The sequence below is a fragment of the Subdoligranulum sp. DSM 23681 genome, assembly GCF_057005535.1.
In genome coordinates, this window is the sequence record NZ_CM168050.1 from 858861 (window position 1) to 915525 (window position 56665).

Consider the following 56665-nt stretch of genomic DNA (forward strand, 5'->3'; position numbering starts at 1 on the left):
CTGGGAGCCGTCGGCTCCGATCAGGCGGATCTCCTTGTCACGAATGCGCTCGTTGATCTCCAGTTCCTTGGTAGTGTTAGTGCTGGCGATTGGAATACACCTCCCATACAAAACGTAAAGTGAATAACAAAAGCGGCTGCCGTAAAAAGCAGCCGCCGAACAGACCATACCATGCCAAAGCGGGCGAAAGTGCCCACGCTTCGGTATCTATGACCCGGAGCCCGTTGCGGCCCGCAAGGTGAACGACGGCAATCTAGCCGGACGCTGCTTTTTTTACAACCGTTATCTTACCACGGGGTGTCCGCCTTGTCAAGCCTTTTTTGACCGAGGCGGGCAGAAAAATCACGGACGGTTTTATTTTTTCTTTTTTGGGCAAACATCTTTTAACCCGCGGGTAAATATGGTATTATTATAAGCTGAAATGTTATGCGTTTCAATACACGAGGGGATGTAATCTGTATGGTTGAAGATAAACCGATCCGCCTGGTCCTGTTTTTCGGCGGTGTATCCAGTGAACATGAAGTCAGCTGCGTGTCCGCGGCGGCCTGGCTGCGGGCGCTGCGTCAGCCGCCCTGCGCCGGACGGTACGAGGTCACGGCGGTGGGCATCACCAAAAAAGGGCAGTGGCTGCGCTATGCCGGCGACGCTGAGCATGTGGAGGACGGCAGCTGGCAGGCGGACACCGCCAACTGCGCCCCCTGCGCCCTGAGCCCCGACCGCACCATGCGCGCCCTGCTGGTCAAGGAGGGCGGCAGCTGGTGCGAGCATCCGGTGGATGTGGCGGTGCCGGTACTCCACGGCAAGAACGGCGAGGACGGCACCATCCAGGGGCTGTTTGAGCTGGCGGGCCTGCCCTATGTGGGCTGCGGCGTGCTGGCCAGCGCCGTGTGCATGGACAAAGTGGTGGCCAACACCGTGATGGATGCTTCCGGCGTGCCCCACTGCGCCTGGTGCTTCGCCCTGCGCGCCGACGTGGAAGCCGACGCCGACAAGGTGCTGGACATGGTGGAAGCCAAGCTGCCCTACCCGGTCTTTGTGAAGCCGGCCAACGCCGGGTCCAGCGTGGGCATCTCCAAGGCCTGGGACCGGGCCGAGCTGCGCAAGGCGGTGGACGTGGCCCTGGCCGAGGACGACAAGGTGGTCTTTGAGGAGTTCATCGACGGGCAGGAGGTGGAGTGTGCCGCCATCGGCAACCCCGACGCCCCCGACACCGTCTTTACCACCCGGCCCGGTGAGATCCTGGCCGGAGCGGAATTTTACACCTACGACGACAAGTACAAAAACGGGGTGTCCCAGGTGCTGATCCCCGCACGGCTGAGCGAGGCCAAGCTGGACGAAGTCCGGGCGCTGGCCCGTCGGGCGTATCTGGCCCTGGGCTGCGCCGGACTGTCCCGCTGCGATTTCTTTGTGCAGAAGGACACCGGCCGGGTTCTGTGCAATGAGTTGAACACCTTCCCCGGGTTCACGGCCATCAGCATGTACCCCAAGCTGATGGAGAAAGAGGGACTGAGCTTTGCGGCGCTGGCGGACCGGCTGATCCACCTGGCGCTGACCAAGCGGAAGGGAGCCTATTGATGGATACACGGCCCATCGGTGTGTTTGACAGCGGCCTGGGCGGCCTGACCGCCGTGCGCCAGCTGCGCCGGGTGCTGCCCGGTGAGGACATCATCTATTTCGGGGATACCGGCCGGGTGCCCTACGGCAGCCGCGGCCGCCAGACCATCCTGCAGTATGCCCGACAGGACATCCGGTTCCTGCTGAGCCAGAACGTGAAGTTTCTCATGGCTGCCTGCGGAACCGTCTCCTCCACCTATCCTTCGGAGGAAGCATCCCGCCTGCCCGTGCCCTACACCGGCGTGGTGGGGGCGGCGGCCCGCAAGGCCGTGACCCTGACCCGCAACCACAAGGTGGGGGTCATCGGCACGGCGGCCACCATCCGCAGCGGCTCCTACGCGGCGCTGCTCCGGGACCTGATGCCGGACATCCAGATCACCGCCAAGGCCTGCCCGCTCTTTGTACCCCTGGTGGAGAGCGGCCATGTGACCGACGGCGACCCGGTGACCACCCTGGTCATTGAACAGTATCTGACCGAGCTGCGGGACGCCGGGGTGGACACCCTGATTCTGGGCTGCACCCACTATCCCCTGCTGAAAAAGATGATCGGGGATTTCATGGGGGCGGAGGTGGCCCTCATCGACCCGGGCAAGGTCACGGCCATCGAGACCGCCGCCGCCCTGGACGATCTGGGGCTGACCAACGGCCGCAGCGAAGGGGGCCGGGTGCGCTACTATGTGAGCGATACCCCCGAGGCCTTCCAGGAACTGGAGACCCTGTTTCTGGGCGAGTACGCCGGCGGTCCGGTGGAACAGATCGCCATCGAGACCTACTGACCGCACTGACCACTATACTATATAAGGATACGGAAAGAACATGCAGGACAATTACCTGATCACCATCCGCGGCACCATGCAGCAGAATGGCGAGGAGGACAGCGTGGAGCTGATGACCCGGGGCAAGTTCACCCAGCGGGGCTCCGCCTATTACATTGTATATGAAGAGACCGAGGCCACCGGTTATGCGGGCTGCACCACCACCGTCAAGGCCACCCTGGACGGCCAGCAGGTGGTGATGACCCGGTTCGGCAAGGTGCCCAGCCAGCTGGTCATTGAAAAGGGCATCCGCCACATCTGCCATTATGAGACGGGCTACGGGTCCATCTCCCTGGGGGTGGCGGCCGATGTGATCGAGCTGCTGCTGGATGAGAACGGCGGCCGGCTGAAGTTCAGCTACACCCTGGATTCCGGGGGCGAGAACTTCATCAGCCGCAATCTGGTGGACATCACGGTGGAACAGCTGCCCACCGAAGTGGAAGAATAAGGGTATTCCGGTTTTTTGGATTTTTTGAGTGAAAACGGAGGTTTCAAACATGAAGTACGAACACTACAACCCCCGCCAGGCCGCCCTGGACGCGGCCCGCGGTCTGCTGCAGAATGCCGCCGAAGCCGCGATGGGATCCGGCGCGCTGCCCCGCGCCGAACTGCCCGCCTACATTGTGGAGATCCCGGCGGACGTGAAGAACGGCGACGTGGCCTGCAACCTGGCCATGGCCGGTGCGCGTGTGTTCCATAAAGCCCCCCGGCAGATCGCCGAGGCCATCGTGGGCTGCCTGGATCTGGCCGGCTCCCCCTTTGACCGGGCGGAGATCGCCGGCCCCGGCTTCATCAACCTGTACCTGGGCACCGGCTGGTTCACCGACGTGGTCCGTGCCGCCTGCTCCGAGCCGGAATACGGCCGCACCGAGGCCGGCGCCGGCAAGAAGTACAATGTGGAGTTTGTTTCCGCCAACCCCACCGGCCCCATGCACATGGGCAACGCCCGGGGCGGCGCTCTGGGCGACTGTCTGGCCGCCTGCCTGGACTGGGCCGGCTACGACGTGACCCGGGAGTTCTACATCAACGACGCGGGCAACCAGATCCAGAAGTTCGGCAAGAGTCTGGCCATCCGGTACCTGCAGCTGTTCAAGGGGGAGGAAGCCTGCCCCCTGCCCCAGGAATGCTATCAGGGCGCCGACATCATCGAGCATGCCAAGAACTTTGCCGCCCAGCACGGCGACGCCTATGTGAACGCCGATTTTGAGGAACTGAAGCAGGCCATCACCGACTACGCCCTGCCCAAGAACATCGAAGGGCTGCAGCGGGACCTGGGCAAGTACCGCATCACCTACGATGTGTGGTTCCATGAGAGCACCCTGCACGAGTCCGGCGCGGTGAAGGCCGTGGTGGACAAGCTGCTGGAGTCCGGCGCCTGCTACAAGGCCGAGGACGGCGCCATCATGTACAAGAGCGCCCAGTTTGCCGCCAAGTACGGCGTGGCCAACAAGCGCAAGACCACCGACGGCACCGAGGAGGAAGCCAAGGACGAGGTGCTGGTGCGCGCCAACGGCATTCCCACCTACTTTGCCGCCGACATCGCCTACCATTACAACAAGCTGGCGGTGCGGGGCTTTGACAAGGCCATCGACGTGTGGGGCGCCGACCACCACGGCCATGTGGCCCGCATGAAGGGCGCCATGGACGCCGTGGGCCTGGACGGCAGCCGTCTGGACGTGGTGCTCATGCAGATGGTCAACCTGATGCGGGACGGCAAGCCCGTCCGGATGTCCAAGCGCACCGGCAAGGCCATTACCCTCACCGACCTGCTGGACGAGGTGCCCATTGATTCCGCCCGCTTCTTCTTCAACCAGCGGGAAAGCACCTCCACCCTGGACTTTGACCTGGACCTGGCCGTGCGCAACGACAGCGAGAACCCAGTGTACTATGTACAGTACGCCCACGCCCGCATCTGCTCCATCCTGAAGAAGCTGGAGAGCGAGGGCATCACCTTCCGGGGCATGGAGGCCGTGGACGCCGCCGTGCTCACCGACCCCAGCGAACTGGCCCTGATCCGTCTGCTGGCCGCCTTCCCCGCCGAGATCGCCGCCGCGGCTGAAAAATACGACCCGGCCCGTATCACCCGCTTTGTCATTGATCTGGCCAGCGCCTTCCACCGCTTCTACAACTCCTGCCGCATCCTGGGCGCCGAGGACCAGGTGCTGCAGGGCCGCATTGCCCTGTGTCTGGCCGTGCGCGGTGTGATCCGCAACGTCCTGACCATGTTCAAGATCAGCGCCCCCGAAAGCATGTAAATTCTTCCGGCGGGCCCTGCCGCCGGCGGATGTATAAAAGTGAAGGAGGATCTCCCCATGAAGACTTGTCCCCGCTGCGGCGCCACCTGCGCCGACAATGACCGCTTCTGTCCCAATTGCGGCAATCCCATGCCCGAACACACCGATTCCGCCCAGGCAGACGCCCAGGGCCCCCGCTACGAACAGCCCCGCTATGAACAGGGTCCCGTCTACCAGGGCGGCCGCCGCCCGCCCCGCAGCGTTGCTCTGGCCATCGTGCTCAGCATCATCACCTGCGGCATCTACGGCATCTACTGGTTCGTGTTGCTCAATGACGAGATCAACGAGCTCACCGACGACACCACCGCCCCCAGCGGCATCGTGGTCTTTCTTCTGAGCCTGGTCACCTGCGGCATCTACGGCATCTACTGGGCCTATGTGATGGGCCGCAAGGTGGCCTACCTCAGCCGCACGTCGGACAGCGGCATCGTCAACCTGATCATCGCCCTGTTCGGTTTCCAGATCATCAATCTGGCCCTGTTCCAGGATGCGGTCAACCGTTACGCCGGCTAAGCGCCGCAAGCTGCGCACCCTGGCCCTGGTGCTGGGGGCGGGTGCGGTGTATGCGGTGCTGGCGGCCCGGTTCGGCGGGCTGCCCTGCCCCTTCCGGCTGGTGACCGGTCTGCAATGCCCCGGATGTGGGGTGACCACCCTGCTGCTGTGTCTGCTGCGCGGAGACTGGCAGGGCGCCTGGGTGGCCAATCCCTTTCTGCTGGCTACCTCTCCCCTGCTGGCGGTGATCCTGTGGCGGTTCTGGTGGGCGGAAACCCGCCCGGGCCGCCCCTGGCAGATTCTGGCCGCCGGCTACATCGGCGCCCTGCTCCTTTGGGGGATTCTTCGCAACAGCGCGGTTTTGGCAGCTCTGTTCTGAAACGAAAAACGGGATGCAGCCTTCTTGCAAAAGGCTGCATCCCGTTTTTAGGTACACCGAACATATTTATTATACCACATCTGTCAATGCAATTTCCATCCATAACATGAACAAATATTCCATTTTACCTTTGGCGCTTCTGCGAATGGACGGAGCTGCACCCCTGTGCTATAGTATAGTCACAGAAAGAAAACAGCCGGAGATAAGGAACCACAGAAAGTTCCAAGTAAGCCACTTTCAAAAGGAACCGAAAAAGGCACGGATACTCTTTCGACAGCTTGCAGAAGATTTCTCTAAAGTATGAACACCCGGTTCGGGACCAAAAGGTTTCGATAAACGGGACAGCAGCTTCAAAGAGAACACTGCAGGGACTCCGTAAAGGGAAAGCCGAAGAGCCATCGGAGAACTTGAAAGACGTGCAAAGGCTAGGCCGGCGGGATTCGTAAGAAAGGAGGCTCAGCCCCATGGCAAACTTTAAAGATCCCATTCATCACCGGCGGGCCTGGGCCTGCTGAAGAAAAACGAACCACATTGACAGCCGCAGGTCATTACCTGTAAAAGAAATATAAACACCGATGATCGGTTCGTATAATAGAGATCAGCAGTCCCAGGGCCCGTCAAAGTCAGGACCCCAAGCGTTTCAGATAGATTAGATGAAAGGAACGTAAAGACTGACCTCGTAGCCGATGATTCCCGAAATAAAAGGATTCCGTAAGGAATACCATAACAGCAGAAAAACCGGAAGGCCCGTAAGCCTGAAAGTTTTGAGCAAAGAAAAATCCTGACAGGTCTTTCCGAGAAAAATCTTTCCTTAAAAAAGAAAGAGAAGCACTAAGGAAGCAGATTCAGGTAAGCGGGAAGAAAATACCGGCTGAAAGCAATCAGAATTCAAAAGATTGAAAAGGTTCGGGTCGAAAGATTCAACCTTATAAGTTTCGATCTTCGTTCATCTAACCAAATTGGGAGATAACGCCAATGTACAACTGATAAAGAGGGATGCATCCTCTGGCAGTAAACCCTTACCCGCAATCTCAGTGATCAGTAAAATCTGTTCAGACCGTTCTTAGGCAAGCTTTGAAAAGGAAATCCCACGCAAAAGGTTTTGCGTACAGACCGCAGGAGATCAACCCAGACAAAATTGGATCGTAACCCATAAGGATGTTGTGGAAGGCTTCCCCGTATGAGGCGCCGACATAGCATCGACAGATGGAAACCGAAACAAACTTGAATGGCCGGCCAACCTCTAGTTAGGAAGGCAAATCTGATTGAACTGCTTACGCAGATCCCGGGATAACACTCCACACCTCTTTTAAGCACAATCCCAAGATCCAATGGCAGACCCTGAAAAATCCGATCGATCGGATCACTGAAACCACTTTCGCAACGGAGCGGATCTTCACCATCACAAGTTCTGGAAATCATGATCCGCATACAACGAATACAGGGTATGAGGCTATGACTCCAATCAAGTAGTACCGCCCCGGCGCACCAACACAACGGTGCGCCGGGGCTTTTGTCTGTGTGGGCGACCCTTCCTGTCCGTTCCCGCCCCCGCCGGATACTTCCCCGCCCTTCTGTAACCCCTGCACAGCGGCTTTTATCCGCTGTGCAGGGGTCTTTTTGGTCTGCACGGTTGCATAATGGCGCGCCGGACGATATAATAGAAATGTACTGCTTAAAATGGGAGGGGTGTGTATGGAACAAAACAAGCCGAAACGTCCGGTGCTGGGCATTCTGGGCGGGCTGGGCCCTGCGGCCAGCTGCTATCTGTACCAGATGCTCATTGACCATACCCCCGCCGTGCGGGATCAGGACCACATCGACCTGGTGCTGTCCTCCCGGGCCTCCACCCCGGACCGCACCGCCTTCATCCTGGGCAAAAGCAAGGAAGACCCCTTCACCGTGATGGAGCAGGACGGGGAAAGCCTGGTGGCCTATGGCGCCACCGTGCTGGCCATCCCCTGCAATACGGCCCATTACTTTTACGACCGTCTGGCCGCCGCTTTGCCGGTGCCGGTGCTGAACATGCCCCGGCTGACCGTGGCCGAAGCCAAGGCGGGCGGCTGTAAGAAACTGGGCATCCTGGCCACCGACGGCACCCTGCAGGCCGAGACCTACCAGATCATGTGCCAGCAGGCGGACCTGCCCTGGGCCGTGCCCGCCCCCGTCCACCAGGCCGGGGTGATGTCGGTGATCTACGACCAGATCAAAAAAGGCCGTCGGGCCGACATGGCCGTGTTCAACGCCGCTGTGGAGGACCTGAAAGCCCAGGGGTGCGACCGCGCCGTGCTGGGCTGCACCGAGCTGAGTCTGGTCAAGCGGGACGAAGGCCTGGGCGCCTTTTTCATCGACAGCACCGAGGTGCTCTGCCGCCACGCCCTGCTGGCCTGCGGCGTGCAGCCCATCGGATTTGACGAGACGGGAGGCACACCATGAAAACCAGTCCCCGATGCCGCCAGCCCGGGTTCCGAATGTGACCGCCGGGTCGCTGAATACAGACAAATCAAACTTGTATATGGAACTATTTTGAAGGAAAGGGATGTTTTTCCCCATGGAAAACAAGAAATTTTACATCACCACCCCCATCTACTACCCCAGCGACAAGCTGCACATCGGCCACAGCTACACCACCGTGGCCTGTGACGCTCTGGCCCGCTACAAGCGCGCCAAGGGCTACGATGTGATGTTCCTGACCGGCACCGACGAACACGGCCAGAAGATCCAGGACAAGGCCGCTGCCAAGGGCGTGACCCCCAAGGCCTACGTGGACGAGATCGTGGCCACCGTCAAGGATCTGTGGAAGACCATGGATGTCAGCTACGACCGGTTCATCCGCACCACCGACGACTACCACGTCCAGAGCGTGCAGAAGATCTTCACCGCCCTGCACGACAAGGGCGACATCTACAAGAGCACCTACAAGGGCATGTACTGCAAGCCCTGCGAGAGCTTCTGGACCGAAGCCCAGCTGAAGGACGGCTGCTGCCCCGACTGCGGCGGCCCCGTCTACGAGGCCGAGGAGGAAGCCTACTTCTTCAAGACCAGCAAGTATGCCGACCGCATCCTGCAGTGGTATGAAGATCACCCCGACTTCATCCAGCCCGCCACCCGCCGCAACGAGATGATTGCCTTCATCAAGCAGGGCCTGCAGGACACCTGCGTGTCCCGCACCAGCGTGTCCTGGGGCATTCCCGTTCCCTTTGACCCCAAACACACCATCTACGTCTGGATCGACGCCCTCTCCAACTATATCACCGCCCTGGGCTACGGCAACGATACCTACCACGACTACGACAAGTACTGGCCCGCGGACGTGCACATGGTGGGCAAGGAGATCCTGCGTTTCCACACCATCATCTGGCCGGCCATGCTGATGGCCCTGGATCTGCCCCTGCCCAAGAAGGTCTTTGGCCATGGCTGGCTGCTGCTGGGCGGCGGCAAGATGAGCAAGAGCAAGGGCAATGTGGTTGACCCGGTCAAGCTCTGCGACCGCTACGGCGTGGACGCCGTGCGCTACTTCCTGCTGCGGGAAGTGCCCTTCGGCAATGACGGTTCCTTCACCAACGAAGCCCTCATCAACCGCATCAACACCGATCTGGCCAACGACCTGGGCAACCTGCTGTCCCGCACCGTGGCCATGTGCGAAAAGTATTTCGGCGGCACCGTGACCAACGCCCCGCTGGACGAGGCCCTGGCTTCCATCATGCAGGAGCTCCCCGGCAAGGTGGATGCTTCCATGGAAGCCCTGGACGTGCCCACCTCCCTGATCCACATCTTTGAGCTGGTGCAGCGGGCCAACAAGTATATCGACGAGACCGCTCCCTGGGTGCTGGCCAAGAACGAGGCGGACAAGCCCCGGCTGAACGCAGTGCTGTTCAACCTGTGCAGCGCCCTGGAGCTGATTGCCGCCCTGCTGCAGCCCTACCTGCCCAACACCGCCCCCAAGATGGCCGAACAGCTGGGCGTGAGCGCCGACGAGCTGAACGCCCTGCTGCGGGAGGAGACCATGGGCAGCCTGCGCAGCTCCTACACCGTGCACAAGGGCGAGGCCCTGTTCCCCCGCATCGACGTGAAGGCGGAGATCGCCTATCTGGAAGCGGAGGATGCCAAGCGCAAGGCCGCTGCCGAGGCCAAGGCTGCCGCCGAGGCCGCCAAGACCGAAGCCCCCAAGGCGGAGGCTGTGGCCGAAATCACCGACCATGAGGAAGAGATCGACTTCGATACCTTCTGCAAGGTGGAGATGCGGGTGGCGGAAGTCCGCGCCTGCGAGGCCATGAAGGAGAGCAAGAAGCTGCTGCACCTGACCGTCTTCGACGGCGAGAAGGAGCGCTGCATCCTGTCCGGCATCGCCAAGTGGTACAAGCCGGAGGACCTGGTGGGCAAGCGTGTGCCCATCGTGGCCAATCTGGCTCCCCGCCCCATGATGAAGGGCAAGTATGTCAGTGAGGGTATGATCATGGCGGCCGACACCGCCGACGGCGGCTGCGCCATCGCTTTCTACGGCGACGACGTGCCCGTGGGTACCCGCATCCACTGATTCTGTACACCGGCGGTGCCGTTTTCCTGCGGTTGCGGCGCCGCTTTTTGTGTGCGGACCCTTTCGGGCACTATTTTTCCATACTAGAAAGGTATCGTTTTGGAGACAAATTCCGTGCAGAAGTCGCGCCTGGACGCGCTCTTCTCTCTTCCTACCGCAGCGGTGGTCCTGGCCATTCTCTGCAACATTCTGTGGGGGTCGGCGTTTCCCTTCATCAAGCTGGGCTACCGTCTGTTTGTGATCGAATCCGCCGACACTCCCTCCATTCTGTGTTTTGCCGGCATCCGGTTCATGCTGGGAAGCCTGCTGGTGTATGTGTGCGGTTCCCTGCTGGAGCGCCGTCCTCTTCCCCTGCCACGGGGCAAGGTGCTGGGGGAATGCTGCGCTTTGGGACTGTGGCAGACCGCCGCCCAGTATTTCTTCTACTACTCGGCGGTGGCCCAGCTCACCGGATCTTTCGGCAGCATCCTGAACAGCACCCAGAGTTTCATGGGCGTGATCCTGGCCCATTTTCTGTACGGGGCGGCGGACCGCATGACCGGCCGCAAGGCCCTGGGCTGTGTGCTGGGCTTCGGCGGGGTGCTGGTGGCCACCCTGGGCAACCACGGCGGCGGCAGCGCCTGGGGCGTGACCGCCATGCTCATTGCTTCGGCGGTGTTTGCCATTGCCGGCCCCTGGAACAAATCCGTCACCCAGAAGGCCGACAGCTTTGCCGTCTGCTGCCTGAATCTGGGTGCGGGCGGACTGGCCCTGGCGGTGATCGGGTTTGCCATGGGCGGCCACCTGGCCCCCCAGAGCCCCGCCGCCGTGCCGGTGCTGCTGTATCTGGCCTTTGTGTCCGGTGCCGGGTATGTGCTGTGGGCGCTGCTCATGAAGAACAACCCGGTCAGCCGTATTGCGGTGTTCGGACTGCTGATCCCGGTGGTCACCACCCTGCTTTCGGCGGTGCTCAATGCCGAGCCCCTGTTCGAGTGGCAGTATGTGGCCGCTCTGGTGCTGGTGTGCGGCGGCATCTTCCTTGTCAACAAGCCCCGCAAGGCCGCCTGAAGGACGGAGGTTCCCTATGACCAACATCTTTGATACCCATGCCCACTATTCCTCCCGGCAGTTTGACGCCGACCGGGATGAACTCCTGGGCAAGGCCCTGCCGGAAGGCGGGGTGGTAGGGGTGCTGGAATGCGCCACCCACTCCGGGGATGCGCCCCGGGTGCTGGAACTGGCCCACACCTACCCCTACATCCACGCCGCCCTGGGCATCCACCCCGAAAGTCTGGGGGAGGAGGACGCCCCCACCGTGGCCGTCTACGGCGGCGACTGGCGAGCGGAACTGAAGGCCATGCGCCCCCTGTTTGAGGACCAGGCGGTGGTGGCGGTGGGCGAGATCGGGCTGGACCATCACTGGCCCCTGCCCGCCCGGGAACAGTACGATCTCTTTGAAGCCCAGCTGCAGCTGGCTGCCGAGCTGGACCTGCCGGTGTCCATCCATGACCGGGAGGCCCACGGCGAGATGTACGAACTGCTGCGCCGGTACAAGCCCAAAGGGGTGCTGCACTGTTACAGCGGCAGTGCCGAGGACGCCGTCTGGCTCACCGCCCAGGGCCTGTGCCTGGGCTTTGGGGGTGCGGTGACCTACAAGGGGGCCAAGCGGGCCGCCAGAGTGCTGGCCGCCATCCCCCACGACTGTGCCGTGCTGGAGACCGACTGCCCCTACATGGCGCCGGAACCGGTGCGCGGCCGCCGCAACGACAGCCGCAACATCATCCACGTGGCCGGGTATATCGCCGGACTGTGGGAAATGGACCCCCAGGCGGTGCTGGACACCTGCGCCGCCAATGCACGCCGGGTTTTCGGCGTGGAATGACCCATCAATAATATACAGAACGTATATTATCATAAACAAATAACAGGAGTGTATCACTATGAAAGCTCGTATCCCCACCCATCGCGAATTCATCATCGACTTCCCGAAGGATATGGACCAGGCCAAGGCCGATGAGGGCTGGGCCAAGCTGACCCAGATCGTGGAAGACTACAAGAAGGCCCACAACGGCCAGAGCGTGTATGCCCCCACCTTCATTGAGGACTGCGAACCCGCCGTCAAGGCCCTGCAGGAAGAGTACGGCTTCACCTACACCGTGCAGCAGGTGCGCTGAGACTTTTGCCCCGCCGGCCCCCGGAATCCCCGGGGGCTGTTTTTATAGGGTTTTCCTGATACTTTCTACACAATCGGCTGTTAGCATATTGGTATTATGAAGAAAAGAGAGGTTTCTTGCCCATGCTGACAACAAAAAAACCGGGTCTGGACGGCACCGTTCTCAAGACCATCGCCCTGGCATTGATGGTGCTGGACCACATCCACTACTTTTTCCAGTTCACCGGCCTGATCCCGGAATGGTTCTCCATGCTGGGGCGGCTGTCCGCGCCGTTGTTCCTCTTCTGTGCGGTGGAAGGCTTCGCCCACACCCACGACCGCAAGCGCTACTTTTTCCGCATCTGGGCCATCGGCGCCGGGATGGGGCTTTTGACCTTCCTGATGCTGTATGTGGGATTGTTCCGCCGCCCCGACGGCTTCTATCCCCTCAATGGCATCTTTCTGAACTTCGTCATCCTCTGCATCCTCTGGCAGGGCATCGACTGGCTGCGGCAGGGACGGATCGCCCGGGGGCTGCTGGCCGTTCTGGGCCCGGTGGTCTGGGGCTTTGCGGTGGTGCTGCTGGCCGCCCAGCCGGGGATGGCCACGACGATGGTGCTGCTGGGCAGCACGGTACTGCCTGCCTGGGTGTGCATCACCGACGGCGGACCGCTGTACCTCATCGGCGGCGTGATTCTGTACCTCTTCCGGGACAAGCGCCCCCTGCAGCTGGCCGCCTGGGCGGTGTGGACCATCGGCATGGACTTCTTTGCCGTCTGGCTGGCGGTGCGGGGACAGGACGGGTTCGCTTTCTCCCAGATGTTCACCACCTACTATGAATGGTACGGTGTGGCGGCAGTGATTCCCATGGCGCTGTACAACGGCCGCCGGGGCGCCGGACACAAAGCCCTGTTCTACTGGTTCTATCCCGCCCATGTGTATCTGCTGTATGCGGCGTCCTGGGCGGTGTGCGTGTGGACGGGGGCGGCGTGATGGCAAACATACTGGCTGTGGACGACGACCGGGCCATCGGCGCCCTGCTGCAGACCGCTCTGGAGCGGGACGGGCACCGGGTACGTCTGTGCACCGCGGGAGACCAGGTGACCCCTGCGCTCTGCCGGTGGGCGGACTGCCTTCTGCTGGATGTGATGATGCCCGGGGAGGACGGGGTGGCGCTCTGCCGCCGCATCCGGGATCTGACCGGGGCCCCTATCCTGTTTCTCACCGCCAAGGACGGGGAGGAGGATGTGCTCAAGGGTCTGGCCGCCGGCGGGGACGATTACCTGCGCAAACCCTTCCGGGTGGCGGAACTTCGGGCCCGGGTGAACGCCCATCTGCGCCGCCAGCAGCGGGACCCCCATCCCGGCGACCGTCTGCTGCGGGGCCCCTTTGCCCTGGACATGGCTGCCCGGGTGCTGTATGCGGGACAAAAGGCCCTGCATCTGACCCGGGCGGAATACGCCCTGTGTGAACAGCTGTCCCTCCACCCGGGGCGTACCTTCTCCAAGGAACAGCTGTATGAAGCGGTGTTCGGGTACGACGGCACCGCCGATGAGCGGGCCGTCACCGAGCACATCAAGAACATCCGGGCCAAGATCCGGGCCGTCCTCCCCGGCACGGACCCCATCGAGACGGTGTGGGGCATCGGCTACCGGTGGAAAGAGGCACTATGAAACACACAAAAACCGCGCGCAGCCTGCGGGGGCTGCTGCTGCGCTATCTGCTGTCCACCGCCGCCCTGTGCGGGGGGCTGTTCTTTGTCTGGTGGCTGGTTTTCGGCATCCTGCTCAATGCAGGATTCATCCTGCCCGCCTCCTCCGCCGCCGAGGCCAGCCGTCGGGCTGCGGATGAGGTTCTGCCTGCCATGACCGCCGATACCTTTGATCCCTCCCGGCTGGACCCGCTGTGCCGGTATGCCCTCTTCCCCGCTCCGGGCTCTCCGGCGGTGCTGGCCACCAACATGAACGGCTGGCAGCTGGACAAGGCGCTGAACGCCTGGATGGGCGGGTCCGGCAATCTTGGCTACACCCAATATCATCTGCCGGCGACTCTGGCAGACGGGTCGGTGTGCCTGCTGCAATACGATTATACCGTTCCCTACGCCGACCCGAATCTGCGGCAGAAACTGCCGGATTTCCAGACCTGCTACCTGCTTTTGCTGGCGGTGCTGACCGGGCTGCTGATCTGGGGGACCACCCGCCGCACCGCCCGCCGGCTGTCTGCCGGGACCGCCCGCCTGCAGGCCGCCTGTGCCAGACTGGCGGCGGGGGACCTTTCGGAAGAGGCTTTCGGGCAAACCCGCATCCGGGAGCTGGACCAGGCCCTGGACACCATGCAGCAGCTGCGGGCGCATCTGGCCCAAAGCCTGCGGGAACAGTGGGAATCCGAACAGGAGCGGTCAGAGCAGATCGCCGCTTTGAGCCACGACCTGAAAACGCCCCTGACCGTCATTGCGGGCCACGCCGACCTGCTGGCGGAGGAGGACCTGCCGCCCCGGGCGGCGGACAGTGTGGCGGCGGTGCAGCAGAGCTGCGAAACCGCTGCCCGCTGTCTGGCCGACCTGCGGGCGGTGGCGGCCCCGGGCGCCGCCGCGGACGAACCCCGGCAGCGGGTGGAGGCGGCAGAGTTCCTGGCCCGACGGAAGGAGACCGGTCGGGCGCTGTGCACGGCGGCAGGGCTGCATTTCCGGCTGGTGAACGGCTTGCCCGCCGGGGCCGTGCTGGAGATCCAGCCCCACCGGCTGGCCCGGGCGGTGGACAACCTGCTGGACAACGCCGCCCGCTTTACCCCCGCCGGGGGCACCATTACCCTGACGGCGGGGCGGGAACCGGGGGTCGTGATACTGACCGTGCAGGACACCGGCCCCGGCTTTTCCCCCCAGGCCCTGCGCAAGGCGGGACATCTTCTGTACACCGGCGACGCCGCCCGCCACGACGCCCACCAGGGACTGGGGCTGTACATGGCTCGCCGGGTGGCCGCTGCCCATGGAGGAGAACTGCTGCTGACCAACACCTCCGCCGGCGCCCGCGCACAGCTGCGGCTGCCCGAACCGCCCCCCAAGGCCTGATACCGCCTTTTGCGGCATAAAAAAACTTGTATTCCGGATTAAATGGTGGTATACTATCCACAAATTCCCGGCCGCTTGGGGCCGGATGTAGGGAAAGAGGGACAATCGTATGGCATTCTTCCGTCATCTGCTGCCGGTTCTGGCCGGTGCGGCCCTGGGCTGCGCAGCCACCCTGCTGGCCCAGCGGTATTCCGAAAACAGCGAGCACGAACATATTTTGGGCCCGGAGGCATTTGATGACGATGCCGCCGAGCCCGAAACCGACGCGCCTGAAACCGCGGAACCCCCGGCCAGCGCAAGCGCCGAGGTGTATATCCCGGTGCCGGACAACAGCTCGCCCAACCCCAACCCCGTGCAGGACCACACCGACCCCGTTCCCACCGTGGACGGCAAACTCGACCCCACCGCCATTGCCAAGGCCGAGGATTTTGCCGACTGGGACGAGATGGGCTGCCAGGGTTGAACCAACAGCTGCGAACCTTTCAGCAGGCGCACTTTTCCGTTTGTATACCAGACGGGGAATCTGCGCCTGCTTTTTGTTTTCTCCTTTCATGGAAGGCCGCTCTTTACATCTTTAGTCTGCTAAAGTATAATAAGACCATGTTTTGCATGGGTATGTGAGGTATCGTTGTATGGAACTGGATTTGACTCGTTTTTCCCCGGCCGAGCGCTGCACCCTGCAGCTGCGGGCGCTGTATGAACAGGCCGGATACCGCAAATTCCGCTGCGCCCGGTTTGAGGAGTATTCCCTCTACCAGCAGAATCAGAAATTTCTGTCCGATGCCCAGGTCATCACCTTCACCGACCTGGACGGCAAGCTGCGGGCCATCCGGCCGGATGTGACCCTCTCCATTGCCAAGAACGCCCAGCCCGCCCCCGGCGAGTGCAAGCGCTACTACTACACCGAGCAGGTCTGTCGTCCCAGCCGGGAAAGCCACACCTTTGCGGAGATCAGCCAGATGGGGCTGGAATGCATCGGTGCGGTGGACGCCGACCGGCAGGCGGAGGTGGTGCGGCTGGCTGTGGACAGTCTGGCCAGCCTGGGCACCCGGACCTTCCTGGAAGTGAGCCACATGGGCTATCTCACCGGACTGCTGGATGCCCTGGGGGTGGATGCCGCCGCACGGCCCCGGCTGCTGGAACTGCTGCGGGACAAAAACGCCCACGAGCTGCGGCAGGCCGCCCTTTCCGCCGGACTGGACGAGGAGGGCGCCGCCGCCCTGTGCGGTCTGCTGAGCCTGCACGGTCCCTTTGACACCGCCCTGGCCCAGGCACGGACCCGCTGCCGCTGTCAGGCCCAGTCCGACGCCCTGGACGAACTGGAAGCCCTTTACAAGGACCTGGGCACCGACGCCGCCACCGTGCGGCTGGATCTGAGTCTGGCCGGAGATATGGAATATTACAACGGGCTGGTGTTCACCGGCTACGCCGCCGGGGCTGCCCGGGCGGTGCTGAAGGGCGGCCGGTACGACCTGCTGGCCCGACGGTTCACCCCCGGCGCCTGCGCCCTGGGCTTCGCCCTGTATCTGGACGAGCTGGAACGGCTGGCTCCCAGCGCCGGGGCCGAGCCGGACACCTGGCTGAACATCGCCCTGCCCAAGGGCCGCCTGGGCGACAAGGCCTACGGCCTGCTGGCCAAGGCCGGGTATGGCTGCGCCGAGGATTACAACGAGACCCGCAAGCTGGTGGTGGAGAACCCCGAAGCCAAAGTGCGGTACTTCCTGGTCAAGCCCAGCGACGTGGCCATCTATGTGGAGCACGGGGCCGCGGACATCGGCATTGTGGGCAAGGACATCCTGGCCGAATCCGGCGCCGATGTCTACGAGCTCATGGACACCGGCATGGGCAAGTGCCGGATGTGCGTGGCCGGCCCCAAGGACTTTGTGGACGACGAGAGCCGCGCTTTGCGGGTGGCCACCAAGTTCGTCTCCATCGCCCGGGAACATTACGAAGCCATGGGCCGGGACATTGACATCATCAAGCTTAACGGCTCCATCGAGCTGGCCCCCATCCTGGGCCTATCCGACGTGATTGTGGACATTGTGGAGACCGGCACGACTTTGCGGGAGAACAATCTGGCCGTGCTGGAAGAGTTCATGCCCATCAGCGCGCGGTTCATCGCCAACCGCGCCAGCTACCAGTTCAAGTATCGCCAGCTGACCGAGCTGCTGGCCAAAATGAAGGAGGCACTGAAAGTATGATCCGTATTCTTTCTTTTGACACCGTGCGGCCGGAGGAGATCCTGAGCCGGGACATCCGGGCGGAAGCGGATGTGGAAGCCGTGGTGGACGGCATCATCGCCGATGTGCGTGCCCGGGGGGACCAAGCCCTGCGGGACTACGCCAGAAAGTTTGATGGTGCCGACCTGGACAGCCTGCTGGTGAGCAAGGAGGAGATCGACGAAGCTTTCGCCGCCGTGGGGGAGGATTTCCTGACCACCCTGCGGATGGCCGCCGCCAACATCCGGGCCTTCCACGAGCATCAGGTCCACAAGGACTTTGTCATCAACGACACCCCCGGCGTGGTGCTGGGGCAGAAATACACCCCCATTGAAAAGGCCGGCGTCTATGTACCGGGGGGCACGGCGGCTTACCCGTCCACCGTGCTGATGGACGTGATCCCTGCCAAGGTGGCCGGGGTGCGTGAGATCGTCATGACCACCCCCGCCGGCAAGGACGGCAAGGTGAACCCCAACATTCTGGCCGCGGCGGCGGTGGCGGGCATTGACAAGATCGTCAAGTCCGGCGGCGCCCAGGCGGTGGCCGCCCTGGCCTACGGCACCGAGACCGTGCCCGCCGTGGACAAGATCGTGGGCCCCGGCAACATCTATGTGGCCACCGCCAAGCGGAAGGTCTTCGGCAAGGTGGGCATCGACATGATCGCCGGACCTTCGGAGATTCTGGTGCTGGCCGACGGCGGCTGCAACCCAGTGTGGGTGGCGGCGGACCTGCTGAGTCAGGCGGAACACGACAAGCTGGCCACCGCTGTGCTGGTCACCGACAGCATGGACCTGGCCAAAGCGGTGCAGGCCGAACTGGAAGTGCAGATTCCCCAGCTGCCCCGCGCCGCCATCGCCCGGGAGAGCATTGACACCAACGGCAAGATCATCGTCACCGATGACCTGACCAAAGCGGTAGAAGCCGCCAACCTCATCGCCCCCGAACACCTGGAACTGTGCGTGGAGGACCCCTTTGCCCTGCTGGGCCAGATCCGCAACGCGGGCAGCATCTTCATGGGCCGCAATGTGCCTGAGGCTCTGGGCGACTACTTTGCCGGCCCCAACCACACCCTGCCCACCTCCGGCACCGCCCGGTTCTCCAGCCCCCTGAGCGTGGACGATTTCGTCAAGAAATCCAGCTTCCTCTATTACACCCGGGATGCCCTGGCGGACGTGAAGGACCGCATCGCCGATTTTGCGGAGCGGGAGGGCCTGCACGCCCACGCCAAGAGCGTGACCATCCGCTATGAGGACGACCAATGACCGCCCCCTTTGCCCTGGCGGCGGGACGGCTGCATCTGCGGCCTATGGAGCAATCGGATTTTGACGCTCTGTGCGCCATTTTGCAGGACCCGCAGGTCATGTATGCCTATGAACATGCCTTTTCCGATACCGAGGTGCAGGACTGGCTGGACCGGCAGCGCATGCGATACGAAAAGGACGGGTTCGGCCTGTGGGCGGCTGTCCGTCCCGACACCGGGGAACTGATCGGCCAGTGCGGTCTGACCATGCAGCCCACGCCCCTGGGGGACGTGATGGAGGTAGGATATCTCTTCCGACGGGACTGCTGGCACCAGGGCTACGCCACTGAATGTGCCCGGGCCTGCATGAACTACGGATTCTGGGCGCTGGATGCCGATGCCGTCTATTCCATCATCCGGGACAACAACGCCCCTTCCCGGGCCGTGGCAGTCCGCAACGGCATGCAGGTGGTGGGGCAGTTCACCAAACATTACTACGGTGTGGATATGCCGCACCTGATCTACTGTGCCCGCCGTCCGGCGCCGCACAAGGACGGAGGCCGAGTATGAGCCGTTATTTTACCCCCACCCTGGCGGCGCTGGAGCCCTACACCCCCGGCGAGCAGCGCAAGATGCCCGATCTGGTCAAGCTCAACGCCAACGAGAATCCGTATCCCCCCTCCCCTGCCGTGGCCGACGCGGTGGCGGGGGCGGTGGTCGGGCTACGCCTGTACTGCGACCTGACCGAGGCCGACCTGTGCACCGCCATCGGGGAGGCGGTGGGCCTGCCTGCCGACCACATCCTGTGCGGCAACGGCAGCGATGAAAACCTGCTGCTGGCCATCCGGGCTTTCTGCGATGAGCAGACGCCCCTGGCCTTTGCGGACATCACCTACAGCTTTTATCCGGTGCTCTGCCAGCTGATGAAAGTCCCGGCCCAAATCCTGCCGGTGCGGCAGGATTTCACCCTGGACCTGACCGATTACTATGACCTGGGGCAAACCATTGTCATTGCCAACCCCAACGCCCCCACCAGCCTGCTGGCCCCGGTGGCGGAGATGGAGGAGGTCATCCGCCGCAATCCCGACCACATCGTGATCGTGGACGAGGCCTATGTGGACTTTGCGGGGGAAGGGGCGTCCTGCCTGCCGCTGGTGCCCAAATACGACAACCTGATCGTGGTGCGCACCTTCTCCAAGTCCCGCAGTCTGGCGGGGGCCCGACTGGGCTTCTGCGCGGCACAGCCCGCCCTGATTGCGGACATGAACCGCATCAAGTTCAGCTACAGCCCCTACAACATCAGCTCCCTGAACCAGGCCGCCGGGGCTGCGGCCATGCGGGATGAGGCCTATTTCCGGGATACGGTGGCCAGGATCTGCCGCACCCGGCAGGAGACCACCGACGCTTTGCGGAAGCGGGGATTCACCGTGCTGGATTCGGCCACCAATTTTCTGTTTGCCAAGCCCGCCGAAAAGCCCGCCGAAAAACCGGCGAAGGAGATTTTTGAGGCTTTGCGGGAGCGGGGGGTGCTGATCCGGTACTTCTCGGCTCCGCGCATCGACAGCTGGCTGCGCATCACCATCGGCACGCCGGAACAGATGGCGCGCTTTTTGCAGGAACTGGACGACATCCTGCACTGAAACGAAACAAGAGGGGGAATCAAGATGATCGCCATTGTGGATTACGGGGTGGGCAACCTGTTCAGCCTTGCTTCCAGCGTGAAGAGTCTGGGGGCGGAGGTGCGGGTGACCCACCAGGCCGAGGACCTGCGTCAGGCCACCCACATCCTGCTGCCCGGTGTGGGCGCCTTTGCGGACGCCGCCGCCAAGCTGCAGGCCACCGGGCTTGTGCCGGTCCTGCGGGAGGAGACCCAACACACCCCGCTGCTGGGCATCTGCCTGGGCATGCAGCTGCTGTTTGAGAAAAGTTACGAGTACGGGGAACACCAGGGCCTGGGCCTGGTGCCCGGGCAGGTGTGTCCCCTGGCCGACGACCTGAAAGACCCCACCCTGAAGGTGCCCCACATCGGCTGGAACGCCCTGGACCTGACCCCGGCAGGGGAAAAGGACCCGCTGTTCAAGTACATCCAGAACGGGGAATACGTCTACTATGTGCACAGCTACTACGCCAAGAACTGCGCCTCCAACACCCTGGCCACCAGCGAGTACAGCATCCCGGTGACCGGTGCGGTGCGGGCGGGGCTGGTGTACGGCACCCAGTTCCACCCCGAAAAATCCGGCGATACCGGCCTGCGGATCCTGCGGGCCTTCGCCGAACTGTAAGGAGGGCGCTGTATGAAACTGTTTCCTGCCATTGATCTGCGGGGCGGTCAGGCCGTGCGGCTGTACCAGGGCGATTACGACCAGATGACCGTCTACAATCCCGACCCCGTCTCCCAGGCCAAAGCCTTTGCAGCCGCCGGGGCCAAGTATCTGCATGTGGTGGACCTGGACGGCGCCAAGGACGGTCAGGCCGTGAACTTTGCCACCATCCGCAGCATCACCGACGCCGGTGACCTGTTTGTGGAGGTAGGCGGCGGTATCCGGGACCAGCAGCGCATCGAGGACTATCTGGCCCTCGGGGTGGGCCGCTGCATCCTGGGCACCATCGCGGTGCGGGACTTTGCTTTCACCGCCCGCATGGCCCGCACCTACGGCGATAAAATTGCGGTGGGCGTGGACATGAAAAACGGCCAGGTGGCGGTGAGCGGCTGGAAGGAAGTCACCCCCGAGCCGGGGCTGGATTTCTGCCGCCGCTGCGCCGACGCCGGGGTGCAGGCCCTGATCGTCACCGATATCTCCCGGGACGGCACCATGCAGGGCACCAATATGCAGCTGTACCGGGACCTCTTGACCATTCCCGGGGTGGAGATCACCGCGTCCGGCGGCATCGCCCGCCTGGAAGAGCTGGCCGAGCTGCAGGCCATGGGCTGCCATGCAGCCATCCTGGGCAAATCCATCTACACCGGCGCCATCGACCTGGCCGAGGCCGTGCGCCGCTATGAAGGCTGAAAGGGGCGGAGTTCATGGTTACCAAACGCATCATCCCCTGCCTGGACGTGAAGAACGGCCGGGTGGTGAAGGGGGTCAATTTTGAAGGTCTGAAAGACATGGCCGACCCGGTGGAAATGGCCCGGTACTACAACACCGCCGGGGCGGATGAGCTGGTGTTTTACGACATCACCGCCAGCGTGGAGGGCCGCACCCTCTTTACCGACATCCTGCGCAAAGTGGCATCGGAGATCTTCATTCCCCTGACGGTGGGCGGCGGCATCAACACCCTGGAGGATTTTGACCGGGTGCTGAAATGCGGCGCCGACAAGGTCAGCGTCAACTCCGGCGCCATCAAAAATCCCGCCATCATCTCGGCGGCCGCCCAGCGCTACGGCAACCAGTGCGTGGTACTTTCGGCGGACATCAAGCGGGTGGACGGAAGTTTCCGCCTGTTTGCCAAGGGCGGCCGGGAAAACACCGGCATCGACGCCCTGGACTGGCTGGAACAGGGGGTTCGCAGCGGCGCCGGGGAACTGGTGGTCAACTCCATCGACACCGACGGCGTCAAAAACGGCTTTGACCTGGAACTGCTGGACGCCGTGGCCCAGCGCTGCGCCGTGCCCATCATCGCTTCCGGCGGCGCGGGCTGCCGGGAAGATTTCCTGGAACTTTTCCGCAACCATCCGGCGGTGGATGCCGGACTGGCCGCCTCCATCTTCCACACCAAACAGGTGGATATCCGGGAGCTGAAGCAGTATCTGCGCCAAAACGGCATCGAGATGCGTCTTTGATTTCTCCCGGTCCCCTCTTGCAAAATGTCTTCCGCCGCTGTACACTATAAGTATCTCATATCTATAATGAGCAGGAGTTTTTTCTCATGGAATATACCGAAACTTCCCGTACCCTGAAATTCGACAAGCACGGGCTGATCCCCGCCATCGTGCAGGATCACTACACCAAAGAAGTGCTGACCCTGGCCTACATGAACGCCGAGACCCTGGCCCTGACCATCGCGGAAGGCCGGACCGTCTTCTGGTCCCGCAGCCGTCAGGAGATCTGGCGCAAGGGCGAGACCTCCGGCAATGTGCAAAAGGTGGTGTCCATCACCGCCGACTGCGACAAGGACGCCCTGGTGGTGGAGGTCGTGAAGAGCGGCCCTGCCTGCCATACCGGCGCCGAAAGCTGCTTCTTCAACCCGGTTTATGTTTCGGATGAGCTCAAGCAGTTCACCTGGGAAGGGCTGTACCACCTGATCGAGGGCCGCAAGACCGATCCCAAGGAAGGCAGCTACACCAGCTATCTGTTTGACAAGGGCCTGGAAAAGATCCTGAAAAAGGTCGGCGAGGAAAGCACCGAAGTCATCATTGCGGGCTCCAAGCGCGACAAGGAAGAGACCGTGTTCGAGATCAGCGATCTGGCCTACCATGTGCTGGTGCTGATGATCGAGCTGGGCATCTCGGTGGAAGACATCACCCGTGAGCTGGAAAAACGCCACGTGGTCGATCATAAAGTAAAACAGGAGAGGATGCAGTGAGATGGCTGACGAATACAAACTGAGTTCGGTACATGTCCATTCCAAACTGTGCGACGGCAAAAACACCCTGGATGAGCTGGCGGTCACCGCCTGGCGCGCCGGGTTGAAAACCCTGGGTTTTTCCGGCCACAGCCACACCCCCTGTGATATCGAATACTGCATGACCCAGAGCCGCACCGCCCTGTACAAGGCGCAGGTGGCCAAGCTCAAGGAGCGGTATGCAGGCAAGCTCGATATCCTGTGCGGACTGGAGTGGGACCTGTTCAGCGACGACGACCCCACCGCCTACGACTATTTCATCGGCAGCGCCCACTATGTGCAGGGCCCCAAGACCGGCCGCTATTACGAGATCGACTGGCGGGAGGCCGACCTGGCCGCCTGCATTCAGGACGACTTTGACGGTGACGGTCTGGCTGTTGTGGAAGCGTATTTTGACAATGTGCGCCGGGTGGCGGAACACAAGCCCACCATTCTGGGGCATTTTGACCTGATCAAGAAGATCAACAAGGGCAACAAGTTCTTTGATGAGAACAGCCCCCGCTACATGGCCGCGGCCCGCACCGCCCTGGAGGCGGCTGCCGCCAACGGCTGCGTGCTGGAAGTGAACACCTCCTCGGTGTATCGCGGATACCGGGATGACTTCTTCCCCGGGGAAGCGATCCTCCGCGCCTGGAAGGAACTGGGCGGCGAGGTCATCATCACCGCCGACGCCCATGATGCCAAGGCCCTGACCTTCGGCTACGACGAGGCCGCCGCCCAGCTGAAAGCCCTGGGCTACGACCATGTGCAGGTGCTGGGCAAGGACGGCTTTGTCCCCTGCGCCCTGTAACCGGTTTACAGCAACAAAAGAATCCCCGCCGCAAGGTCCCAGGACCCCGCGGCGGGGATTTTCTTATGTATGGGGAAAGGGTCAGTCCAGCACATCGAACTGACAGGCGCCCATGGCTTTCAGGGCTGTAGCATGGGATTCCGGACTGACACCGGCGCACAGTCCGGCCAGGATCTCGATGGGCGTTTCGGGGAAGAAGGCCCGCAGCAGCATGGCGTTGGAAATGACGCAGATGTCGGTGCAGACACCGTAGACCCGGAACTTTTCCACAGAAACGTCCTTTTCGGTTAAAAACTTTCCCACGGCGGCGGGCAGCTCGCTGGCGCCGAAGGTGGGCTTTTCCACCAGCACCTTGGCCGGACAGGCCGGGTCCGCCTCTTCGGCAACGGCAGCCACCTCCGGCACCAGGTTCCATCCCTCGGTGCCCCGCAGGCAGTGCTCCACCGGCAGCTTTTTGCCTTCCCGGGTGGAGAGATAATCTGCCTCATGGGTATCCAGGGTGAAGAAGAGGGCATGCCCCGCCCCGGCCGCCCGTCTGGCTTCCGCCGCCAGACTGGGCGTGATGGCCTGGGCCTCAGCGGTGCCCAGCGCCCCGGTGACGAAGTCGTTCTGCATGTCCACGATCACATCCACAACACACTGTTTCATCTTTTACCTCCCTGTGCTGCCGCCGCCTCCCGGGCAAGGCGCATCCACGCATGGTACAGCCGTTCCATCCGGTCGGCATAGGCCCGGGTACCCATTCTGTCCACTTCCGCAAGAAATTCATCCGAATCCCCGCAGCGGACAGGGGTCATGTTCATCATCTTGGTCCGGCCATGGGATGCCGCCATCTTCAGCTGCACCCATTCCGGGATGTCCGGCCGGCGGTGAAAGTCCCGCAGCTCCTTGTATTCCGCCAGCATCCCCGGCAGGTCGATGACCCGGGGGATTGCGTCGGCGTATTTCTGCCGGTACGTCTCCACCACGATCAGCTTGCTCCTGTACAGGTCCGCATCAAAGGGGGTGTTGTAGTCGGCCCATTCCCCGATCACTTCCTCCATGATGGCTTCGTAGCTCATCCTGCAGACGCACCATTTCCAGTAATCGCTGCCGGTATCCCGTCCGAACAGTTCCCGGCAGGACTGGCGGAAATGGTATTCCGACCACATCCGTATTTCTACAAGTTCCTTTTCCAAACAGACGCCCCCTTTGGGCCCGGAACGGTTCCGCCTTTGGTCCAATTATACTATGGGGCCGGCCGGTTGGCAACGGTCCTGCCGGCGGGATATGACAAAACCGGCCCCCCATGGGTCCGGCCCGGAACTTTCGGAGGCGCCTGTTATTCCAGAATTTCCCGGAACACCCGGTAGTTGGTATCATCATGCGGCGGGCAGTAGACCGCAAATTCCACCGCGGCAAAGGCCCGGGAAAAAGCGGGCAGGATCTGCCGGTATGCCGAGGCCACCACCCGGGGCGGGTTGCGGAAAGCCCCGCAGCCGAAAGCCCCCAGGATCACCACCTCTGCCCCATGGACAGCCGCCGCTGCAAGGATCTGCCGGCCCCGCTGCACATGCAGTTCATACAGGACCGCCCCGTCCAGCTCCGTTTCCCGCAGGTTGGGCGCCGCACAGGTCAGCACATCCACCTTCTGCCACGCCTCCCGGGGCAGCCGCCGGGGGTCTGCCGTGTCCGTCTTGATGGACAGCACCTCCGGGGTATAGATGCAGGCATCCGTGTACAGGGTACTCTGCCGGCGGCGGTGGAAAAGATAGTAGTTTTCCCACAGAGTATCGGTGTTCAGGCAGGGATACAGCGTGCTGCACCGGCACAGGCTCTCCTCCTGGGCGGAACTGCCCCAGAGGACCCCGCCGCCCGGGGTGGTGGCGGAAGCAAAGTTCAGCACCAGGACTTTCCGGCCCGGGTACTTCCCCGCCGCCTGCAGGGTGCGGTCGGCGGAGACCAGCACCCGGGCCTTTCCCTCATAGCGGCACAGCGCCTGGTCCGGGACCCGGATGGGCTCCGGTCCATGCAGCACCGTTCCCCGCTGGGAATGGCGGATCGCATCCCCCAACGCCTCATCGCCGGTGTACCATCGCTGTGTGTCCGCAAAAACATCCGCATTTTTCTGGCGCCGATCCTGATATGACATCGTTCATTCCTCCCTGCCTTCCGCCGCCTTTCCGGAGCGGCGGTGTTTTTATAAAAAAGGCGGAGACAGGAACATCTTCATGTTGCTGTCTCCGCCTTTGGGGTACTGCGGGTGCTCGGTTTTTCTTTTACAGGTGCAGCACGCGGTCCTTGATCTCGGCGGTGCGGCCCTGGTTCCAGAACTGGGTGCCGATGTAGCCGCAGGTACGGCGGGCCACGTTCAGCTTGTTCTGGTCACGGTTATGGCAGTGGGGGCACTCCCACACCAGCTTGCCGTCATCCTCCACGATCTTGATCTCGCCGTCGTAACCGCAGACCTGGCAGTAGTCGCTCTTGGTGTTCAGCTCGGCGTACATGATGTTCTCATAGATGAACTGCATGACCCGGATGACCGCGGCCAGGTTATCCTGCATGTTGGGCACTTCCACATAGCTGATGGCGCCGCCGGGGCTGAGCTTCTGGAAATCGCTCTCGAACTTTAGCTTGGTGAAAGCATCGATCTCCTCGGACACATGGACGTGGTAGGAGTTGGTGATATAGTTGCGGTCGGTGATGCCCGGGATGATGCCGAAGCGCTTCTGCAGGCACTTGGCGAACTTGTAGGTGGTGGATTCCAGCGGGGTGCCATACAGGCTGAAGTCGATGTTGGAATCGGCCTTCCACTTGGCGCAGGCATCGTTCATGTGCTGCATGACCTGCAGGGCAAAGGGCTTGGCAGCCGGGTCGGTGTGGCTCTTGCCGGTCATATACTTGCAGCATTCGTACAGGCCCGCGTAACCCAGGCTGATGGTGGAGTAGCCGCCGTAGAGCAGCTTGTCGATGGGCTCGCCCTTTTCCAGGCGGGCCAGGGCGCCGTACTGCCACAGGATGGGGGCGGCGTCGGACAGGGTGCCCTTCAGGCGGTTGTGACGGCACATGAGGGCTTCATGGCACAGGTCCAGGCGCTCATCGAAGATCTTCCAGAACTTGTCAAAGTCACCGCCGGAGGACAGGGCCACATCCACCAGGTTGATGGTGACCACGCCCTGGTTGAAACGGCCGTAGTACTTGGGCTTGCCCGGTTCGTAGTTCTTGGCATTGGCCACGTTGTTCCAGCCGTTGCCGGAACGGTCGGGGGTCAGGAAGCTGCGGCAGCCCATGCAGGTGTACACGTCGCCGTGGCCCTCGTTCTCGCCCTTGGACAGCTTGTATTCCCGCATCTTCTTCTCACTGATGTAGTCGGGAACCATCCGCTTGGCGGTGCACTTGGCGGCCAGCTTGGTCAGGTAGAAATAGGGAGTGCCTTCCCGGATGTTATCCTCTTCCAGCACGTAGATCAGCTTGGGGAAGGCGGGGGTGATCCAGACGCCGGCCTCATTCTTGACGCCCTGATACCGCTGGCGGAGCATCTCCTCGATGATGATGGCCAGGTCGGACTTCAGGCGCTGGTCGTCCCCGGCCTCGTTCAGGTACATGAAGACGGTGATGAAGGGAGCCTGCCCGTTGGTGGTCATGAGGGTGACCACCTGGTACTGGATGGTCTGCACGCCGCGCTTGATCTCTTCCCGCAGGCGGGCTTCCACGATCTGGGAAAGCTTCTCCTCGCCCGGATCGATGCCCAGTTCCTTCATCTCGGCCTCGGTGTCACGGCGGATCTTCTTGCGGCTGATGTCCACGAAGGGAGCCAGATGGGTCAGGCTGATGCTCTGGCCGCCGTACTGGTTGGACGCCACCTGAGCGATGATCTGGGTGGCGATGTTGCAGGCGGTGGAGAAGGAGTGCGGCTTTTCGATCAGCGTACCGGAAATGACGGTGCCGTTCTGCAGCATGTCGTCCAGGTTGACCAGATCACAGTTGTGCATGTGCTGGGCAAAATAGTCCGCATCATGGAAATGGATGATGCCATCCTCGTGGGCCTTGACCACCTCCGGAGGCAGCAGCATACGCATGGTCAGGTCCTTGGAGACCTCACCGGCCATATAGTCACGCTGCACCGAGTTGACGGTGGGGTTCTTGTTGGAGTTTTCCTGCTTGACTTCCTCGTTGTTGCACTCGATCAGTGCCAGGATGCGGTCATCGGTGGTGTTGTGGGTGCGCTTGAGGCTCTGGACATACCGGTAGGTGATATACTTGCGGGCCACCTCATGGGCACCGGCTTCCATGATGGCGTTTTCCACCAGGTCCTGGATCTCTTCCACGTTCATGGCATGGTTGCGTCCGGCGCAGACTTCCTGCACCTGGTCCGCAATGCCGATGATCTGCTCCTGGGTCAGACGCTGGTTGGCCGGCACGACGTTGTTCGCCTTGCTGACTGCCGCGATGATCTTGGAAATGTCGAAAACGACCTCGCTGCCGTTGCGCTTGATGATCTTCATGGTGATTCTCCCTCGATGATTCTATGGCAAACCCCTCTCGCCGGGGGGCGCAGTAAGTGATATGGCACGGAAATATTACAATATGTATATTTCGCCTTTGGCGAGCAAACCTATCTTACCGTATCCTACTGGGAAAGTCAAGGGAAAATACCACAAGATATTGTGTCTGCTGCAACAGACAGCCCCAAAATAGAAAGGTTTTGACGTTCCCACGCAGAAAAGCCAACGCCTGCAAAAACGCCGAATTTCCGGGCGGAATTTTGTAAAAAATGGGCCAGTTTTTTCATTTCATCGCTGTATCGTTTATTTTCAAAGCGGCAGTGGAAATGCCTCTTGCGCTTTATGGTGGCGGCTGGTATACTGTATAAGCTGATTTTATCCAGATACAGGGCCGGTCATTCCTTCCGGCTACAAGATATTGTATCACGAATTTTCTTTGACAGAAAGAGGCCCACCCATGAATTATGCCAACATCAAATACTGCGACATCGCCAACGGCGAGGGGGTGCGCACCAGCCTGTTCGTGTCCGGCTGCCGCCGCCACTGCAAGGAATGTTTTAACGCTGTGGCGTGGGACTTCTGCTACGGCAAACCCTTTGACAAGGAAACCCGCAACGCCATCCTGGCCAGTCTGGCACCGGAATACATCGACGGGCTTTCCCTGCTGGGCGGCGAACCCTTTGAACCGGAAAACCAGCGGGCCCTGGTCCCGTTTTTGCACGATGTACGGGTGCTGTACCCCCACAAGACCATCTGGTGCTACACCGGCAACAGCTACGAGAAGGAACTGCTGGCCCCCAGCGCCGCCCGGTGCGAAGTCACCGACGAAATGCTGAGCCTGATCGACGTGCTGGTGGACGGGGAGTTCCTTATTGATGAGAAGGACATCTCCCTGCGGTTCCGCGGTTCCCGGAACCAGCGCATCATCGACATGAACCGCACCCGTCAGGCCGGCCATGTGGTGCTGTGGGAGGACGACCCCATCTTCGCGGACCACAAGATGTAAGGTATCCCTTTTGCCGCCGCTGCCCCCTTGGTGCAGCGGCGCTTTTTGTTTCCGGCGCAGAAAAATGTTCTTGCTTTTCACGCCTGCGTGTATTATAATGATATAGTCATGCCGGTGTGTTGGAATTGGCAGACGAGACGGACTCAAAATCCGTTGGTAGCAATACCGTGTGGGTTCGACCCCCACCACCGGCACCAGAAAGCCCAGCCGCTCGGCTGGGCTTTTTGCATATGGCCGCACAGAAAATTGCCGAAAGGAGACTTTCCCATGCAGGAACCGGACAGCTGCCGTACCCTTTACCCCATCATCCTGGTGCACGGCACCGGGTTCCGGGACCGCAAGGGCATCAGTTACTGGGGCCGCATCCCCAAAGCCCTGGAAGCCCGGGGCGCCCGCGTATTCACGGGCGGGCAGGACAGCTGGGGCACGGTGGAGGAAAACGCCGCGGCGCTGAAACAGCGGGTGGAGGAAGTGCTGGCCATCACCCAAAGCGAAAAGGTTCATCTCATCGCCCATTCCAAGGGCGGACTGGATGTGCGCCACCTGGTCACCACCCTGGGCATGGCCCCTTATGTGGCGTCGGTGACCACCATCTCCACGCCGCACCACGGGTCCCGCACCATGGACGCCCTGCTCCTGGCACCGCGGTGGTGCTTCCGGCTGGCGGCCGTCTTCGTGAACGGCTGGTTCCGCCTGCTGGGAGACAAACATCCGGATTTTGTCGCCACCTGTTACCAGTTCACTACTGCCTGGGCGGAGAACTTCAACCGGCAGAACCCGGATATGCCCGGTGTGCTGTACCGCAGCTATGCGGGGGCCATGGCCAGCTGGCGCTGTGATCTGCTGATGTGGTGGCAGAACCTGATCATCGGCCGGATCGAAGGGGAAAACGACGGGCTGGTGACCACCGCTTCCGCCCAGTGGACCGGCTTTCATGCCGAGTGGCGGGGGCTTCCCGGGCGGGGCGTCTCCCATATGGACGAGGTAGATTTCCGCCGCCGTCCCCTGCGCCGCTGCGGCTTCTCCTGGGATGTGGTGGACCGGTACATTGAGATGGTGGGCGAACTGAAGGAATACGGTCTGTAAAACAGGACCGGACAGAGACCGCCCCGGGACGCCTGCTGCCCGTTTTTCCCGCTGTGCGGGCATTTCCTATTCCTTGACAAGGTTCCCCGTAAACGGTACAATTCAGGTAGTATTCTCTTTCTGAAAAAACCGGACCGGAAGGCCGCCCATGGGCATCCTTTCACGGCAGACAGCCTCCGGCCCGCTTCGGGACAAAAAAGCAGGCCCCCGGCAGACTGCCGGGGGCCTTTTGCGACACAAAACGGCGTGTCGGTCCCTGTTCCGACACGCCGTTCCCGAAAAGAAGAAAAGAGAAAGAGGAGTGGATGAAAAAGTTTGTCTGCTTCCCAGCGGACTTTGGATCCGGGTCCCTGTTCCCGGATGTTCCTTTTGGGAACACTTACAGAATACCCGGAATATGTGACAAAAAAGTGATGGTTCTTTCAAGAAATTACGAAAGAACTTCAAAAACTCTATGAACAAATACAGAAAAGAGAACGCCTATGCCCAACCGCATCAACTATGAGCTGGAAATGGAAAAGACCATCCGCGCCCTGAAGGCCGAAGGCCGCCGCCCCCGGCTGCTGCTCCACGCCTGCTGCGCACCCTGTTCCAGCGCCACCCTGGAGCGTCTGGCCGACGCCTTCGCGGTGACCATCCTTTATTACAACCCCAACATTGCCCCGCCGGAGGAATACCACCGCCGTGCGGATGAGCTGGACCGGTTCGTGCAGGACGCCGGCTACGCGGGGCGGGGCATCACGGTGGTGCGCCTGCCCTATGACCCCCAGGAGTTCTACACCGCGGTGCGCGGGCTGGAAAACGAACCGGAGAAGGGAGAGCGCTGCACCGTGTGTTACCGGCTGCGGCTGGAGCAGGCCGCCCGCTACGCTGCGGAACACAACTTTGAGTGGTTCACCACCACCCTGTCCATCTCCCCCATGAAGGACCCGGTGCGGCTGAACACCATCGGCACCCGGCTGGCGGAACAATACGGGGTGCGGTACCTGCAGAGCGAGTTCCGCAAGAAGGACGGCTACAAGCGCAGCCTGACCCTGAGCAGTGAATACGGATTGTACCGGCAGGACTACTGCGGGTGCATCTTCAGCAAACAGGAGCGGGAACGCCAGGAGGCGGCCCGCCGGAAGGAGGCAGAAACATGAAACGGATTCTGGTGGCATTGCCCCTGAACGAAGAACAGTGTGACCGGCTGCACCGGGCCGCCCCGGGCACCGAAATGCAGATCACTCCCCAGCCTTCGGAAGAGGACATTCTGTGGGCGGATGTGATCATGGGCAACGTGCCGGTGGAGATCATCCGCAGGAATGACCATCTGGAATGGTTCCAGAGCAACTTTGCGGGGCCGGACCCCTACCTGGAGCCGGGTGTGCTGCCAGAAGGCTGCTATGTGACCAACGCCACCGGCGCCTATGGTCTGGCCATCAGCGAGTGGATGCTGGGTATGTGGCTGGGGCTGTGCAAAGACCTGTTTTTGTACCGGGACCGGCAGAACCGCTGTGAGTGGGCTGCCATTGAGCGGCCGGTGCGCAGCGTGGATGGGTCCCGGGTGTTGTGTGTGGGGCTGGGGGACATCGGTTCCAGCTTTGCCCGTCGGGCCCATGCCATGGGTGCCCGGGTGGTGGGGGTGCGCCGCCATGCCCCCCACACCTGCCCCGCCTACTGCGAGCGGGTGGTGGGCCAGGAGGACCTGGACGCCGAGCTGCCCCAGGCCGATCTGGTGGCCCTGAGCCTGCCCGGGACCGACGAGACCGTTCATCTGTTTGACGCCGCCCGCATTGCCCGGATGAAGCCGGGGGCCATCCTGATGAACGTAGGCCGGGGCACGGCGGTGGACACCGACGCCCTGACCGAAGCCCTGCGCAGCGGGCATCTGTTCGGCGCGGCCCTGGACGTGACCGATCCGGAGCCCCTGCCCGCCGACCATCCCCTGTGGAAGCAGCCCAACGTGCTCATCACTCCCCACATTTCGGGGCGGTTCAGCCTGCCCCGCACCCTGGACAACATTGTGGACATCTTTGCCCGCAACCTGCGCCACTATCTCAACGGCGAGCCCCTGGACAACCAGATGTCCCGCCGCACCCACTATGTGAGCGAGGACACCGCCGGACAGCGGCTGCGCTGCGAACCCGACGACTGAGCCCCATCCGCCCCTCCCTTCTTAAAACCGAGAGGTTCCTTGTATGACATTCTTCAATCTGGTCTGGCTCTTTTTCTGCTATTCCTTCCTCGGCTGGCTGGCTGAGGTCCTGTTTACCGCCGTGCGCCGCCGCCGTTACCAGGACCGTGGCGTGCTGGGCGGGCCCCTGTGCCTGATCTACGGCGTGGCGGGCAGCATCATCACCGTAGGCCTGCGGGAACTGGCCATGGACAGCTGGTTCTTCCTCTTCCTGTTCAGCGCCGTCATTGCCACGGCGGTGGAATGGGTCGGCGGACACATTCTGGAACGGTTCACCGACGCCCGCTGGTGGGACTACTCCGACCGGAAGTTCAACCTGGACGGCTACATCTGCCTGACGGCCTCGGTCTTCTGGGGCGTGCTGGGTGTGGTCACCGTCAAATGGGCGGCGCCCCTGCTGCTGGACCTTTTTGCCCTGCTCCCCACCCTGGCCGGACAGATCCTGATCTGGGTGCTGCTGGTGCTGCTGGCCCTGGACGGCATCGGCACCGTGCTGACCCTGGCGGGCATCCGGTACCGCTTTTCCCGGGCGCAGGAGGTGCACAACCGTCTGGCCGCCATCACCCTGAACCTGGGCATGTGGGTGCTGGGCTGCACCGAGCGCCGTATGGCCAAGGCCTACCCCCAGGCCAACTTTGTGCGCCCCAAGCGGGAAAAGAGCACCGTCTTTGCCGAGGGCTGCAGCTTCTACAAGCTGTTCCTGCTTTTTGTCATCGGTGCCTTCCTGGGGGATGTGGCTGAAACCATCTTCTGCCGCATCACCGCCGGGGTGTGGATGAGCCGGTCCAGCCTGGTGTGGGGCCCCTTCTCCATCGTGTGGGGGCTGGCCATCGCCCTGGTCACCCTGCTGCTCTACCGCTACAAGGACAAGAGCGCCAGCTGGCTGTTTGTGGCCGGCACCCTGCTGGGCGGCGCCTATGAATACCTGTGCAGCGTCTTTACCGAGATCGTCTTCGGCGCCGTGTTCTGGGATTACAGCAAGATCCCCTTCAACCTGGGCGGACGCATCAACCTGCTGTACTGCTTCTTCTGGGGCTTTGCGGCGGTGGCCTGGTTCAAGATCTTTTACCCTCCCCTGTCCGCAGGTATTGAAAAGCTGCCCCGCCGGCTGGGCACCGTGCTGACCTGGTGCCTGGTGGTGTTCATGTGCGTGAACATGGCGGTGAGTTCGGCGGCCCTCTCCCGCTACACCGCCCGCATCGAGGGCAAACCTGCCGACAGCCAGCTGGCCGTGTATCTGGACGAACACTTTGACAACGCCCGGATGGAACGCATTTATCCCAAGTTCGTGCACACCGGCTGATCTTTCAAAAGACAAAAAAACGACCCTTCCGGGAAGAATCCTTTTCCCGGAAGGGCCGTTTTGCACGGTCGTGCCGATCAGTTACTTCTGTTCGTAGCTCTGGCAGAAGTGCGGGGTATCCACGCCGGAGGAGGAGTTGTCGGAGTGGTGGGTGATCTTGATCTGGCTCAGGTCACATTTCTGGCAGTCGATGTTGTGGGCGCAGGCGTCCACATCGCAGAAAACACCGCGGTTTTCCATGGGAGTCACCTTCCTTTCAAGGCAAAGCTTTTTGGGGGACGGCGTTTGCCGCCCTGCACTGGAAGTATGCCCCGCCCCACGGCTGATTAAACATGCCCGGGCAAAAAAACACGCCCCCGTCCGTGTGACGGGGGCGTGTTTGGTTGGGCCGGCGAGGTTCGAACTCACGAATGGCGGAGTCAAAGTCCGCTGCCTTACCACTTGGCTACGGCCCAGCAACAGGCGGCCGGGGCCGCCGAAATCCTAAGAAAAAAGACCGCGCAGCTTTTTAAGGACTGTGCGGTCTTTGGTGGGGTGCCTAGAGGGATTCGAACCCTCGGCCTCCAGAGCCACAATCTGGCGCGCTAACCAACTGCGCCATAGGCACCATACATATGCGCCCGAAGGGACTCGAACCCCCGGCCCACTGCTTAGAAGGCAGTTGCTCTATCCAGCTGAGCTACGGGCGCGCATGGTTCTTGACCCCCTTGTACGGGAACAAGCTGCGTTTGTTAATATACCATACGCAACCTGAAAAGTCAAGCCCCTGCTGTAAAAAACATCAAACTTTTGCGGAATATACCCCCGCCGGCGGGGCGCTGTTCACGAAATACAGCTCATACCACAGAATGAAGGAGTAGATGCTCCAGATCTTGGTCATGTTTTTGGCGCGGCCGGCCTTGTGGTCATCCAGCAAGGTGCAGATTTCCGGCACGTTGAAGAACTGCTCCGCCACCGGACCGGTGAATTTTTCCCGCACCATGTTGTAGTATTTGTCCTGTCTGAGCCAGTCGTTCAGCGGCACCGGGAAGCCCAGCTTTTTGCGCTGGGCCACGCTTTCGGGTAGCTGCTTGAGGGCCGCCCCCCGCAGAGCGATCTTGGTATGTTCCTTGTCGCAGCGGTAGCGGCGGGGAATGCTCAGGGCCACTTCCAGCATCTCCCGGTCCAGGAAAGGCACCCGCAGTTCCAGGGAGTTGGCCATGCTCATCCGGTCGGCCTTGAGCAGGATGTCGTACAGCATCCAGGTGTGCATATCCACCCACTGCAGCTGGGTGGGTTCGTCCAGGCCCTGGACCTTGTCAAAGTAGGGTTTGAAGAAGGTCTCGGGGGCGGGGTTGCCGTAGTTCTTTTTCAGGTAACGGTCCCGCTCCGCCGGGGACTCAAACACATAGTTGGCCCGCATATACCGCTCCCAGGGCTGACGGCCGCCCCGGACCAGGAAGTGCTGGCCCTTGAAGTGGGGCAGTCTGGCCGCGGTGTGGGAGAGGAAGCGGCGCACCGCTCCGGGCACCTTGCGGCTGTAATCCTCAAAGTGGACAGCCTGACAGTACATGGGATAGCCGCCGAAGAGTTCGTCGGCGCCCTCGCCGGAAAGCACCACCTTCACATACTTGCGGGCGTTCTGAGCCAGGAAGTACAGCGGCACCTCCGCCGGGTTGGGCATGGGTTCGTCCAGATACCACTGGATCACCCGGTTGGCATCAAAGAACTGGTCGGCGTCCACCTTGTTGGCGATGCTGGGCACTCCGATCTCCTTGCTGAAGGCCTGGGCGTAGGGCAGCTCGGAGTATTTTTCCTCCGCATACCCCACCGAGAAGCTCTTCACATGGGGAGTCCCCTTGGCCACCTCGTTGACCACAAAGCTGGAATCCACGCCGGAGGAGAGGAAGCAGCCCACCTCCACGTCGGCGATCTGGTGGGCCGCCACGCTCTCGGCAAAAGTTTCGGTGATCTTCTTCTCCCAGTCCTCCTGGGTCTTGGTCTCGTCGATGTGGTAGCGGATGTCATAGTACCGCTCGATGGTCAGGTTCCCGTCCTGCCAGGTGAACATATGGGCACCGGGCAGCTTGAACACATCCACGAACATGGTCTCCTCGTTGGGGATGTATTCGATGCTCAGGTATTCGGGCAGCCGCTTTTCGTTCAGCTGTTTCCTGAAGCCGGGATGGGCCAGGAAGCTCTTGATCTCACTGCCGAAGAGGAACAGACCATCCACATTATAGTAATAGAAAGGCTTGATGCCGAAGATGTCCCGGGCGCCGAACATGGTCTTGTTCTTGCGGTCCCAGATCACAAAGGTGAACATGCCCCGCAGCTTGGCGGGCAGGTCTTTGCCCCACTGCTCGTAGCCGTGGAGCAGGACTTCGGTGTCCGAGTGGGTCTTGAAGGTATGGCCCGCGGCTTCCAGGTCGGCGCGCAGGGTCTGGAAATTGTAGATCTCGCCGTTGAAGATGACCACCAGGCTCTCGTCCTCGTTGTACATGGGCTGGCGACCGCCCTCCAGGTCGATGATGGACAGGCGGCGGTGGCCCAGGGCCACCTGGTCGTCCACATAATACCCTTCCCCGTCGGGGCCGCGGTAGGTGATCAGGTCCGCCATGGCCTTCACGGTGGCCCGGGCGGTCTCGGCGTTATGTTTGCGTTCGGCAAAGCCGGTGATACCACACATGGATGTTATCCTCCTCTGTGTCAGTCGGTCAGACCCTTGTTGCCGTAATAGCGGGCGGTCTTTCGGTAGTAGTTCAGCTGGCTGCGCAGGTACCACAGCCCCCGGTTGAGGCTGCGGTCCTCCTTGCAGTAGAGCTGGTGGGCGCTGCGGCCCTGCTTTTTCAGTCGGGCGGCAGTGGCCAGGAGTTTTTCGTCTTTCAGATACTTGCGGATGACGCCGTAGGGGGCGATCATCCACAGGCTTTCGGTGTCGGCGATGGTGAAGCCGGTGTCCTTGCCTTCCAGCACGTCCTCCACCAGCCAGCGGGCCAGGTTGTAGCCGGCTGCGGTGACAAAGTAGCTGGAACGGCCCTGGCGGGGGTTCATCTCGAAGAGTTTATACTCCCCGGTACGGGCGTCGTACTTCATATCAAAGTTGGCGTAGCCCACCCAGCCCACATCTTCCAGGAAGGCGCGCATCCGTTCCAGCAGGGCGGGGTCGTTGATCTCCGGGGAGGAGAGGATGGCCGCGTAGTTGCCGATGCCCTCGGGGGTCTGCTCCTCCAGCAGGGGGCGGCCCAGGGCCATCAGGTGGACCTTGCCGTCCAGACCGCAGTAGGCGTTGAGCACCCGCATGCAGTTGTCATCCCCGGGGATGTACTCCTGCAGGATCAGGTCGTCCTGGTAGGAGCTGCCGTAGATGGCCGCGGTGATGGCGTCGTACTCCGCCCGATCATGGGCCAGGAACACCTTCTTTTTGTGGGGGAAGGAGCAGTTCCAGTAGGCCGGGGAGTTGCTGGCCTTGATGATGACCGGGAAATCGAAGGGAAATTCGGCGTTTTTGTAGTTCTGCGCGGTGCAGGTGGCCGTTTTCGGGTAAGAAAGCCCGTGTGCGGCACAGGCTTTGTAAAAGTTGTCTTTTATGTCAAGATCCAGCACGGTTTGCAGTTCCGGGCAGGCAAAATGGAAATAGGGCGCCAGTTCCTGGCGGTGACGGGCCATGAGGATGGTGTAGCCGTCGGCGCAGGAGACCAGCAGCAGCGGGCAGTTTTTGTAATCGTGGGCCTTGGCGTAGTCCACCAGGGTGCGCACAAAGACCTCGTCGTTTTCCAGGTCCGGCTCACACACGGCGATGCGCACCAGGCGGGTGTTGCGGCAGGCCACCAGGACCCCCTTGCAGACAGCGTCGCTGACGACCCCGTATTGGGTATAAAAACTGCGGGCCATGCCGTAGACGTTGGCGTCGCTGCCCAGCAGTACAGGTTGAAATTTCAGCATAGGAAAGCCTCTTTGTTCATACAGATGGTATATTCCTGCTTATTTTACGTCCAAAGCGGTGTCCTTGTCAATCTCCGTATACCCGGAAAACAGGAACCGCCCGCCCTTACAGTATGCGCTGCAGCGTCCAAAGGTATCACCCCCGGCCCGGGCTCACACCATACTTTTACATTCTTTTGGGGCGTTCGGGCTTTTCTTTTCGGGGGCATGTGTGTATAATATAGGGTATCGAAAATCAAACGGCACCCCAAGGAAAGGGAAAGTATATGTGCGGAATCGTTGGATTTGTGGGCGCGCGGGATGACGCGCGCGAAGTGTTGCAGGCCATGATGGACCTGATCGCCCACCGCGGACCGGACGGCCAGGGCCAGTTCCTGGAAGGTCCGGCGGCGTTGGGGCAGCGGCGGCTTTCCATCATCGACCTGGAGGGCGGCCGCCAGCCCATGTACAACGAGGATGAAAACCTTGTTGTGGTGTTTAACGGCGAGATCTACAACTTCCAGTCCCTGACCGAGGAACTGCGGGCCGCCGGCCACACCTTTGCCACCCGGTCGGACACCGAGGTGCTGCTCCACGGTTACGAGCAGTGGGGCAAGGGGATGCTGGACCGGCTGCGGGGCATGTTCACCTTCGCTTTGTGGGACCGGCGGGAAAAGACCCTGCTGCTGGCCCGGGACCATTTCGGCATCAAGCCCCTGTACTACTATCAGAACGAGGAGGGGGAGCTGCTCTTCGGCAGCGAGATCAAGAGCTTTCTGGCCCATCCGGGCTTCCACAAGGAGCTCAACGAGGACCAGCTCTCCCTGTACCTGTCCTACCAGTTCTCACCGGGGGAGAACACCTTCTTCAAGGGGGTCAAGAAGCTGATGCCCGCCCACTGGCTGGAATGGAAGGACGGCCAGGTGACGGTGCAGCGGTACTGGCGCCCCGAGTTCAGGCCCGACGACGAACCCACCCTGCAGGAGTGGGAGAAGGCCATCAGCGACGCCATGCAGGAGAGCGTGACCGCCCACAAGATCGCCGACGTGGAGGTGGGCAGCTTCCTGTCCTCCGGCGTGGACTCCAGCTATATGGCCGCCCTGGCCAAGGTGGATAAGACCTTCACCGTGGGCTTTGCCAACAAGCAGTACGACGAGACCGATTATGCCACCGAGTTTTCCAAGCATATCGGGGTCAAGAACTACGCCTACCGCATCACCCCCGAGGAGTACTGGGCCAACCTGGGCCGCATCCAGTACCACATGGATGAACCCCTGGCCGATGCCGCCAGCGTGGCGCTCTACTTCGTCAACCGGGAAGCCGCCAAGCAGGTCAAGGTCTGCCTGTCCGGCGAGGGCGCGGACGAATTCTTCGGCGGATACAACATCTACAAAGAGCCTTTCACCGTGAGCTGGTACGACCATCTGCCCCTGTGGCTGCGCCGCAGCGTGGGCGCGGTGGCCAACCTGCTGCCCCCGGTACCGGGCATCAACTTCCTGGTGCGCCGGGGCCGTCCGCTGGAAGAGCGGTATATCGGCAACACCAACCTGATGGGCGAGCGCCGCAAGCGCAAGCTGATGAAGCATTACACCGGCAACTGCAAGCCCACCGACATCTCCCGCCCCTTCTTTGAGATGACCAAGGGCCAGGACCCGGTGACCCGGATGGAATACTGTGACCTGAACCTGTGGATGGTGGGAGACATTCTGCTCAAGGCCGACAAGATGAGCATGGCCAACTCCCTGGAACTGCGGGTGCCGTTCCTGGACCGCCGGGTGTTCGATCTGGCCTGCCGCATCCCCACCAAATGCAAGGTCAACGCCCAGCAGACCAAGATCGCCATGCGGGGCGCCGCCGAGATGACCATTCCGGCCAAGACGGCGGACAAGAAAAAGCTGGGCTTCCCCGTTCCGGTGCGGGCCTGGCTGCGGGAGGAAAAGTACGCCGCCATCCTGCGGGAGGCCTTTGCCACCCCGGCGGCGGAACAATTCTTCAACACCAAGGAACTGAACCGCATGCTGGACCAGCATCTCAGCGGCAAGCGGGACAACTGGCGTCAGCTGTGGTGTGTGTTTATCTTCCTTGTCTGGTACGACGAATATTTTGTAAAGAGGTGAAGGGCCGATGCTGCTCAAACAACTGCTGAAAGGGCTGCGCTACCAGGTGGTACAGGGCACCCTGCATGTCGAAGTGGCCGACATCTTCTATGATTCGCGCAAGGTGACCCCGGGGGGACTGTTCGTCTGCATCGTGGGCACCCAGCGTGACAGCCACGACTACGCCGCCGATGTGGTGGAAAAAGGTGCCGCCGTGCTGGTGATCCAGCATGATCTGGCCCCCGGTGTGCTGGAAAGCATGCCCAATGTGACGGTGCTGAAATTTGACAACACCCGCTACGCCATGGCCATGCTGTCCGCCGCTTATTTCGGCCATCCCGCCGACGAGATGACCATGATCGGGGTGACCGGCACCAAGGGCAAGACCACCACCACCCACATGATCCGGTCGGTGCTGACCGCCGCCGGACACAAGACCGGCATGATCGGCACCAACGGGGTGTACTATCCCGGCCACCACTACGACCTGAACAACACCACCCCCGAAAGCTACGAGCTGCAGAAGATCCTGCGCCAGCTGGCCGACGCGGGGTGCGCCGCCTGCGTGATGGAAGTGTCCAGCCAGGGTCTGATGATGGACCGGGTGGCGGGCATCCACTACCGGGTGGGGGTGTTCACCAACCTGTACCCCGACCACATCGGCCCGGGCGAGCATGCCAGCTTTGAGGAATACCGCAGCTGGAAGGGCCAGCTGTTCCAGCGGTGCGACATCGGCGTGGTGAACGCCGACGACGAGAACACCCAGGCATTGCTGGAAGGCCACACCTGCGAGCTCATCACCTACGGCATCGACAAGCCCGCCGATTACCGCGCCAGCCAGGAATACCGCCTGCTGCGCAACAAGACCATGCTGGGGGTGGAATTCACCCTCACTGAGCCGGACGGCCATACCCTGGACGTGCAGGTGGGCATGCCGGGACGGTTCAGCATCTACAACGCTCTGGCCACCATCGGGGTGGGCAAGGCGCTGGGTCTGGCCGACGAGCCCATCCACCAGGGCCTGCGGGACACGGTGGTCAAGGGCCGGGTGGAGCTGGTGCCCATCAGCCACCATTTCACCATCCTCATCGACTACGCCCACAACGAAGCCGCCACCGAGAGCCTGATGGAGACCCTGAAAGCCTACAATCCCCACCGGATGGTGGTGGTGTTCGGCTGCGGCGGCAACCGGAGCAAACTGCGCCGGTACGGCATGGGGGAAGTCTGCTCCAGGATGGCCGATTTCCTCATCCTCACCGAGGACAACAACCGGTTTGAGAAGGTGGAGGACATCATCGCCGACATCAAGGAGGGCATCGCCAAGGGCAACCCCGACGTGCCCTATGTGGAGATCCCCGACCGGCTGGACGCCCTGCACTACGCCATCGACCACGCCGAGGAGGGCGACCTGATCGCGGTCATCGGCAAGGGCCACGAAGCCTACCGGGACCGGGAGGGCGTCAAGACCCCCTTCCTGGAGCGGGAGCTCATTGAGGAATACGCCGCCGAAAAGGGCATCGACTGAGCACACAAAAGTAAAACCGGCGCGGAGAAAGCAGCTTGGCCTTCTCCGCGCCGGTTTGTTTTGTCTGATTCCTAAATAAAGAGTTCAGCCCCGGGTCTGCTCCCAGTACTCCCCCATGCTGGCACCTTTCCGGCCGGTGACCTCGTCGGTGAGGTAGTCCGCCAGCCCCGCATCCGCCGGGGTCCAGCGGCGGGCGGTCTCCTCGTCGGGGTATTCCACCTCGGCGTACAGGAAATGCCCCGGCAGGCCGGGGTCCACCTCGTTCACTTCCAGCCGCAGCCCGCCGGACAGGGCGTAGTCCCGGCGCTCCTTTTTGATCAGCGGCTTGCCGATGAGGGCTTCCAGCTTGGCAAAGAGATCGGCATCGATCTCGGTCTCGATCTCCTGGCGGCTCATGCCGGTGGGGTCGGGCGCGCCCTTGAAGCAGAGCACCAGGGCTGTGGGGCCGCCCTGCACCGCTTCCCGCCGGATGCGCACGGTGGGCCGCACGCTGATATAGCCCTGGTCCATCTGCTGCACCCGCACCGGTTCCAGCCCCCGGGGCCAGCCAGTCACCATCCATTTGCGCTCGATCTCCATCCCTGTTCCCTGCCTTTTTGTGAAATTGGGGCGGCGCAGCCGCCGGGAACAGTATACCACGCTTGCGCCGGTCCCGGCAAGCGCGTATAATGGTAGAAAGCTGCGGCATGCCGCAAAACGACATCAAGAAAAGAGAGTTTTTTCATGCAGCATTTGAAACGTTTCTGTACCCGCAGGAACCTGTGGTTCCTGCTGCTGTTGGCCGCCGAGGTGGTTTTTCTGCTGGGGCGGTTCGTCTCGGATTTCGGGGCGGGCACAGCCATCAACGTGACCCCCGACCTGATCATTCCTTACGCCGAGGAGGCGGTGAATGATTCCCGGGGCACCCAGGTGGAGAACTATGTGGGCCAGTTTGCCACCACCCGCTGGCTGGACATTGAACCGGGCAGCTACCAGGTGGTGGTGACCTACGCCAACAACGGCGGCACCGGCACGGTGCGGTTCCTGGACGAGGTCATGCCCACCGCCCAGTACGACGTGGCCAGCCTGCCCCCGGGGCGCAGTTCTTCCGTCTTTACCCTGTGGATGGAACACGGCTGCGATGTGGCCCAGATGCAGTTTTATTCCGACTGCGGCGAAGGCCAGGTGACCTTCATCACCGGGGTGCAGATCATCCCCACCCACTCCTTTGCCTATGTGCATTTCCTCACCGTACTGGTGCTGTTTGCGGCCATCGACTGGATCCTGCTGGTGGTGACCCGCCGGGTGGCGCTGCCCTGGCGCACCCTGGAATCCCGGTACAGCATGCTGGCCACCCTGGTGCTGGTGGCGGTGGCCTGTCTGCCCCTGGGGCTGGGCTACATCATCTACGGCCACGACCTGACGGTGCATCTGTCCCGCATTGAGGGGCTGAAGGCCGGGTTGCTGGCCGGACAGTTCCCGGTGCGGATGAACCCCGACCTGGTGGACGGCAAGGGCTATCCTTTCAGCCTGATGTACGCCGACCTGCTTTTGTATCCGGCGGCGTTCCTGCGCATTGTGGGTTTCAGCCTGCAGACGGTGTACAAGCTGTATGTGGCGGCCATCACCCTGGCCACCGCCCTGGTCACCCGGTTTGTGCTGCGCCGCATGTTCAGCAATGAGACGGTGGCCCTGGCCGGCACGGCGCTCTATCTGCTGGCGCCCTACCGGCTGACCAACGTGTACGTGCGGGCTTCCATGGGCGAATATTCCGCCATGGTCTTCCTGCCGCTGGTGGTGTACGGACTGTGGCTGATCTACCGCCAGAAACCCGGCGAGAAAGCCCGCCCCTGGTGCTGGCTGCCCCTGGCCATCGGCTTTACGGGACTGCTGCAGACCCATCTGCTGACCAGCGTCATGACCGGCTTCCTCACCGCCATCTTCTGTATTTTGTACGCCAAGCGCACCTTCCGCCGCCCGGTGCTGCCCGCCCTGTGCAAGGCCGCCGGTCTGGCCGTGGTGTGGAACCTGTGGTTCCTGGTTCCCCTGGCCCAGTACATGGTGCAGGGGGTCTGCCGCATCAGCGGCCGGTACGACGCCTCCTACCTGCGGGACACCGCCGTCATGCTGGGGCAGATGTTCATGGTCTTCGGCAAGGGCACCGGCACCTCCCAGTCCCTGGCCCTGGGCATGGACGGAGAGATGACCCTGACCCTGGGTATCGCCCTGGGCCTGGGCGCCCTGCTGCTGGTGGCGGTCCTGCTGGACCCTGCCGTGCGCCAGTCCAACCGCAAGGTGCTGCGCATCAGCCTGTGGGCTTTCGGCTTCGGCGCCCTGTGCGTCTGGATGGCCAGCGATGTCTTCCCCTGGTATGACATCTTCCTGAGCCAGAACCCGGTGCTCAAGGCCCTCTCTTCCCTGCTGGGCAAGCTGCAGTTCGCCTGGCGGTTCCTGAGTCCGGCCAGCCTGCTGCTGACCCTGTGCGCGGCGGGGGCCCTGACCCTTTTGTGGAGCAAGCGCCGGGATCTGGCCAAACAGGCCGCCCTGGCCCTGGTGCTGCTGACCCTGATCCCCGCCGGGTACCAGATGTACGACAGCTGCGCCAACAGCGTGGTGACCACCTACATTAGCCTGGGCGCCATGGGTGTGGCCAGCCCGCTGAAGGAGTCCCAGCTGGCGGGGGGCGAGTACCTGCCCTATGATCTTTCGGATGACCTGACCCCCGCCCAGTTCAACGACACCAACTTCTATTTTGACGAGGGCGTGGAGGCTGAATCCTACTACCGCGGCCAGCTGAATGTATCCTTCACCGCCACCAACACCAACGATACCCAGTCCACCGTGGTGGTGCCGTTGTTCGCCTATCCGGGCTACGAACTCACCGACACCGCCGGCACGGCCCAGCTCAGCCGCCAGGACGGCTACCTCATCGTGCTGCTGCCCGCCGGGTACAGCGGCACCGTCACCGTGCGGTTCGTGGGCTTCTGGTTCTGGCGCGCCGCCGACCTTGTCAGTCTGGCAGGTATTGCCGCCACCGTTTTTGTGGGCCTGCGCAAACGCCGCAAACCCGTCGCCGTTTGACACCCGTCCGGGCGTTTCATACAAGAAATGTTTTCTTGTTTTGTGCGGGTTGACAAGGATTCTGACCAAAACGTCCGTTTTCCACCGCGAGGGCGGTTTGTGATTTGTTCAAACCGCCAGTTGCATTTTGGGCGGCGGACTCGTATAATAATGGCATACAGCAAGGGCGCTGCGAAATTCTTTCGCAGTGCCTTTTTTCATGCTTTTGTCCCGGGGTGGGGCAACAATCTGCATGGTAAAGGAGTAAAAGAAGTATGGCAGCAACCGTTATGGAAATCTACGGCAGCAAAGTCTTCAACGAACATGAAATGCGTGAGCGTCTGCCCAGCTCGACTTACAAGAGCCTGAAGGCCACCATCGAAAAGGGCCAGCCCCTGGACTTGGATGTGGCCAACGTTGTGGCCAGCGTCATGAAGCGCTGGGCCATTGAAAAGGGCGCCACCCATTACACCCACTGGTTCCAGCCCCTGACCGGCATCACCAGTGAAAAGCACGACGGCTTTGTCAGCCCCCAGCCGGACGGCACCGCCATCATGGAATTTTCCGGCAAGGAACTGATCAAGGGCGAGCCGGATGCTTCCTCCTTCCCCTCCGGCGGCCTGCGCGCCACCGCCGAGGCCCGCGGCTACACCGCCTGGGACCCCACCAGCTACGCTTTTGTGAAGGATGACGTTCTGTGCATCCCCACCGCCTTCTGCTCCTACACCGGCGAGGCGCTGGACAAGAAGACCCCCCTGCTGCGCTCCATGCAGGCCATCTCCGATCAGGCCTGCCGCGTGCTGAAGCTCTTCGGCAAGGACGTGGACCGGGTTGCCACCACCGTGGGCCCGGAGCAGGAGTACTTCCTCATCCGCAAGGAAGACTATGACAAGCGTCTGGACCTGGTCCTGACCGGCCGCACCCTGTTCGGTTCCGCTCCCTCCAAGGGCCAGGAACTGGAAGAGCATTACTTCGGCGTGATCCGCCCCGTGGTCTCCGAGTTCATGAAGGAACTGGACGAGGAACTGTGGAAGCTGGGCATCCCCGCCAAGACCAAGCACAACGAGGTGGCCCCCGCTCAGCATGAGCTGGCCCCCATCTACGATACCACCAACGTTGCCATCGACCACAACCTGCTGACCATGGAGATGATGAAGAAGATCGCCTCCAAGCATGGTCTGGTCTGCCTGCTGCACGAGAAGCCTTTTGAGGGCGTGAACGGCAGCGGCAAGCACAACAACTGGTCCCTGGGCACCAAGGACGAAAACCTGCTGGATCCCGGCGACACCCCCATGGAAAACCTGCAGTTCATGGTCTTCCTGGCGGCGGTGGTCAAGGCGGTTGACGAATACGCCGACCTGCTGCGCACCGCGGTTGCCACCCCGGGCAACGACCATCGTCTGGGCGCCAACGAGGCCCCGCCGGCCATCATCTCCATCTTCGTGGGCGAAGAGCTGGAAGCCGTCATCGACGCCATCTGCTCTGATTCTCCCTACGCCGGCCCCGTCAAGATGAAGATGGACCTGGGCGTGGATGTCCTGCCCAAGTTCAGCAAGGACACCACCGACCGCAACCGTACCTCTCCCTTCGCCTTCACCGGCAACAAGTTTGAGTTCCGTATGCCCGGTTCCGCTGAGAACCTGTCCGACGCGAACTTCATCCTGAACACCGCCGTGGCCAAGGAACTGAAGGAATTCTGCGCCGCCACCGAGGACGCTGCCGACTTTGAATGCGCCGCGGCGGCCTGGGTCAAGCAGACCCTGAACGACCACCGCCGGGTCATCTTCAACGGCAACGGCTACTCCGCTGCCTGGGAGGAAGAGGCCAAGCGCCGTGGCCTGCCCAACCGCAAGTGCACCCCCGATGCGATGATCGCCCTGAAGGATCCCAAGAACATCGAACTGATGGAAGAGTTCGGCGTTCTGACCAAGACCGAGATGCTCTCCCGCTACGAGGTGGAGATGGAGCATTACAGCAAGGTCATCAACATCGAAGCCCGCACCATGCTGAAGATCGCCAACAAACAGCTGATCCCCGCCGCCACCAGCTACATGGGCGACGTGGCCGGCACCGCAGCTGCCAAGACCTCTGTGTCCGAGAGCATCTCCACCCATGCGGAGACCAAGCTGCTGACCGTGCTGTCCAAGTATACGGACGAGATGTCCGATGCGGCCGATGAACTGAAGGCTGTGACCGACGAAGTGAGCGCTATGGAGGACGAGGCCGCCAAGGCTCATGCCTTCCATGACAAGGTCCTGCCCGCCATGGCCCGCCTGCGCGCTGCCGCCGATGTGACCGAAGAACTGTGCGACGAAGAGTACTGGCCTCTGCCGTGCTACAGCCGCCTGCTGTTCTACACCGAATAATCGGGCCGCCGCTGAATTTTCGCTTTTCCCTTTTCTAATTTCTTACACCAGCTCGAAAGGCCCGCCCCCATCGGCGGGCCTTTCGAGTTTAGGGGCACGACCCACCCGGAGGTATTTTGTATGAAACACACCGCGCAGGACATCCTGAATTATGTGGAGGACAACGACGTCAAGTTTGTTCGCCTGGCATTCTGCGACATTTTCGGCAATCAGAAAAACATCTCGGTCTATTCCAGTGAGCTGCCCCGGGTGTTTGAATACGGCATCTGCTTTGACGGCAGTTCCATTGCCGGCTTCATGAACACCGAGGAGAGCGACCTGATCCTGTGGCCCGACCCGGACACCATGACCATTTTGCCCTGGCGTCCGGCGGAAGGCAGGGTCATGCGCATGTACTGCGACATCACCCTGCCCGACGGCAAACCCTTTGAGGGCAACTGCCGGGGATATCTGCAGTCGGTGGCCAAGCGCATCCAGGCCAAGGGGCTTTCCTGCACCGTGGGCTGCGAGTGTGAGTTCTACCTTTTTGAGACCGATGAACACGGCAACCCCACCCGCATTCCCATGGACCACGGCGGCTACTTTGATATGGCGCCCCTGGACAAGGGGGAGAACATCCGCCGGGAGATCTGCTTTGCCATGGAGGACATGGGCCTGCAGCCCCAGCACAGCCACCACGAGAGCGGCCACGGCCAGAATGAGATCGACTTCCTGTACAGCGCACCGCTGCGCACCGCCGACAACGTGAACACCCTGAAAAGCACCATCAAGGCCATTGCGGGCAGCAACGGCCTGTTTGCCTCCTTCATGCCCAAGCCCCTGGCCGACCAGGCCGGCAGCGGCATGCATGTGAACCTTTCCCTGACCCGGGACGGCCGCAACCTGTTTGCGGGGGATATCGCCCCCGACAGCGAAGCCGGACACTTCATCGCAGGCATCCTGGCCCACGCCCGGGAGCTGACCGCCTTCTGCAACCCGGTGCCCAACAGCTACAACCGGTTCGGTTCCTGCGAAGCCCCCCGCTACATCAGCTGGAGCCGCCAGAACCGGAGCCAGCTGGTGCGGCTGCCTTCGGCCAACGGGGAGTTCTGCCGCCTGGAACTGCGCAGCCCCGATCCCGCCTGCAACCCGTACCTGGTCATCGGCCTGATCCTGGCCGCCGGACTGGACGGCATTGAGCGGGAACTGCCTCTGCCGGCGCCGGTCAACCGGAACCTGTTCCACAAGGATGCCGCCGCCGGGCTGGAAAGCCTGCCCCGCACCCTGCGGGAAGCCATCACGGTGGCGGCCCAGAGCGATTTCATCGCCAAGGAACTGCCCCTGGCTGTCATGAACAAGTATTTTGAATACCAGACCCAGCTCTGCATTGCCAGCGAGACCGCACACGACCCTGCCGCCTGGGAGCGGGAACACTGCTTCCTGGTCCTGTGATGCGGTATACCGCATGCAGACGCAGGAAAGGAGGGAACGGCATTGGGTCTGGCATTGATCGCATCGGCCGGCAACAACGCCAATGAATACCTGGCCCGGCATGCCGCCGAGCTGGGATACACAAGGCCGGTCATAGTAGCCAGCGGCGGCGAGGCGCGCCGCCGTCTGAGCGACAAAGATTTTGAGATCGTTATCATCAACGCGCCTCTGCCGGATGAGTTCGGCCATGAACTGGCGCTCCACGCCGTGGAAAAGAGCCACGCCGGGGTGCTGTTCCTGGTCAAGAGCGGCAACGCCGAACAGATCGGCGCCAAATTGCAGGAGCGGGGGGTCCTGGTGCTGGGCAAGCCCTTCTCCGGCCCGCAGTTCCGTCAGGCCATGCAGATCGCGGCCAGCTGTTACCATCGTCTGGACGTGCTGCGGGCGGAAAACGCCCGTCTGGCCGACAAGATCGCCCAGCTGCGGCTGGTGGACCGGGCCAAGTGCTTCCTCATCGAGCACAAGGGCTACACCGAGGCCGACGCCCATCGCCTCATCGAAAAGCGGGCCATGGACACCCGCCGCAGCCGGGGCGACGTGGCCCGGGAGATCCTGGAAGAAAACGAAGACGGAACCGACGGCCAAATTTTGTGATTTCTGCGCATTTTCGTGTTTATGCCTTGCCAAACCAGATAAAGACCGTGTATAATAATCATGTATGTGTTTTTACTTGACGTGGAGGATGTACAATGGCTACGAAATATGTATTCGTCACCGGCGGCGTGGTCTCTGGTTTGGGCAAGGGCATCACGGCGGCCAGCCTGGGACGTCTGCTCAAGACCCGCGGGCTGAAGGTTGCTTCCCAGAAGCTGGACCCGTATATCAACGTGGACCCGGGCACTATGAGCCCGCTGCAGCACGGTGAGGTCTTTGTGACCGACGACGGCACCGAGACCGATCTGGACCTGGGACATTATGAACGTTTCACCGACGAGAATCTGAACAAGTATTCCAACCTGACCACCGGCAAGGTGTACTGGAACGTTCTGCACAAGGAGCGCCAGGGTGCGTACCTGGGCCAGACGGTGCAGATCATCCCCCACATCACCAACGAGATCAAGAGCTATATCTACAACCTGGCCAAGAGCACCGAGGCCGATGTGGTCATCACCGAGATCGGCGGCACCACCGGCGACATCGAGAGCCAGCCTTTCCTGGAAGCCATCCGGCAGGTGGGTCTGGAGCAGGGCCTGGAAAACTGCTGCTACATTCATGTGGTGCTGGTGCCCTACATTTCCGGCTCCAATGAATACAAGTCCAAGCCCGCCCAGCACTCCTGCAAGGAACTGCAGGGCATGGGCATTATCCCCAACGTGATCGTGTTGCGGGCCGACGGCAGCGTGGGTTCCGACATCAAGCGCAAGATCAGCATGTTCTGCAACGTGCGTCCCGACTGCGTCATCGAGAACCTGACCATGCCCAGCCTGTACGAGTGCCCCCTGATGCTGGAAGCGGCCGGCCTGACCAACGTGGTGGCCCGCCAGCTGCATCTGGACACCCCGCCCTCCGATCTGACCGAATGGAAGGAACTGATCTCCCGCATTGCCACCCGCAGCAAGAACTGCACCATCGCCCTGGTGGGCAAGTATGTCAAGCTGCATGACGCCTACCTGAGCGTGATGGAAAGCCTGTACCATGCGGGCTTTGAGAACGAGAGCAAGGTGGACATCCGCTGGGTGGACAGCGAACTGCTGGTGGACCAGCAGCGCTGCGCCGAGGAACTGTGCGACGTGGACGGCATCATCCTGCCCGGCGGCTTCGGCGACCGGGGCATTGAAGGCATGATCCAGGCTGCCCAGTACGCCCGGGAACAGAAGATCCCCTATTTCGGCATCTGCCTGGGCATGCAGATCATGGTCATGGAGTTTGCCCGCAATGTGCTGGGCTACGCCGATGCCAACTCCAGCGAGTTCACCCCCGACGGCGCCCACAATGTCATTGCGCTGATGCCGGACCAGCAGGGCAACATCCCCAAGGGCGGCACCATGCGTCTGGGCAAGTACCCCTGCGTGGTGACCGAAGGCACCCACATGTATGCCAGCTACGGCAAGCATGAGATCGACGAGCGCCATCGCCATCGCTATGAGTTCAACAACGATTACCGCGAGGCCATGCAGGAAAAGGGCCTGGTCATTGCCGGTACCAGCCCCGACGGCCGCCTGGTGGAGGCTGTGGAGCTGCCGGACCGCGACTTCCACATCGGTGTGCAGTTCCACCCCGAGTTCAAGAGCCGTCCCAACCGCGCCCATCCCCTGTTCAAGAGCTTCATCGCTGCTTCCCTGAAGAATCAGCAGGAGCGCAACCAGATGGAGCACAGCCAGATGGTCCACGAATAAAAGTCAAAGGGCGGGTCCCCGGAAAGAGGGCCCGCCCTTTTGGATTGCCTGATGAAAACGCCCCCGTTCCCCGCCGATGCACGGCAAAGGGAAGGGGGGCGTTGTTTTTATGTCCGTTGTACGGCCGGGGGCTCAGCGCCGTCCGGCACCGCCGCCGCGGAAAGAGCCGCCGCCGGCCCGGAAGGAACCGCCGCCTCCCATGCGTCCGGCGCCGCCGCCGCGGAAGGAGCCGCCTCCGCCGCCGAAACCACCCGGACCACGGGGACCGCGGGGCGGTCTGGGCGGGCGGGGAGGCCGCGGCGGACGAGGCGGGCGGGGTCCCCGGGGACGGCCAAAGCCGCCGAACCAGATGAAGGTGGGACCGCGGTATCCGCCGGGGCCGCCGTAATACCGGCGGGGTACGGCCAGCAGCACGATGACCACGGCCAGCACCGCCACCAGAACCAGTACACCGCCGAAGGAGACACCGCCCCGTTGGGGAGGCGGGGACGCCGGGGCGCTGCCGGACACGGTGCCGGCAGACGGGATGCTTCCCGCCGCTGCGTCGTCCAGATCGAAGGTCAGGCCGTAGATGGTGCAGAGCTTTTCGGCCATGGCGTACACCGTCTGGCGGGTGCCGGCATCATAGTCCTTGTTGACCCAGTTGGGCTCCATATCCTCGTTGAGGATGGTCTGCAGCATCTGGACGGTGAACTGGGTCTCCAGACCGGCACCGCACATGGCGTGGTAGTTGTCTTCCCCGGGCGCCAGCAGCAGCACAATGCCGTTGTCCTTGTCGGCGTCGCCCAGGCCCCATTCGTTGGCCAGCTCGTAGGTATAGCCTTCCATGGTGTAGTTGCCGATGGTATCCACCGTGTATACACCGATCTGGGCGCCGCAGGTGTTCTGCAGGGCGGTGCTGATGTTGGTGACGTAGGTCTCGGTCTCCTTGGACAGGATATCCGCGTTGTCAATGACGGCCTTGTCCGGGTCCGCCTGGGGCGCCGCCAGCACCGGCAGCGCACAGGCCGTGCACAGGGCCGCTGCCGTCAGGACCCCGACGGCCCGGGGCAGGATGGATTGTTTCATGGGTATCTCCCCTCTTTCAGCCGTTGGCGGTATCGGTGGGGGCAAACAGTTCCGCACGGCCCACGCCCCACAGCCCGCCGATGAGATTGCCGGGGAAGGAGGCGGTGGTGCGGTTGTATGCTTCCGCCGCCGGGTTATAGTCGTTGGCCGCCGCCCGCTCCACCAGGGCCTGCCGGGAGGTGAATTCCGCATACAGGGCGTCCAGCTGGTTGCGCTGGTCGCTGTCGGCCTGCAGGCTGGCGGCGGTGTAGGTGTCCCCCACCGCCGCATACAGGGCCTGGTTGGCCCGGTACTGGGCGTCAGGGGTCGCTTCGGCGGCGTTCCAGCCGTCCAGGGCGGTGCTGGCCTGAGCAACGGTGGGTTCCGTCTCCCCCAGGATACGTCCGGCCAGCCGGATCAGGCTGGCGGCTGCGTCGGCCTGGGCGGCCAGGTCGGTCTGGATGCCATCGCCGTACTCATTGGCGGCGGTGGTGTACAGCCCCTGCACCCGGGCATAGCTTCCTTTCAGTTTCAGCCCGCCGATGCCGAACACCGACACCAGGGCAGCCACCACCAGCACCAGGGCAGCGGTGGGCGCCCGCCGTGCCGGGGCAGGCAGTTTGCTCTCGGCCTGACCCAGCACTTCCAGCTGGGGGCCCTGAATGGTAAAGGTTTCCTGTTGTTGCAGTTGCATGGTATCCTCTTTTGGAAAAAGGCGTTACTTGTTCATTTCCAGCAGCTTGGCCCGCAGTTCCCCTTCGATGCGGCCCAGCTCCACCTCGGCGGCCGCCCGCTTGGCCTTGCCGTCGGCGCGGATCTTGTTCAGCTCATCCAGGGTGGAGATCAGCTCCTGGTTGGTCTGCTTCAGGGTCTCCAGATCCACAATGCCCCGCTCGGACTCCTTGGCGATGTCGATGGTCCCCTGCTTGAGGGTGGCGGCATTCTTGCGCAGCAGCTCGTTGGTGGCATCGGTGACGGCGCGCTCCGCCTGCATGGCCTGCTGGCTGTGGGCCATGCCCAGGGCCAGCACCATCTGGTTCTTCCACAGGGGGATGGTGTTGATGATGGTGGTCTGGATCTTTTCCGCCATCATGGTGTCATTGGACTGGATCAGCCGGATCTGGGGGCCCATCTGGATGGAGATGTTGCGGGTCAGTTCCAGGTCATAGAGTTTCTTTTCAAAGCGGTCGCACATATCGGCCAGATCCCGGGCCGCCTGGGCGTCCTCCGGCAGCTGAGAGCGCTGGGCCTTTTCCTGGGCCGCCTTGAGCTCGTTGGCCCGGACATCCGCCAGCTTCTTGCGGCCGGCCAGGATGTACATGGTCAGCTCCTTGAAGTAGACCAGATTCAGCTGGTACATCTTGTCCAGCATGGTGATGTCCTTCATCAGGGTGACCTGGTGGTCTTCCAGCTTGGCCTTGATGCGCTCCACGTTCACATCCGCCTTCTCGTACTTGGTCTTGAGGTTGGCGATGTTGGCCTGCTGGCGCTTGAAGAAGCCGAAGAATCCCTTGGATTCCTCCGCCGCGTCAAAGCCCTGCAGTTCCCCGATCAGGTCGGTGATGAGCTGGCCGGTCTCCCCCATATCCTTGGTCTTGACCTTGGACAGAGCGGTGTCCGAAAAATCGCTGAGCTTTTTCTGGCTGGCTGCGCCGTACTGCAGCACCATCTGGGAATTGGTGATGTCGATTTTCTTGGCGAAGTCATCCACCATCTGCTGTTCTTCCGGGGTCAGGGGGGTGTCCTCCACCTTGACCGGTGCGGCTTTCTGGGCTTCGGCCACCACCTTGGCATCCGCTTCGGGGTCCAGGGTCAGGCTGGGCGCCGCCGGGGCAGCATCCAGGGTCAGGCTGGGTGCGGCGGGCGCGTTCAGGTCAAATTCCGGGGTGGTCTTTTCTGCCATAAAAAATCAATCCTTTCTCATATTCTCGGGTATTTTCAGGTACAATGATGATTGTGTATCCTTCAGCGGGTCAGATTCTGCCCTTTCAGGATGCCTTCCAGCACCTCGATGTCGGTGCTGATATCCAGCGCCTCCGCCGAATACAGGGCATCCAGCTGATTTTCAAAGGCCTGGGCGATGGTGCCGGCGGTATCGTTGACCTCGGTCCGGACCTGGACCGCATTGTCCCCCTGCACCGTCTGCATCCGGGCGTACGCCGACAAAATCTTGACGGCTTCAGGCAGGTAGTAACGGGCAAAACGGTCCACCTGGGGCGCCTTTTTGGGGTCGTGTTCGATCTCGGCCACGATGGCCCGACCGGCTTTTTCCATCCGGTCCAGCTGATGGGAAAGTCCCGCGTCCGGGATGGCCCGGTTCAGTCCGGCCAGAGCGTCCAGGTTATCGGAAATGCCGCGGAGCATGGCGTCGGTGTCCTCGCTGCCGGTGGAAAAGGGCACTTCCCGCCGGATGACCCGGGTGGGGCACAGCCGCCCCGCCGCCAGTCCCACCGCCGCACTGAGCGCCGCCGTGACCAGCAGCCCCCACAGGGTATAGACCGGCAGAATCAGGGCCGCCACCGGCCAGACCAGCGCCGCCAGATACAGCGGCAGCACCGGACGGCGGCGTATTTCTTCCCACTTGCGCATGGGCGTACCTCCCAGGATGGTGATAGCTTCATTATAATGCAAAGGCACACGCTATGCAAATTGATTCGGGCGTGTGCATGCAAAGTTTTCGGTTTTTTTACAGTTTGGTCACACCCCGCCGGGGCAGGAAGGGCCCCAGGACCTGGCCCCAGACCTGCTGCAGCCGGTCCAGACGGAAGGAGGCGTTGGCCGGACTGGTGGAGGGCAGGGCGATGCCTTCCAGCCCGGTGTGGGGCAGGGCGTACTTGCGGTAGAGTCTGGCGGAGGTGCTGCCGTTGCAGACCACCCGCTCCACCCCCAGCTCTGCAATGAGGGCGGCCAGGTCGTTGGGCTCCACGCTGCGGATGGAAGCGTCCGAGGCGCCCCGTATCTCGCAGCTGCGAATGACGTCCCAGACAGCCATTCCGTTTTGTATAATAATCCGCTTTTTTGCCGTAATGTCATCATGCTGCGGCACCGGACTGCCGGTCAGCGCCGCCATAAGCGGCCAGAAGCGGTTCTGGGGATGGCCGTAATAAAACCCCTGTTCCCGGCTCTTGGGGCTGGGAAAACTGCCCAGGATCAGCACCCGGGCGTATTCTCCGTGCAGGGGCGGCAGGCCCGGGCCCACCCGGGTATACTCGGCCACGGCTCACCCCTCCTCAAAGGCATGGGGCCACAGTTCCCGGCACAAGGCTTCCAGGCCGCCTTTGTCCCCCGGGGGGCACAGGCGGTCGGCGGCGGCTTTGGCCGCCTCGCTGCCGGTTTCCACCGCCACGCCCAGGCCGGCAGCCTGCAGCATGCCCACGTCATTGTCCCCGTCGCCCACAGCCACGCAGTCGGCGGCGGGCAGGCCCAGCTTTTCCAGCAGGCCGGTCAGGGCATGGCCCTTGTCCACCTCCGGCGGCAGCACATCACAGGCATCGTCCTTGTCAAACACGAACCGCAGACCCAGGTACCCGTACTTGTCCTGGAACCGCTGTGCGGCTTCCCGGTTCAGCCATGCAAAGGCGGTGAAGGGCATGTCGAGGAGGTGCCGGTCCTGGTCCATCCCGTCCTTCAGGTCGATGCCGATGGGGTGGGTCTTCCCCCACGCCCGGAACTCCTCATACCCCAGGTAGGCATAGCTGCCGTCGGTAAAGATGAACCGCAGAGGATACTCGTAATTTTCGCAGAAATCCACCAGGGCATACATCTGTTCGGGGGTCATGCGGGTATCATAAAGCAGGGTGCCTTTGGCATCCAGCACATGGGCCCCCGCCGAGCAGATCCAGTAATCCGGGTGGATGCCGCTGAGCAGGTCCTTGGGCACGCTGGCCCACCCCCGGCCGGTGGCAATGGCCACCCTGACCCCCGCCCGCTGCACCGCCTTGATGGCTTTGGCCGTGGTCCGGGGCACGCAGGTACAGCCCCGGGGGCGCAGGGTGCCGTCGATATCCAGCACAAACAAACGATAGGACATAATGGTTTCCTTCCCTTCTATCATCGGTGACCTATGTGGCTATTATACAGGAAAAGTCCCCGCAAAGTCTAGCATCCGCCCTGCGGGCATATGCTGGACAAGAGAACGGTTGAGCGGAGGGAGACACCATGCGGGACGGACTGGATTTCACCCGGGGACGGCGGAGCCGGCGGCAGCGACGTCGGCAGCTGGCGGTGCTGGGGGCGGTATTGCTGCTGACGGCGGCGGGATGGTGCCTGCGGGACCGGCTGGGCCCGGTATGGGCGGTGCTGGCCCAGGTTCCGGCCCGGGCGGACACCCTGCTGGCCGAGCATTTTGTGCCCGGGTACACCCGCCGGCTGCAGTCTTTGCGGCGGCGCAGCGCCATCCTGCACGCCGCCGTGGCCGCCGCGGCGCCGCTGGAAGCCGAAAACCAGGCCCTGCGCACCCTGCTGGAAAGTCCTGCCCGCCCCGAAACCGGCGGCTGGACACCGGTCCGGGTCATCGCCCGCCAGCCGGAAGGGACCATGACCCTGGCGGGGCAGTACGCCCCCGGTGCCCCGGTGCTGGATGAGGAGGGGCGGCTGGCCGGGGTGGTGAGCGCCGTGGACGGCACCGGCAGCCGGGTGGCCCCGGCAGGGCGGGACCGGGGGGCGGCGGCGGTGCTGGCCGGGG

General features: G+C 62.2%; 53 protein-coding genes and 4 tRNA genes (2 of these 57 only partly in view). 38 read left to right on the forward strand and 19 right to left on the reverse strand.

Features of this window, described 5'->3' with window-relative positions; all coding sequences use genetic code 11:
• Positions 1 to 168, reverse strand: partial view of a translation initiation factor IF-3 gene (gene infC / locus AC127K_RS04065; protein WP_483721681.1) — the 5' portion only. It extends 441 nt beyond the left edge of the window; the window shows 168 of its 609 coding nt (coding positions 1–168); its start codon is at positions 166 to 168; the stop codon falls past the left edge of the window.
• A gap of 291 nt (positions 169 to 459) precedes the next feature.
• Between infC and AC127K_RS04070 the strand changes: the two genes are divergently transcribed.
• The 24 genes from AC127K_RS04070 to AC127K_RS04185 all read left to right on the forward strand — a co-directional run bounded on the left by AC127K_RS04070 (position 460) and on the right by AC127K_RS04185 (position 24144).
• Positions 460 to 1575, forward strand: coding sequence for a D-alanine--D-alanine ligase family protein (locus AC127K_RS04070; RefSeq protein ID WP_483721682.1), 1116 nt, complete (start codon positions 460 to 462; stop codon positions 1573 to 1575).
• Complete coding sequence (gene murI / locus AC127K_RS04075) at positions 1575 to 2390, forward strand: glutamate racemase (protein ID WP_294542931.1); 816 nt, start codon at positions 1575 to 1577, stop codon at positions 2388 to 2390. Before AC127K_RS04070 ends, murI begins: the two co-directional genes overlap by 1 nt.
• A gap of 40 nt (positions 2391 to 2430) precedes the next feature.
• Positions 2431 to 2877: a YwiB family protein gene (locus tag AC127K_RS04080; RefSeq protein WP_294542930.1), complete on the forward strand. Its 447-nt coding sequence runs from the start codon at positions 2431 to 2433 to the stop codon at positions 2875 to 2877.
• A 49-nt stretch (positions 2878 to 2926) separates the two neighbouring features.
• Positions 2927 to 4684, forward strand: coding sequence for an arginine--tRNA ligase (argS, locus tag AC127K_RS04085; RefSeq protein WP_294542929.1), 1758 nt, complete (start codon positions 2927 to 2929; stop codon positions 4682 to 4684).
• 57 nt (positions 4685 to 4741) lie between these two features.
• Entirely contained in the window at positions 4742 to 5236 is a 495-nt protein-coding gene (locus tag AC127K_RS04090; protein WP_483721683.1) for a DUF4234 domain-containing protein, read from the forward strand.
• A complete protein-coding gene (locus AC127K_RS04095; RefSeq protein WP_483721684.1) occupies positions 5211 to 5594 on the forward strand; it encodes a DUF2752 domain-containing protein in 384 nt (127 codons plus the stop codon). Before AC127K_RS04090 ends, AC127K_RS04095 begins: the two co-directional genes overlap by 26 nt.
• A 1695-nt stretch (positions 5595 to 7289) precedes the next feature.
• On the forward strand, positions 7290 to 8030 hold the full coding sequence (cuyB, locus tag AC127K_RS04100; protein WP_483721685.1) for a cysteate racemase: 741 nt from the start codon (positions 7290 to 7292) through the stop codon (positions 8028 to 8030).
• Between the two features lie 115 nt (positions 8031 to 8145).
• Entirely contained in the window at positions 8146 to 10131 is a 1986-nt protein-coding gene (metG, locus tag AC127K_RS04105) for a methionine--tRNA ligase (protein WP_483721686.1), read from the forward strand.
• Between the two features lie 114 nt (positions 10132 to 10245).
• A complete protein-coding gene (locus tag AC127K_RS04110; RefSeq protein ID WP_294540692.1) occupies positions 10246 to 11178 on the forward strand; it encodes a DMT family transporter in 933 nt (310 codons plus the stop codon).
• Between the two features lie 16 nt (positions 11179 to 11194).
• On the forward strand, positions 11195 to 11992 hold the full coding sequence (locus tag AC127K_RS04115; RefSeq protein WP_483721687.1) for a TatD family hydrolase: 798 nt from the start codon (positions 11195 to 11197) through the stop codon (positions 11990 to 11992).
• Positions 11993 to 12050: 58 nt separating this feature from the next.
• A complete protein-coding gene (locus AC127K_RS04120; protein ID WP_294540688.1) occupies positions 12051 to 12284 on the forward strand; it encodes a methylenetetrahydrofolate dehydrogenase in 234 nt (77 codons plus the stop codon).
• A 122-nt stretch (positions 12285 to 12406) separates the two neighbouring features.
• A complete protein-coding gene (locus tag AC127K_RS04125) occupies positions 12407 to 13255 on the forward strand; it encodes a TraX family protein (protein WP_294540687.1) in 849 nt (282 codons plus the stop codon).
• Positions 13255 to 13935 carry a response regulator transcription factor gene (locus tag AC127K_RS04130; RefSeq protein ID WP_483721688.1) on the forward strand — a complete coding sequence of 227 codons (681 nt, stop codon included), beginning with the start codon at positions 13255 to 13257 and terminating at the stop codon, positions 13933 to 13935. The genes AC127K_RS04125 and AC127K_RS04130 overlap by 1 nt, the downstream gene beginning before the upstream one ends.
• Positions 13932 to 15329: a sensor histidine kinase gene (locus tag AC127K_RS04135; RefSeq protein ID WP_483721689.1), complete on the forward strand. Its 1398-nt coding sequence runs from the start codon at positions 13932 to 13934 to the stop codon at positions 15327 to 15329. Before AC127K_RS04130 ends, AC127K_RS04135 begins: the two co-directional genes overlap by 4 nt.
• 109 nt (positions 15330 to 15438) lie before the next feature.
• Positions 15439 to 15792 (forward strand): hypothetical protein, encoded by a 354-nt coding sequence (locus AC127K_RS04140; RefSeq protein ID WP_294540681.1) that lies wholly within the window; start codon positions 15439 to 15441, stop codon positions 15790 to 15792.
• Positions 15793 to 15961: 169 nt separating this feature from the next.
• Entirely contained in the window at positions 15962 to 17530 is a 1569-nt protein-coding gene (gene hisG, locus AC127K_RS04145) for an ATP phosphoribosyltransferase (RefSeq protein ID WP_483721690.1), read from the forward strand.
• On the forward strand, positions 17527 to 18810 hold the full coding sequence (gene hisD / locus AC127K_RS04150) for a histidinol dehydrogenase (RefSeq protein ID WP_483721691.1): 1284 nt from the start codon (positions 17527 to 17529) through the stop codon (positions 18808 to 18810). The genes hisG and hisD overlap by 4 nt, the downstream gene beginning before the upstream one ends.
• Complete coding sequence (locus tag AC127K_RS04155; RefSeq protein ID WP_483721692.1) at positions 18807 to 19358, forward strand: GNAT family N-acetyltransferase; 552 nt, start codon at positions 18807 to 18809, stop codon at positions 19356 to 19358. The genes hisD and AC127K_RS04155 overlap by 4 nt, the downstream gene beginning before the upstream one ends.
• On the forward strand, positions 19355 to 20428 hold the full coding sequence (gene hisC / locus AC127K_RS04160) for a histidinol-phosphate transaminase (RefSeq protein ID WP_483721694.1): 1074 nt from the start codon (positions 19355 to 19357) through the stop codon (positions 20426 to 20428). Before AC127K_RS04155 ends, hisC begins: the two co-directional genes overlap by 4 nt.
• A 24-nt stretch (positions 20429 to 20452) precedes the next feature.
• Positions 20453 to 21070: an imidazole glycerol phosphate synthase subunit HisH gene (hisH, locus tag AC127K_RS04165; RefSeq protein ID WP_294540673.1), complete on the forward strand. Its 618-nt coding sequence runs from the start codon at positions 20453 to 20455 to the stop codon at positions 21068 to 21070.
• 12 nt (positions 21071 to 21082) lie between these two features.
• On the forward strand, positions 21083 to 21799 hold the full coding sequence (gene hisA / locus AC127K_RS04170; RefSeq protein ID WP_294540670.1) for a 1-(5-phosphoribosyl)-5-[(5-phosphoribosylamino)methylideneamino]imidazole-4-carboxamide isomerase: 717 nt from the start codon (positions 21083 to 21085) through the stop codon (positions 21797 to 21799).
• 14 nt (positions 21800 to 21813) lie between these two features.
• Positions 21814 to 22572 carry an imidazole glycerol phosphate synthase subunit HisF gene (gene hisF, locus AC127K_RS04175; protein ID WP_294540668.1) on the forward strand — a complete coding sequence of 253 codons (759 nt, stop codon included), beginning with the start codon at positions 21814 to 21816 and terminating at the stop codon, positions 22570 to 22572.
• 86 nt (positions 22573 to 22658) lie between these two features.
• Positions 22659 to 23315, forward strand: a complete 657-nt coding sequence (gene hisIE / locus AC127K_RS04180; protein ID WP_294540666.1) for a bifunctional phosphoribosyl-AMP cyclohydrolase/phosphoribosyl-ATP diphosphatase HisIE — start codon at positions 22659 to 22661, stop codon at positions 23313 to 23315.
• A 1-nt stretch (position 23316) separates the two neighbouring features.
• Positions 23317 to 24144, forward strand: coding sequence for a histidinol-phosphatase HisJ family protein (locus tag AC127K_RS04185; protein ID WP_294540664.1), 828 nt, complete (start codon positions 23317 to 23319; stop codon positions 24142 to 24144).
• Positions 24145 to 24225: 81 nt separating this feature from the next.
• Here AC127K_RS04185 and AC127K_RS04190 read toward each other — a convergent pair whose 3' ends face one another.
• The 5 genes from AC127K_RS04190 to AC127K_RS04210 all read right to left on the reverse strand — a co-directional run bounded on the left by AC127K_RS04190 (position 24226) and on the right by AC127K_RS04210 (position 28915).
• Complete coding sequence (locus AC127K_RS04190) at positions 24226 to 24792, reverse strand: cysteine hydrolase family protein (RefSeq protein ID WP_483721696.1); 567 nt, start codon at positions 24790 to 24792, stop codon at positions 24226 to 24228.
• Positions 24789 to 25322: a hypothetical protein gene (locus AC127K_RS04195; RefSeq protein ID WP_483721697.1), complete on the reverse strand. Its 534-nt coding sequence runs from the start codon at positions 25320 to 25322 to the stop codon at positions 24789 to 24791. Before AC127K_RS04195 ends, AC127K_RS04190 begins: the two co-directional genes overlap by 4 nt.
• 143 nt (positions 25323 to 25465) lie before the next feature.
• The gene (locus AC127K_RS04200; RefSeq protein ID WP_483721698.1) at positions 25466 to 26275 is read right to left on the reverse strand and encodes a TIGR02452 family protein; all 810 of its coding nucleotides are present in this window, start codon (positions 26273 to 26275) and stop codon (positions 25466 to 25468) included.
• Positions 26276 to 26402: 127 nt separating this feature from the next.
• On the reverse strand, positions 26403 to 28628 hold the full coding sequence (nrdD, locus tag AC127K_RS04205) for an anaerobic ribonucleoside-triphosphate reductase (RefSeq protein ID WP_483721699.1): 2226 nt from the start codon (positions 28626 to 28628) through the stop codon (positions 26403 to 26405).
• A 137-nt stretch (positions 28629 to 28765) separates the two neighbouring features.
• On the reverse strand, positions 28766 to 28915 hold the full coding sequence (locus AC127K_RS04210) for a hypothetical protein (RefSeq protein ID WP_483721700.1): 150 nt from the start codon (positions 28913 to 28915) through the stop codon (positions 28766 to 28768).
• 170 nt (positions 28916 to 29085) lie between these two features.
• Between AC127K_RS04210 and nrdG the strand changes: the two genes are divergently transcribed.
• The 6 genes from nrdG to AC127K_RS04240 all read left to right on the forward strand — a co-directional run bounded on the left by nrdG (position 29086) and on the right by AC127K_RS04240 (position 34199).
• Positions 29086 to 29634 (forward strand): anaerobic ribonucleoside-triphosphate reductase activating protein, encoded by a 549-nt coding sequence (gene nrdG / locus AC127K_RS04215; RefSeq protein ID WP_294542735.1) that lies wholly within the window; start codon positions 29086 to 29088, stop codon positions 29632 to 29634.
• 110 nt (positions 29635 to 29744) lie between these two features.
• Positions 29745 to 29831 (forward strand) — tRNA-Leu (locus AC127K_RS04220).
• A 70-nt stretch (positions 29832 to 29901) separates the two neighbouring features.
• Positions 29902 to 30720, forward strand: coding sequence for an esterase/lipase family protein (locus AC127K_RS04225; protein WP_483721702.1), 819 nt, complete (start codon positions 29902 to 29904; stop codon positions 30718 to 30720).
• A 482-nt stretch (positions 30721 to 31202) separates the two neighbouring features.
• Positions 31203 to 31862, forward strand: coding sequence for an epoxyqueuosine reductase QueH (locus AC127K_RS04230; protein ID WP_483721704.1), 660 nt, complete (start codon positions 31203 to 31205; stop codon positions 31860 to 31862).
• The gene (locus AC127K_RS04235; RefSeq protein ID WP_483721705.1) at positions 31859 to 32857 is read left to right on the forward strand and encodes a D-2-hydroxyacid dehydrogenase; all 999 of its coding nucleotides are present in this window, start codon (positions 31859 to 31861) and stop codon (positions 32855 to 32857) included. Before AC127K_RS04230 ends, AC127K_RS04235 begins: the two co-directional genes overlap by 4 nt.
• Positions 32858 to 32900: 43 nt before the next feature.
• Complete coding sequence (locus AC127K_RS04240) at positions 32901 to 34199, forward strand: putative ABC transporter permease (RefSeq protein WP_483721707.1); 1299 nt, start codon at positions 32901 to 32903, stop codon at positions 34197 to 34199.
• 81 nt (positions 34200 to 34280) lie between these two features.
• On the opposite strand, the gene AC127K_RS04245 is transcribed toward AC127K_RS04240, so the two are convergent.
• The 6 genes from AC127K_RS04245 to AC127K_RS04270 form a co-directional block, all read right to left on the reverse strand.
• Positions 34281 to 34439 (reverse strand): DUF1540 domain-containing protein, encoded by a 159-nt coding sequence (locus tag AC127K_RS04245; RefSeq protein WP_483721708.1) that lies wholly within the window; start codon positions 34437 to 34439, stop codon positions 34281 to 34283.
• 140 nt (positions 34440 to 34579) lie between these two features.
• Positions 34580 to 34654 (reverse strand) — tRNA-Gln (locus tag AC127K_RS04250).
• Positions 34655 to 34729: 75 nt separating this feature from the next.
• Positions 34730 to 34806, reverse strand: a tRNA-His gene (locus AC127K_RS04255).
• An 8-nt stretch (positions 34807 to 34814) separates the two neighbouring features.
• Positions 34815 to 34888, reverse strand: a tRNA-Arg gene (locus tag AC127K_RS04260).
• A gap of 92 nt (positions 34889 to 34980) precedes the next feature.
• Entirely contained in the window at positions 34981 to 36867 is a 1887-nt protein-coding gene (gene asnB, locus AC127K_RS04265; RefSeq protein ID WP_294541948.1) for an asparagine synthase (glutamine-hydrolyzing), read from the reverse strand.
• Positions 36868 to 36887: 20 nt separating this feature from the next.
• Positions 36888 to 38123: a carboxylate--amine ligase gene (locus AC127K_RS04270; RefSeq protein WP_294541946.1), complete on the reverse strand. Its 1236-nt coding sequence runs from the start codon at positions 38121 to 38123 to the stop codon at positions 36888 to 36890.
• Between the two features lie 266 nt (positions 38124 to 38389).
• Between AC127K_RS04270 and asnB (AC127K_RS04275) the strand changes: the two genes are divergently transcribed.
• Positions 38390 to 40219 (forward strand): asparagine synthase (glutamine-hydrolyzing), encoded by a 1830-nt coding sequence (gene asnB, locus AC127K_RS04275; RefSeq protein WP_483721709.1) that lies wholly within the window; start codon positions 38390 to 38392, stop codon positions 40217 to 40219.
• Positions 40220 to 40226: 7 nt separating this feature from the next.
• Positions 40227 to 41723, forward strand: coding sequence for a UDP-N-acetylmuramoyl-L-alanyl-D-glutamate--2,6-diaminopimelate ligase (locus AC127K_RS04280; protein WP_483721710.1), 1497 nt, complete (start codon positions 40227 to 40229; stop codon positions 41721 to 41723).
• Positions 41724 to 41807: 84 nt separating this feature from the next.
• Here the strand turns inward: AC127K_RS04280 and AC127K_RS04285 are convergent, their stop codons facing one another.
• Positions 41808 to 42302 (reverse strand): CYTH domain-containing protein, encoded by a 495-nt coding sequence (locus AC127K_RS04285; protein WP_294541941.1) that lies wholly within the window; start codon positions 42300 to 42302, stop codon positions 41808 to 41810.
• 144 nt (positions 42303 to 42446) lie between these two features.
• On the opposite strand from AC127K_RS04285, the gene AC127K_RS04290 reads away from it, so the two are divergent.
• From AC127K_RS04290 to AC127K_RS04310, 5 genes are all read left to right on the forward strand, one after another.
• The gene (locus AC127K_RS04290; RefSeq protein ID WP_483721711.1) at positions 42447 to 44783 is read left to right on the forward strand and encodes a hypothetical protein; all 2337 of its coding nucleotides are present in this window, start codon (positions 42447 to 42449) and stop codon (positions 44781 to 44783) included.
• 254 nt (positions 44784 to 45037) lie between these two features.
• The gene (locus tag AC127K_RS04295; protein WP_483721712.1) at positions 45038 to 47128 is read left to right on the forward strand and encodes a glutamine synthetase III family protein; all 2091 of its coding nucleotides are present in this window, start codon (positions 45038 to 45040) and stop codon (positions 47126 to 47128) included.
• 120 nt (positions 47129 to 47248) lie between these two features.
• Positions 47249 to 48559, forward strand: a complete 1311-nt coding sequence (locus tag AC127K_RS04300; protein WP_483721713.1) for a glutamine synthetase family protein — start codon at positions 47249 to 47251, stop codon at positions 48557 to 48559.
• 42 nt (positions 48560 to 48601) lie between these two features.
• Positions 48602 to 49192 (forward strand): ANTAR domain-containing response regulator, encoded by a 591-nt coding sequence (locus tag AC127K_RS04305; RefSeq protein WP_294541440.1) that lies wholly within the window; start codon positions 48602 to 48604, stop codon positions 49190 to 49192.
• Between the two features lie 95 nt (positions 49193 to 49287).
• The gene (locus tag AC127K_RS04310) at positions 49288 to 50934 is read left to right on the forward strand and encodes a CTP synthase (RefSeq protein WP_294541449.1); all 1647 of its coding nucleotides are present in this window, start codon (positions 49288 to 49290) and stop codon (positions 50932 to 50934) included.
• Between the two features lie 132 nt (positions 50935 to 51066).
• On the opposite strand, the gene AC127K_RS04315 is transcribed toward AC127K_RS04310, so the two are convergent.
• From AC127K_RS04315 to AC127K_RS04340, 6 genes are all read right to left on the reverse strand, one after another.
• The gene (locus tag AC127K_RS04315; protein ID WP_483721714.1) at positions 51067 to 52002 is read right to left on the reverse strand and encodes a TPM domain-containing protein; all 936 of its coding nucleotides are present in this window, start codon (positions 52000 to 52002) and stop codon (positions 51067 to 51069) included.
• A gap of 16 nt (positions 52003 to 52018) precedes the next feature.
• Entirely contained in the window at positions 52019 to 52675 is a 657-nt protein-coding gene (locus tag AC127K_RS04320) for a LemA family protein (protein WP_294541454.1), read from the reverse strand.
• A 24-nt stretch (positions 52676 to 52699) separates the two neighbouring features.
• On the reverse strand, positions 52700 to 53884 hold the full coding sequence (locus AC127K_RS04325; RefSeq protein ID WP_294541456.1) for a toxic anion resistance protein: 1185 nt from the start codon (positions 53882 to 53884) through the stop codon (positions 52700 to 52702).
• Between the two features lie 62 nt (positions 53885 to 53946).
• Positions 53947 to 54570: a 5-bromo-4-chloroindolyl phosphate hydrolysis family protein gene (locus tag AC127K_RS04330; protein ID WP_294541458.1), complete on the reverse strand. Its 624-nt coding sequence runs from the start codon at positions 54568 to 54570 to the stop codon at positions 53947 to 53949.
• A gap of 97 nt (positions 54571 to 54667) precedes the next feature.
• Positions 54668 to 55198: a DNA-deoxyinosine glycosylase gene (locus AC127K_RS04335; protein WP_483721715.1), complete on the reverse strand. Its 531-nt coding sequence runs from the start codon at positions 55196 to 55198 to the stop codon at positions 54668 to 54670.
• Positions 55199 to 55201: 3 nt separating this feature from the next.
• Positions 55202 to 56011 (reverse strand): HAD family hydrolase, encoded by an 810-nt coding sequence (locus AC127K_RS04340; protein ID WP_483721716.1) that lies wholly within the window; start codon positions 56009 to 56011, stop codon positions 55202 to 55204.
• A 128-nt stretch (positions 56012 to 56139) separates the two neighbouring features.
• On the opposite strand from AC127K_RS04340, the gene AC127K_RS04345 reads away from it, so the two are divergent.
• Positions 56140 to 56665, forward strand: partial view of an MreC domain-containing protein gene (locus AC127K_RS04345; protein WP_483721717.1) — the 5' portion only. The gene runs 236 nt beyond the window's last position; only the first 526 of its 762 coding nucleotides appear in the window; the start codon lies at positions 56140 to 56142; its stop codon lies beyond the right edge, outside the window.

What these genes read in the sequence shown, in the direction of transcription:
- AC127K_RS04070 (WP_483721682.1), top strand. Translation starts at nt 460, where the DNA reads ATGGTTGAAGATAAACCGATCCGCCTGGTCCTGTTTTTCGGCGGTGTA.
- AC127K_RS04315 (WP_483721714.1), bottom strand. Translation starts at nt 52,002, where the DNA reads ATGAAACAATCCATCCTGCCCCGGGCCGTCGGGGTCCTGACGGCAGCG.
- AC127K_RS04240 (WP_483721707.1), top strand. Translation starts at nt 32,901, where the DNA reads ATGACATTCTTCAATCTGGTCTGGCTCTTTTTCTGCTATTCCTTCCTC.
- AC127K_RS04330 (WP_294541458.1), bottom strand. Translation starts at nt 54,570, where the DNA reads ATGCGCAAGTGGGAAGAAATACGCCGCCGTCCGGTGCTGCCGCTGTAT.
- nrdD (WP_483721699.1), bottom strand. Translation starts at nt 28,628, where the DNA reads ATGAAGATCATCAAGCGCAACGGCAGCGAGGTCGTTTTCGACATTTCC.
- asnB (WP_483721709.1), top strand. Translation starts at nt 38,390, where the DNA reads ATGTGCGGAATCGTTGGATTTGTGGGCGCGCGGGATGACGCGCGCGAA.
- AC127K_RS04185 (WP_294540664.1), top strand. Translation starts at nt 23,317, where the DNA reads ATGGCTGACGAATACAAACTGAGTTCGGTACATGTCCATTCCAAACTG.
- AC127K_RS04190 (WP_483721696.1), bottom strand. Translation starts at nt 24,792, where the DNA reads ATGAAACAGTGTGTTGTGGATGTGATCGTGGACATGCAGAACGACTTC.
- AC127K_RS04340 (WP_483721716.1), bottom strand. Translation starts at nt 56,011, where the DNA reads ATGTCCTATCGTTTGTTTGTGCTGGATATCGACGGCACCCTGCGCCCC.
- AC127K_RS04095 (WP_483721684.1), top strand. Translation starts at nt 5,211, where the DNA reads ATGCGGTCAACCGTTACGCCGGCTAAGCGCCGCAAGCTGCGCACCCTG.
- cuyB (WP_483721685.1), top strand. Translation starts at nt 7,290, where the DNA reads ATGGAACAAAACAAGCCGAAACGTCCGGTGCTGGGCATTCTGGGCGGG.
- nrdG (WP_294542735.1), top strand. Translation starts at nt 29,086, where the DNA reads ATGAATTATGCCAACATCAAATACTGCGACATCGCCAACGGCGAGGGG.
- argS (WP_294542929.1), top strand. Translation starts at nt 2,927, where the DNA reads ATGAAGTACGAACACTACAACCCCCGCCAGGCCGCCCTGGACGCGGCC.
- AC127K_RS04290 (WP_483721711.1), top strand. Translation starts at nt 42,447, where the DNA reads ATGCAGCATTTGAAACGTTTCTGTACCCGCAGGAACCTGTGGTTCCTG.
- AC127K_RS04125 (WP_294540687.1), top strand. Translation starts at nt 12,407, where the DNA reads ATGCTGACAACAAAAAAACCGGGTCTGGACGGCACCGTTCTCAAGACC.
- AC127K_RS04270 (WP_294541946.1), bottom strand. Translation starts at nt 38,123, where the DNA reads ATGCTGAAATTTCAACCTGTACTGCTGGGCAGCGACGCCAACGTCTAC.
- AC127K_RS04155 (WP_483721692.1), top strand. Translation starts at nt 18,807, where the DNA reads ATGACCGCCCCCTTTGCCCTGGCGGCGGGACGGCTGCATCTGCGGCCT.
- AC127K_RS04140 (WP_294540681.1), top strand. Translation starts at nt 15,439, where the DNA reads ATGGCATTCTTCCGTCATCTGCTGCCGGTTCTGGCCGGTGCGGCCCTG.
- hisIE (WP_294540666.1), top strand. Translation starts at nt 22,659, where the DNA reads ATGGAATATACCGAAACTTCCCGTACCCTGAAATTCGACAAGCACGGG.
- AC127K_RS04235 (WP_483721705.1), top strand. Translation starts at nt 31,859, where the DNA reads ATGAAACGGATTCTGGTGGCATTGCCCCTGAACGAAGAACAGTGTGAC.
- hisG (WP_483721690.1), top strand. Translation starts at nt 15,962, where the DNA reads ATGGAACTGGATTTGACTCGTTTTTCCCCGGCCGAGCGCTGCACCCTG.
- AC127K_RS04130 (WP_483721688.1), top strand. Translation starts at nt 13,255, where the DNA reads ATGGCAAACATACTGGCTGTGGACGACGACCGGGCCATCGGCGCCCTG.
- AC127K_RS04325 (WP_294541456.1), bottom strand. Translation starts at nt 53,884, where the DNA reads ATGGCAGAAAAGACCACCCCGGAATTTGACCTGAACGCGCCCGCCGCA.
- AC127K_RS04090 (WP_483721683.1), top strand. Translation starts at nt 4,742, where the DNA reads ATGAAGACTTGTCCCCGCTGCGGCGCCACCTGCGCCGACAATGACCGC.
- AC127K_RS04285 (WP_294541941.1), bottom strand. Translation starts at nt 42,302, where the DNA reads ATGGAGATCGAGCGCAAATGGATGGTGACTGGCTGGCCCCGGGGGCTG.
- AC127K_RS04120 (WP_294540688.1), top strand. Translation starts at nt 12,051, where the DNA reads ATGAAAGCTCGTATCCCCACCCATCGCGAATTCATCATCGACTTCCCG.
- metG (WP_483721686.1), top strand. Translation starts at nt 8,146, where the DNA reads ATGGAAAACAAGAAATTTTACATCACCACCCCCATCTACTACCCCAGC.
- AC127K_RS04280 (WP_483721710.1), top strand. Translation starts at nt 40,227, where the DNA reads ATGCTGCTCAAACAACTGCTGAAAGGGCTGCGCTACCAGGTGGTACAG.
- hisF (WP_294540668.1), top strand. Translation starts at nt 21,814, where the DNA reads ATGGTTACCAAACGCATCATCCCCTGCCTGGACGTGAAGAACGGCCGG.
- AC127K_RS04295 (WP_483721712.1), top strand. Translation starts at nt 45,038, where the DNA reads ATGGCAGCAACCGTTATGGAAATCTACGGCAGCAAAGTCTTCAACGAA.
- AC127K_RS04310 (WP_294541449.1), top strand. Translation starts at nt 49,288, where the DNA reads ATGGCTACGAAATATGTATTCGTCACCGGCGGCGTGGTCTCTGGTTTG.
- AC127K_RS04080 (WP_294542930.1), top strand. Translation starts at nt 2,431, where the DNA reads ATGCAGGACAATTACCTGATCACCATCCGCGGCACCATGCAGCAGAAT.
- AC127K_RS04230 (WP_483721704.1), top strand. Translation starts at nt 31,203, where the DNA reads ATGCCCAACCGCATCAACTATGAGCTGGAAATGGAAAAGACCATCCGC.
- AC127K_RS04245 (WP_483721708.1), bottom strand. Translation starts at nt 34,439, where the DNA reads ATGGAAAACCGCGGTGTTTTCTGCGATGTGGACGCCTGCGCCCACAAC.
- AC127K_RS04320 (WP_294541454.1), bottom strand. Translation starts at nt 52,675, where the DNA reads ATGCAACTGCAACAACAGGAAACCTTTACCATTCAGGGCCCCCAGCTG.
- hisA (WP_294540670.1), top strand. Translation starts at nt 21,083, where the DNA reads ATGAAACTGTTTCCTGCCATTGATCTGCGGGGCGGTCAGGCCGTGCGG.
- AC127K_RS04210 (WP_483721700.1), bottom strand. Translation starts at nt 28,915, where the DNA reads ATGAAAAAACTGGCCCATTTTTTACAAAATTCCGCCCGGAAATTCGGC.
- AC127K_RS04200 (WP_483721698.1), bottom strand. Translation starts at nt 26,275, where the DNA reads ATGTCATATCAGGATCGGCGCCAGAAAAATGCGGATGTTTTTGCGGAC.
- AC127K_RS04135 (WP_483721689.1), top strand. Translation starts at nt 13,932, where the DNA reads ATGAAACACACAAAAACCGCGCGCAGCCTGCGGGGGCTGCTGCTGCGC.
- hisD (WP_483721691.1), top strand. Translation starts at nt 17,527, where the DNA reads ATGATCCGTATTCTTTCTTTTGACACCGTGCGGCCGGAGGAGATCCTG.
- asnB (WP_294541948.1), bottom strand. Translation starts at nt 36,867, where the DNA reads ATGTGTGGTATCACCGGCTTTGCCGAACGCAAACATAACGCCGAGACC.
- murI (WP_294542931.1), top strand. Translation starts at nt 1,575, where the DNA reads ATGGATACACGGCCCATCGGTGTGTTTGACAGCGGCCTGGGCGGCCTG.
- AC127K_RS04300 (WP_483721713.1), top strand. Translation starts at nt 47,249, where the DNA reads ATGAAACACACCGCGCAGGACATCCTGAATTATGTGGAGGACAACGAC.
- hisC (WP_483721694.1), top strand. Translation starts at nt 19,355, where the DNA reads ATGAGCCGTTATTTTACCCCCACCCTGGCGGCGCTGGAGCCCTACACC.
- hisH (WP_294540673.1), top strand. Translation starts at nt 20,453, where the DNA reads ATGATCGCCATTGTGGATTACGGGGTGGGCAACCTGTTCAGCCTTGCT.
- AC127K_RS04225 (WP_483721702.1), top strand. Translation starts at nt 29,902, where the DNA reads ATGCAGGAACCGGACAGCTGCCGTACCCTTTACCCCATCATCCTGGTG.
- AC127K_RS04115 (WP_483721687.1), top strand. Translation starts at nt 11,195, where the DNA reads ATGACCAACATCTTTGATACCCATGCCCACTATTCCTCCCGGCAGTTT.